Below are 57671 nucleotides of genomic sequence, written 5' to 3' on the forward strand. Positions count from 1 at the left end.
ACGGTCCGGCGTCCAGCGTGAGGACGGCCAGCAGCGGGAGCGCGACGAGGCTGACCTGGCTGCCGATCAGCGAGATCGTCTGACCGGTCCAGAACAGCCGGAAGCCCGCCTCCCGCAGGACACCCCGCACGGGGAGCGACGCCTCCACCGTGGCCGCGGTGTGGACTCCCTCCCCCCGTCCCCTCTCGCCGGCGATCACGCCTTGGTCCGGTTCCGCGATGCCCATCGCTCCGCCTCTCCCCTCGATGCCGGTGATCTGTGGCGTGCGGGAGCGCCGGGCACGCCGTTCGCGTGGTGACGCGCGCGGCCCCGTCCACCCCCGTGAGGCGCCCTTCGGCCGCCTCTCTCATGAAGGCGTTCCACCGCGTTCCACCGCGTTCCAGGACTCGGCTAATCGCCCCGGTACGTCAGGGTTTGAGGGCCTTTGCGGATATTTCCAGAACTGTAAATTTTCAGTTTGAAATAGTTCATTGACATGAACTAGTAGCCAAGGTCAGGATGTGGCGCGATCTTGATGAGCTCCTTACGCGAAGAGAGATGACCGATGTCCAGGTGTCCCGGGCCGCGAGGTTGGCGCACGCTCGCCGTCGTCGCCGTGGTGGGTGCGTTCGTGGGGGCGGGAACGCCTTGGGCCGCGGTGGCGGACGGCGGGCCGGACGGCTCCCGCGCCGGCCGGCCCGCCGAGTGGCGGCAGGCGTCGGCGCGGGCCGCCGAGACCGGGGAGCAGGTCGAGGTGACCGGCGCCCGGACCGAGTTCTCCACCACGTACGCCAACCCCGACGGGGAGTCCTTCCGGCTCGAACAGTCGACGGTGCCCGTGCGGGTCAAGGGGGCGGGGGGCGCGTGGGTGACGCCGGACGCCACGCTCCAGCGCCGCGCCGACGGCACCGTGGCCCCGGTGGCCGCCGCCGTCCGGCTGAGTTTCTCCGGGGGCGGCGCCGCCCGGCTGGTCAGCATCACCCGTGACGGCCGCACCCTCGAGCTCGGATGGCCGGCCCCCCTGCCGGCGCCGGTGCTGGACGGCCCGAACGCCACCTACCGCGACGTGCTGCCGGACGTCGACCTCAGGATGACCGCGACGACCGAGGGCTTCAGCCAGGTCCTGGTCGTCAAGACCCCGCAGGCCGCCGCGAACCCCGCGCTCGAGCGCGTCGAGTACGCGGTCACCTCCTCCGGCCTGAAGGTCGAGCAGACCGAGGACGGCGGCATGTCCGCGACCGACGGCAACGCCACCGAGGTCTTCTCCTCCCCGCCCGCCGCCATGTGGGACTCCACCGGCGACCCGGCCGCCGGCCGGTCCGCCGCGACGAGCGGGCCGGCCGCGTCGCTGAGCGGGCGGGCGCCCGCCTCCGCCACGCCGGAGGACGGAACGGCCCTCGCCGCGGAACCGGACGGCGCCGACGGCGCCGACGGCCCCGCCCCCGGCGCACGCCAGGCTCAGCTGCCCATCGAGGTCGGCGGCGGCACGCTCGCGGTCGTGCCCGACACCGGCCTGCTCCGGCAGAAGGACCAGGGCGCCTACCCCGTCTACATCGACCCGAGCGTCACCTGGGGCGAGAGCGACCGGACGCTGCTGCGCTCGGACGGGTACGAGTCCTACAACTGGAGCAACGGCGACGACAACGAGGGCAAGGGCGTCGGCCACTGCGGCACCTGGAGCGGCTACTACTGCGGCCCCGGCTACACCCAGCGCCTGTACTTCCAGTTCTCCCCCGCGAGCCTGAAGGGCAAGCAGGTGCTGGGCGCGGCCTTCCGCGTCACCGAGCCGTGGGCGTTCCAGTGCTCCCCCCGATGGGTCGACCTGGTACGCACCAACAACATCTCCTCCGCCACGACCTGGGCGAGCCGGCCCAAGGAGCTCGACTGGATGGTCGACCGCAACGTCTCGGCGGGCCGCGGCTCGGCGTGCGACCCCGACGAGCCGGCCGCGCCGATCGAGTTCCGCGACAACCCCGAGGAGACCAACGAGAACCTCACCCCCACCGTGAAGGACTTCGCGGCCGGCAAGTTCTCCAAGCTGACCCTGGAACTGCGGGCGCACGACGAGAGCGACACCTCCGCCTGGAAACGTTTCCGGAACGACGCCGTGCTGGTCGTCGACTACGTGGGGATGCCCGGGGTGCCGACCGGCGTCGGCCTGGTCACCGGGTCGGGAACGGTCTGCGAGACCAAGGAGTCGGCGCCCGCGGTCGTCTCCGACCCCACGCCGGCCATGGCGACGGTCCCGCAGACCCTGGCGGGCGGCGAGTCCGGCGCGATGCTGCGGGGGGCGTTCTACGTCCAGAAGAAGAACTCCGACGGCACCTGGACGCAGGCGTTCTCCACCATCGAGCGGCCGGCGAGCGGACACGTCGGCGACAACGTGAAGGTGACCGCGGACGCGCCGACGCTGACCGAAGGCGTGCTCTACCGCTACGACTCCTGGACGCGCTCGTACTACGGCAACTACACCAAGTGGCTGGCCGGGACCAGCAGCTACCTGAGCGCGGGCTGGTGCTACTTCAAGGTCGACCCGACCGCGCCGAAGGCGCCGGTGGTCACCCCCGGCGCCCCGTACACCGCGTGCACCACCACCGCGTGCACGGCGGCCGGCGGCCCGGGGCTGGGCGCGACGTTCACCTTCGCGCCGGCGTCGGGCGACGCCAACAACGTGGCCTACCAGTACCGCCTGTCCACCACGCCCACCTGGTCGGCGGACGTCCAGGGCGCCACGGTCAAACCGATGATCACGCCGGGGGCCTCGGGCACCTTCAGCCTGTACGTCCGCGCCAAGGACAACGTGGGCCGCTACGGCGCCACCACCGTCCTTGACTTCCTGGTCGCCGCGGGCGCGGGCCCGGTCGGCAGGTGGCACTTCGGCGAGGACGCGGGCGTCGCCGCCGACTCCTCCACCGGCGCGGCCCGGCACGACGCCACCCTCAGCGGCGGCGCGGTGCGGGACGGCCGGGGACGCCGCGGCGAGCTGTGGTACGACGAGGACGGCACCGCGCTGACCACCCCGAAGACCGACAAGGGCCTGAGCCTGAACGGCACGTCGGCCTACGCCGCCACCTCCGGGCCGGTGCTGGAGACGCGTTCGGCCTACTCGGTCGCCGCCTGGGTGCGGATGGACCAGACCACCACGCCGGGCACCGTCCTGTCGCAGGACGGCGCCGGAGGCTACAGCCCCTTCAACCTCTGGTACGACGTGGGCCGGGTGTCCTACTGCTTCGGCGTCAAGGACGCCGACGCGGCGACGGGCAAGGCGTATTTCGGGGTCTGCGCGAAGAACAACACCGCGCAGGTGAACGCCTGGACCCACCTGGCGGGCACCTACGACCCGGCGACGCAGAAGCTCGCCTTCTATGTCAACGGCCTGCCACAGGGCACCGCGACCGTCGCGGGCGCCTGGTCGGCCACCGGACCGTTCGAGATCGGCCGCTACACCTGGGCCGGCCTGTTCCAGCACTACCTGGCCGGCTCCGTCGACGAGGTCGCCGCCTGGCAGCGCGTCCTGACCCCCGAGGAGGTCGCGTCGCAGGCGCGGTCGGAGTCCCCGGCGTCGGGGCGCGATGACATGGAGCTGGTGGCCGACTGGGATCCGGCGGGTGCCGCCGGGACGGCGCTGCCCGACACGCTGTCCGGCTACGGCCGCTCGCTGACCCTGGCCGGCGGCGCGAGGCTGGACGGCGAGGGCCTGGTGCTGGACGGCGTGGACGACGCGGCCACCGCCCCAGGGCCGGTCGTCGATGACACCGGCTCGTTCACCGTGACCGCGAAGGTCCAGCTCGACCAGGACAAGGCCCTCGCGATGCCGATCGGCTCGCTCGGCCAGGTGGCCGGGCAGCGCACCGCCGACGGCTCCTCGTGGGGCCTGTGGTTCGAGCTGACCGGCAAAGAGACCAGGCTGGACGACGACGGCAACGAGGTGGCCGTGCCGGTCGGCTTCTGGCGCTTCGGCAGGGTCGGCAAGGACGGCGCCAAGAGCTGGGTGAGCTCCGAGGACACGGCGAGCCCGGACAGCCCCGTGCGGCTGACCGGCGTCTACGACGCCCTGGCCCCGGGCGGCCCGGTGGTGCGGCTCTACGTCGGCCACGAGCAGAACGACCTCGACCTGGCCTACACCGCGGCCGCCGGGTCCGGCGAGTTCGCGGTCGGCAAGGGCTTCAGCGCCACCGCCTGGAGCCACTTCCTGGCCGCCGAGCTCACCGACCTGCGCCTGTGGGCGGGCGCCCTGTCCGACTCCGACCAGCTCGACGCCGTCGTCGGCGACTGACGGAGTGCGGGGACCGGCACCCCGGTCCCCGCACGTCCTCACCCCCGGTTGATCCCGGTTCTCTGTTCCTCTCGAGGAGGTTGGGTCATGCGTCGGCCCGTAATGCGCGCTGCCTTGGCGACCGCGATGGCAGTGATGGTGACACTGGCGCTGGGGGTGACGCCCGCGGCCTCCGCCGCGGCGGGCCCACCCGGCGCGCCCCCCGTACCGCAGCAGCGGTCCAGCAAGGTCAGAGCCATGAACGCGACCGGCGCCAGGAAGGCGCGCGAGCAGGTCGCGGCCTCCCAGGCGCGCAACGACGCCTGGGCCGCCCGGGCGGCCGGGGAGCGCAGGGCCGCCTGGCCCAAGGCCGGCACGGCGCAGGTCCCGCTCGGCGCCGCGAGCGTCACCGTGGGAGACCTGCCCATCACCCTGACCCCGGCGCCCGGGAAGGGCGCCGACGCGACGGCGGCGACGTCCCCCGGCACCGCGGCAGGCACCGCGGCAGGCGCGGCGGCCGGTACGGCGGCGCGCGTGCGGGTGCTCGACCGCGCCGCCGCCGAGGCGGCCGGGGTGGACGGCGTGCTGCTGACCGCCTCGGCGCCGGCCTCCGGCGAGGCCCGGCTGAGCGTCGGCTACGCCTCCTTCGCCTCGGCGTACGGCGGCGGATGGGGCGGCCGGCTGCGCCTGGTGGGACTTCCCGCCTGTGCGCTGACGACGCCCGCGCTGGAGGAGTGCCGCACGCGCACCCCGCTGGCCTCGGTCAACTCCTCCGCCACGCTCACCCTGTCGGCGCCGGTCACCCTCGGGGCCGCTCCGGCCGTGTTCGCCGCGGAGGCCCTGGCCCCGACCGGCGAGGCGCCCGACGGCGGCGGCGACTACTCGGCCACGCCGCTCGGCGCGTCGTCCACCTGGGCGGCGGGCGGCGGCTCCGGCGCGTTCACCTGGTCCTACCCGATGGCGCCGGTGGAGCCCCCCGCCGGGCCCTCCCCCGCGCTGGACCTGTCCTACGACTCCGGCGGCATCGACGGGCGCACGGCCGCCGGCAACAACCAGGGCACCTCGGTCGGCGAGGGATTCGAGACGGCCGCCGCCTCCTACATCGACCGCCAGTACGGCCCCTGCGACGAGGACGGTCACGACGAGCAGTACGACCTGTGCTGGAAGTACGAGAACGCCTCGCTCGTGCTGAACGGCAGGTCCACCGAACTGGTCAAGGACGACACCGGCCACGCCTGGCGGCTGAAGAACGACGACGCCTCCACCGTCACCTGGTCCACCGGCGCCGCCAACGGCGACGACGACGGCGAGTACTGGATCGTCACCACCGGCGACGGCACCAAGTACTACTTCGGCCTGGACAAGCTGACCGGCGCGGGCGCCGAGCGCACCAACTCGGTGTGGACGGTCCCGGTGTACGGCGACGACTCCGGCGAACCCGGCTACACCAAGGGCGACGCCTTCGCCGACCGGGCGGTCACCCAGGCGTGGCGCTGGAACCTGGACTACGTCGAGGACACCCACGGCAACGCCATGTCGTACTGGTACACCAAGGAGACCAACTACTACCGCAAGAACAAGGCCGACACCGCCACCACCCTCTACACCCGCGGCGGCTACCTGGACCGCATCCTGTACGGGCAGCGGTCCGACACGCTGTTCAGCGCGACCGCCCCCGACAAGGTGTCCTTCTCCTACAGCGAGCGCTGCACGGACGGCGACTGCTCCAGCCTGACCAAGGACACCGCCGAGCGCTGGCCCGACGTCCCCTTCGACGCGATCTGCGCCAAGGACGCGAGCAAGGACGACTGCCACACCGAGAGCCCCGACTTCTTCTCCCGCAAGCGGCTGGTGAAGGTCGAGACCTCCGTCCTGTCCGGCACGGCGTACAAGCCGGTCGACTCCTGGGCGTTCACCCAGAAGTACCTGGACGGCGGCGACATCGGCACCTCCGCCGACCAGACGCTGTCGCTGACGTCGATCGTGCGCACCGGGTCGCCCACGGACGGGCCCGTGACGCTCGACCCGGTCTCCTTCACCTACGCGATGCGCCCCAACCGGGTCGCCGGCGGCACCCAGCCCGGCGGCGGCGACATCCTGCCGCTCACCAGGCCGCGCCTGGAGACGATCACCTCGGAGACCGGGGCGCTCACGACGGTCAGCTACAACGAGCCCGAGTGCGTGCGCGGCTCGGCGATGCCGGCGGCCGAGGACGCCGGCAACGGCTCGTGCTACCCGCAGTTCTGGCACGTCAACGGGGCCTCCGACGCCTCGGTCGACTGGTTCCACAAGTACCGCGTGCTGGCGGTGAACATCGCCGACCCGGCCGGGGACAACCCGCTCACCGAGTACTCCTACGCCTACGACAAGCCGGCCTGGCACTACAACGACAGCCCGTTCATCCCCGCCGGCGAGCGCACCTGGTCGCTGTGGCGCGGCTACCAGAAGGTCACCGCCTCCACCGGCTCCGCCGGCGGCACCCAGACCACGACCGTCTCGGTCTTCCTGCAGGGCATGAACGGCGACCGGCTGCTGAAGTCGGCGAGCCCCCGGGTCGTCGACCCCGACCGGCGGCGCGCCGCCTCGGTGCCCGGCCTGGACGCGACCGGGCTCGACGTGCCCGACCTCACCGACGCCGAGCAGTACGCGGGCTACACCCGCGAGGAGGTCACCTACGACGGCGCCGTCCCGATCGAGGTGACAGTGAACGACCCCTGGTCGTCGCGGACCGCGACCCAGCACAAGTCCTACGCCGACACCGAGGCGTACTACCTGCGCACCGGCAGGTCGTACGAGCACACCTACCTCACGGTCCCGAAGACCTGGCGCACCGTCTCCACCGCCACCACCTACGACGGCTACGGCATGCCGGTCACGCAGGATGCCACCGGTGACACCGCCAAGAGCGGCGACGAGACCTGCACCCGCACCTGGTACGCGCGCGACGACGCCAAGGGCATCAACACGCTGGTCTCCCGCACCCGCCAGGTCGGGCGGCCCTGCTCGGTGAAGGAGGCCGACCTGTCGCTGCCCGCCGACGGCGCCACCGCCGGCGACGTGCTGTCCGACACCGCCACCGTCTACGACAACGCCTCGGCGACGGGCTGGTCCGCCGGCCAGAAGCCGGCCAAGGGCGAGGAGAGCTGGACCGGCCGCGCCACCGGCTACCCGGCGGCGGTCACCGGCGGCGACCGGCCGCCGACCGGCTGGCAGCGCACGGCGAAGACGACCTTCGACACGCTGGGCAGGCCCCTGGTCGTCACCGACGCGGGCGGCAACCCCACCACCACCGCCTACACCCCCACCGGCGCCGGCGTGCCCACCAAGACGGTGGTCACCAACGCCAAGCAGCAGAAGACCACCGTCTTCCTCGACGGGACGCGCGGGCAGCCGCTGCGCACCTACGACCCCAACGACGCCAAGACCGAGCAGACCTACGACGGCCTCGGCAGGCTGACCGGGGTGTGGCTGCCCGACCGCAGCAAGGGCGGCGGCGAGACCCCCAGCATGGCCTACTCCTATGTGTTCGAACGGGGCAAGGCGCCCGCGATCGGCACCTCCACCGTCCGGTCGTCCACCACGGCGAACTGGACGTACCAGATCTTCGACTCGCTGCTGCGGCCCATGCAGACCCAGCAGCCGACGCCGAACGGCGGCCGGCTGCTGACCGACACCCGCTACGACTCGCGCGGCCTGGCCTACGAGACCTACGCCGACATCTTCGACGCCGGGCACACGCCGAACGCCACCTACAGCCGGGAGGAGTACGGCGAGGCGCCCAAGCAGACCAACCGCGTCTTCGACGGCGCCGGACGCCCGACCAGCAGCACCTTCCTCACCTACGGCGTGCCGAAGTGGACGACCACCACCGCCTACACCGGTGACTCCACCGCCACCAGCGCCGTGACCGGCGGCAAGGCGACCCGCACCATCACCGACGCGCTGGGACGCACCGTCGAGAGCCGCGAGTACGGCTCGCCCTCGCCGGCCGACACCCAGTACGGCTCCATGACCGCGGGCGGGTACGCCTCCACCTCCTTCGCCTACACCCCCGGCGGCCGGCAGCGGACCGTCACCGGCCCCGACGGCGCCCAGTGGTCCTACACCTACGACCTGTTCGGGCGGCAGGCGGGCATCACCGACCCCGACAAGGGCGCCGGCACCCTGCGCTACACCGCGCTCGACCAGCCGGACACCGTCACCGGCGCGAACGGCTCGGTGCTGCTGTACGGCTACGACGAGCTCGGCCGCAGGACCGGGCTGTGGTCGGGGTCGCGCACCGACGCCGGCAAGCTGGCCGCCTGGACCTACGACACCGTGGTCCAGGGGCGGCTCGCGTCCGCGACCAGCTACGAGGGCGGCGCCGTCGCCACCGGCAGGGCCTACACCCGCAAGGTCCTGAGCTACGACGCGCTGTACCGCGCGACGAGCACCGAGATCGACCTCGACCAGAAGGACCCGATGGTCGTCTCCGGCGCGGCCAGGACCTCCTACATCTTCGGCGGCGCCTACAACCCGGACGCCACCCTGAAGAGCTCGACCGAGCCGGCGGCCGGGGGTCTGGCCGCGGAGACCGTCAGCCTGACCTACACGGCGACCGGCCAGGTCGTGAAGGTCACCGGCACCCAGGACTACCTCCAGGCGGCCGACTACAACCCGCTCGGCCGGCCCCAGCAGCTCACCCTGGCCCTGTCGGGGGACGCCGCCGCCAAGAAGACCTACATCAGCAACACCTACGAGGAGGGCACCGACCGGCTGAAGAGGTCCTTCGTCACCACCCAGTCCACGCCGGTCAAGCCGCAGGACCTGACCTACCACTACGACGACGCGGGAAATGTCACCGAGATCGCCGACACCCCGGCCCAGGACGGCGCGGGCGCGAGCGACTTCCAGTGCTTCGCCTACGACGGGCAGCGCCGCCTGACCGAGGCGTGGACGCCGGCCACCGACGACTGCACCAGCAGGACGCTGGGCGGGGCCGCGCCGTACCGCACCGGGTACACCTACAACAGCGCGGGCATGCGCAGCACGGAGACCGGCTACACCGGCGGAGCGGCCGCCACCTCGACGTACTGCTACGGCGACACCGCCAGGCGGCACGCTCTCACCGCGGTCACCTCCGCCGCGTCCTGCACGGGCGTGACGCCGACCTACTCCTACGACAAGTCCGGCAACACGACCGGGCGGGGCGGCCAGACGCTGACCTGGGACGCGCAGGGCCGGGTCTCCACCGTGACGCAGGGCGCGCAGAAGGCCACCTACGTGTACGACGCCGACGGCGAGGTGCTGCTCCGCCGCGCGGAGGGCGACGGCGAGAGCGTCCTGTACCTCGGCGCCACCGAGATCCACCAAAGCAGGACCGGCACCGCCGTCAAGAACTGGGCCGTCCGTTCCTACACGGCCGGCGACCAGGTCATCGCGGTGCGCAGCACGGAAACGGGGACGAACACGGTCACGTTCGTCGCCGGAGACCAGCACGGCACCTCCTCGCTCGCGGTCGACGCGAGCAGCCAGGCGATCGCCAAGCGGTACACGACCCCGTTCGGCGCGCCGCGCGGCGCCCCGTCCGGCCGGCCATGGCCCGACGACAAGGGCTTCCTCGGCAAGACCGCCGACGAGGACACCGGGCTCACCTACGTCGGCGCCCGCCTGTACGACCCGCTGACCGGCAGGTTCCTGAGCGTGGACCCGGTGCTGTCCACCGACCAGAGCCAGTCGCTGAACGGCTACTCCTACGGCAACCAGAACCCGGCCACCTTCAGCGACCCGACGGGCGAGGAGATCGGGTCCAGGCCCAACTCCTGCCAGTACGACCTGAAGTACTGCGACCAGGCGACGCAGGACGCCGTCGGCTACGACCCCAAGACCGGCACCGCCGACCCGGCGCGGAAGAAAAAGAAGAAGAAGCAGCCGACGCCCTCCCCGAGCCCGGGCCCGGCGCCCAAGGCCCCGCCCGGCGGGTGCTTCTGCAAGGGCAACGGGGTCGACCTCAGCACGGCACTGCTGCTCCACCCCTTCCACTGGGGCAACAACACCAACGGCGCGAACGAGATGGCCTGGCTCTACCACAAGGGGAAGATGCACGACGGCATCTGCGAACGCCATTCGCTGCAGTACGTCTGCTACAGCAGCTCCCCCGGCGGCGACCAGCCGATGACCATCGGCGACGTGCTGTTCTACCCGTACTCCAAGCAGGCCTACCAGCAGCAGATGCAGGAGGAGAAGCAGCGCCGCGAGGACATCGCCAAGACCAGCAAGGTCTCCGGGCGCGCGCAGGCCGACGCCTACGGGCCGAACCTGGAGAAGCACGAGGCGGTGCACTCCCGGCAGTGGGCGGCCTCCGCCACCGCCGTCGACTTCGTCGCCCGGTACGCCGCCGCCGCGGCCTACTCCCAGCACAAGGTCGGCGACCCGGCGTCCATGAACAAGTACGAGATGGAGGCCAACCTGTGGTGGGGAAGCTACTGGACCTGGCGGCCCCTCGAATACCGGATGCCGGGGACGTAGAGAGGAAGATGGAACGGTGATTCGCAGAAGGGGGCCCGTGCTCACGCGTGGGGCCGCCGCACTGACCGCCCTGGCCGCCCTGGTCTCCTTCGGCGCGGGATGCACGCCCGCGCCGAAGGGCGTCCTCGCCGTCGAACGGGCCGCGGACGGCGGCGCGCGGCTGCTGCTGGCCGACTGCCCCGGCTACCTGGCCAAGGACTTCTCCGTCCTGGCCGACACCGACACCGGCGGCGGCGGGCCGGCGTCCTGGAGCGTGCACAACGGCGGCTGGACCTCCTCGGTGCGCGCCATCCAGCTCTTTCAGAACCCGCCCGCCGGCTGGCGCGCCACGGGGAGCGAGCTGACCGCGCTCCGCGAGGGCGTCCCCTATGTCGCCACCGTCAGCGGCGCCACGGGCGAGAGGAGCCTCAAGGGACGGGTGCCGTTCACCGCCGCCGACCTGGCCGGTCTGGGGAACGGTGAGGTGCTGGCCTGGGACGGAGGGGACGGCAACACCACGATGGGCCGGGACGACTTCCTGCGCGCCGACCCGGACCGCTGCCGGCCATGAGCGGCGACGCCTCCCCCACCCAGGGGTGACGTCGCCTCCCCCTCACCCGGGGCGGCGACGCCTCCCTCTTCCAAAGGCGACGCCGCCTTTCATTCCGGCGGCGCCGCCTCCCCGCTCGGGGGGCGGCGCCGCGGTTCGTCCGACGGCGATCCGGCCGGGGGGTTGGCTCTCCGGATCTGGTCCGTCCGGGGTCATCTCCTCGCGCAGGCGGCGCCGTTGAGGGTGAAGGCCGCCGGGACCGCGTTCGCGCCGGTGTAGGCGGCCTGGAAGCCGAAGGCCGCCGTGCCGCCGTTGGCGCCGATCGTGCCGTTCCAGGCGGCGTTCCGCACCGTCACCTGCGCTCCTGACTGGGTGACGGTCGCGTTCCAGGCACTGGTGACCCGCTGGGAGCCGCCGAAGGCGAAGGCCAGGGTCCAGCCGTTGACGGCGGCGGTCCCGTTGTTGGTGATGGTGACGTCCGCGGTGAACCCGTTCCCCCAGTCGTTGACGCTGTAGCCGACCGAGCACCCGCCGGGCGTGGGGGTCGGAGTGGGCGTCGGCGTCGGCGTCGGAGTGGGCGTCGGCGTCGGGGTCGGCGTGGGAGTGGGAGTCCGGGTCGGTGTCGGGGTGGGTGTCGGCGTCCGGGTCGGAGTGGGCGTCGGAGTGGGCGTCGGCGTCGGGGTGGGCGTTCCGCCGCCCTTGGCCGCCATCCGGGCCGAGTGCGCCCGGAACACCGCGAGCGCCGGGTCGCCGCTCTTCACGCTGTGCTGGTCGCCGCCGCCGTTCTTGTCCGGGTACCACCAGAACGCCGACCCGTCGCCGTTCCTGGCCTCGAAGTCGGAGTAGAGCGCCGTCCACCAGGTGACCCGGTCGGCGTTGCCCTCGGTGTTGAACTCGCCCATGAAGAACGGCTTGCCCACCACGTCGTGCGAGTCGGAGATCCATCTGCCGATCAGCGTCTTGGTCTGGTCCAGGGTCAGGTTCGCCCAGCCCGCGTTCGGATACGGGTGCGCCGAGGTGAAGTCGACGTAGGGCGACTGGTGGATGTAGACGAACGGGTTGCCCTCGTCGCCGCCGAACCCGTAGCGGGACTCGTGGCCCTCCAGTCCGGCGCCGACCATGTGGTTGGCGTCGATGCTCTTGACGTAGGAGGCCATCTCGTCCACCCACTTGCGCAGGGTCGCGCCGCTCTTGTTCTCCTCGGCGCTGACGTCCTGGTAGCGCGGCTCGTTCATCAGCTCCCAGGCGAACACGGCCGGCTCGTCCTTGTACTTGACGCCGCTGTAGTGGTTGGTCCGGTTGAGGGCGTAGTTGACGTAGTTCTTGTACTGGGTGAAGCAGCCCGGGCACCTGGTCTTGTCGAAGAACACCGCCCGGCCAGGGTGCCCGCCGTTCAGCCCCTCCCACTTGAGCCGGGTGTCGATGCCGCCGTAAGCCTCCCAGTAGTTCTCGAACACCGGGATCAGCCGGATGTCGTGCGCCTTGGCCGACTCGATGACGTAGTCGAACAGGGCGAACTGCTGGTCGTTGTACTGCCCCTTGGACGGCTCGAAGCCGTGCCAGCTCTCGTGGCTGAACATCCAGAGCCGGACCACGCTGACCTTGTCGGCCTGCATTTCGGCCATGTGGGCGTCGATGCGCGCCTTGTCCATGTACTGCGTCTCGGTGTCTCCGTAGCTGCCGCCGTAGGTGAAGATGTCGTAGGTGTTGGCGCCGGCGAAGTAGTACGTCCTGCCGTTGAGGCAGAAGTGGACGCCGCAGCGCTGCACGAAGCCCGAGGCGGCCGCGCCGGCCACCGGGAAAGCCGTCGGCGCCACGCCGGCCATGATCGCCAGGGCCAGCGCCAGCAGCAGGTGGAGCGGCCTGATCCGTCTTGCCATGGTGGTGTTCCTTGCGGGGACGAGAGGATGGGGGCGCTGCCAAACAACCCCGTCCCGCAGCGCGCCGCAACCGCCCGGCGCCGGACCGGGCAGCGCATCGCCTCCACATGCGGCCCCACCTGCCCTTAACCGGTTCTGGCCCCGCCGATCCCCCGGTCTCCGCCTGAAAGCTTCACCGGCACCGGCGGAAACCTCACCGGCGTCGCCCGATGCGAAGCGGTCGGGCCGGTCAAGCCGGTCAGGCCATGACGGCGACGAAACGCCAGTCCAGGACCGCGGCCGGGTCGGCGCCGGACACCGCTTCCACGACCGAGCGCAGGTGGACCAGCCCGCCGCCACCGGGAAGCCCCTGACGGCGCTCGACCGTGATCTCGCTGGTCAGGGTGTCGCCCTCGTGCACGGGGCCGAGGTGGTCGCAGCCGTGCCAGGCCACGACCGTGACCAGGTTCGGCAGCGCCCGGGCCGCCTGGGATAGCGCCAGGCCGATGGTGTGCCCGCCGTACACCAGCCGCGGCCCGCCCGCCTCCCGCGTGTCGTGGTGCACCTGCGCGATGTTGACGGTCAGCCTGGCCAGCTCCGGGGCCGCGGACACCACGTCTCCCCCGCCGACCTGCCACCTGTCGCCCGCGGTCACGTCCGCGAAGTGCCGTCCGGCGACCCGCTCCCTGAACCGGTCAAGCCGCCAGCCGTCGAGCAGTCCGGCGGCCCGGCCTGCGAGGTCCGCGCCGGTCGCGGACGCGCCCACCACCTCAAGGTCGGCGTCGTGGCCGGTGCGCGCCCCGTGGTCCCGCAGCGGGATCATCGCGCAGCGCCGGAAGTCGAGCACCGGCCGCCCGTCGTGGTCGGCGGTCGTGATGCGCAGCACCGCCAGCCCGGTCGGGCGGCGCCCCGGCCGGGGCCGGTTCTGGCGCAGCGCGACCACCTCGGTGCGGGTGCGCAGCGTGTCGCCGATCAGCGGCAGCCGGCGGAATGCGAGACCCCGGTAGAACAGGTTGGCCTTGGCGTGGTGGGTGACCAGGGTGGACTGGCCGATCGCCACGTCCCAGACCAGCGCCGGGTGGGCGAGGGTCCCGCCGCCGAGGACCTCCCGGGACAGGTGCGCGTCGAGCGGCAGCCGGAGCCGGTCGCCCACGACCGCCTGGTGCGCCGCGGCCATGCCCTCGGTGAGCGTCACCCCGGGCGCGGCGTCGAACACCCGCCCCACCGCCAGCTCCTCGAAGTACGGCCCTTCACTGATTCCCGCCATCGGCCCTCTCCCGCCCGAACGTCCGTGCCGCCGTCGCCGCGATCACCCCCGCCGACCGGGCCCCGCCGATCATAGAATCCCGCGTCCCGCGCCCTCGGACACCGGCCGCGACACCGCGCCCGCCGGCCGGAACGGCGTAGGTCGCGGCGCCTGCCCGTCTCTTCCACGTCCGCCTCACCGGCGGCCTTCCCGGCCTCAGGCGAGCCCTGGAACCGGGTCCGCCGCGTACGCGCCGTACGAGGTCTTCCGCGGCCTCGGGCCACCGGGCGTGGTCGAAGGTGAAGCCCGCGTCGAGCAGGCGGCCGGGGACCACCCGGCGGCTCTTCATCAGCAGTTCGGTGTCCGAGCGCAGGACGAACGCGCCGAGCTCGGTCATCCACCTCGTCGCCGGCAGGCCCACCGGGACCCCCCACGCGGCACGCAGCACGCGCATGAACGCGCGCTGCGGCAGGGGAACGGGAGCGGCGAGGTTCACCGGCCCGGCCAGGTCGTCCCGGTGGACCAGGAACTCGACGGCGCGGACGAGATCGCGGTCGTGGATCCAGGACACGTATTGCGCGCCGCCCGCGACCGGGCCGCCGAGGCCGAGCCGCGCCAGCCGCAGCAGGATGTCGAAGACGCCGCCGCGATCAGGGCTCATCACCATGGCGCAGCGCATGGCCACCTTGCGGGTGTGCGGGGTCTCGGCTCGCTCCTGCGCCCTCTCCCACGCCTTCGCGATCTCGACGCTGTAGGCCCAGTAGCCCGGGACGCCAGGTTCGGTGCCGCCGAGCACGCCGGTCGTCTCGTCGTTGGGCGCGTCGAAGCGGTGGGAGTAGATGGTGGCGGTGCTCATCTGCAGCCAGACCTCGGGAGGCCGCGCGGCGGCGGCGATGGCCTCTCCCACCACCCGGGTCGAGTGCACCCGCGAGTCCATCATGGCCCGCAGGTTGGCCGCGGTGTAGCGGCAGCTGACGCTGCGCCCGGCCAGGTTGATCACCACGTCGCTGCCGTCGATGTGCTTCGCCCATGGCCCCAGGGTCGCGCCGTCCCAGCGGAGTTCACGCTCGCCCGCCGGCCGTCTGCTCAGGACCACGACGTCATGGTTCGCAGCGGTCAGCGCGCGCTTCAGGATAGTGCCTACCTGCCCGGTTCCCCCGGATATCACTACCTTCATCAGGCTCCCCCTATGTGGGTGGGACGAGCCTAGCGCAGCGACTTGAACCCGTTCAGGGCAAGTCGCACGGTCTCCCCCTCCGTCCGCGGCCCCCCCGCCTTGGCCAGGTCGATCGACACACGCTCAAGACGCCGCCCGGGCCCGCGCGTTTCCGCTGGGGGCTTTCGCATATGCGACATGGCATAAATGCGTCAGAGCTCAATCGGCCAGGAACCCCGGACATTTGACCACAATCTAGGGATCTCGCTGCACTCCTAGCTTTGGGGTTTCCTTGTCATTCCCTCCCTCCCGGGGGCGCGGGCTCGTCGCGCTGGCCGCCGCGCTCGCGGCGCTCGCGGCCGTCCCACCGGCCGACGCCTCCACCGCCCCGGCCGCTGACGGCGTCACCGCCTCCGGCGCGAGCACCGCGCCCGGACGGACCGTCACGCTGCTCACCGGTGACAAGGTGACCGTCGGCACCGCGCCCGACGGCACCCAGACCCGCACGGTGACCGGCCCCGACGGCCGTCCCGCCGACGCCGTCACCCACGCCGAGAAGGGCCAGACCTACGTCTACCCGCGGTCGGCGCTGCGGTACCTCGCCGCCGGGCTGCTGGACCGGGACCTGTTCAACGTGACCCGGCTGCTCGCCGACGGCTACGACGACGCGCACAGCGCCCGCCTGCCGCTCATCGTCACCTACACCGACGCCGCCGCCCGCGCCCGCACCGCCGCCCCGCCTCAGGGCGCGCGCCAGGTGCGTCCCCTGACCAGCGTCCAGGGGGCGGCGCTGGACGCCGACCGCTCGGCCGGCTTCTGGTCCGCGCTGACCAAGGGCGCCACCCTCCCCGCCCCCTCCCGGCGCGGCGCCCAGGGCTCCCTTGCGGGCGGCATCGAGAAGGTGTGGCTGGACGGCAAGGTGAAGGCGAGCCTCGCCGACAGCACCGCCCAGATCGGCGCACCCACGGTGTGGCAGAGCGGGAACACCGGCAAGGACGTCGAGGTGGCCGTCCTGGACACCGGTGTCGACACCGCCCACCCCGACCTGGCCGGACAGGTCGTCGCCGGCCAGAGCTTCGTCCCCGACCACGAGAGCATCGAGGACGGCGCGGGTCACGGCACGCACGTCGCCTCGACCATCGCCGGCACCGGCGCCGCCTCCGGCGGCAAGGAGAAGGGCGTCGCCCCCGGCGCCCGACTGCACGTCGGCAAGGTGCTGGACGACAGCGGCGGCGGCCAGGAGTCGTGGGTGCTGGCCGGCATGGAGTGGGCCGCCCGCGACCAGCACGCCAAGATCATCAGCATGAGCCTGGGTGCCGGCCCCTCCGACGGCACCGACCCGATGAGCGTGGCCGTCAACGAGCTGAGCGCCGAGACCGGCGCGCTGTTCGTCATCGCCGCGGGCAACGACGGCCCGGGCGAGTTCACCGTCGCGACCCCCGCCGTCGCCGACGCCGCGCTGGCCGTCGGCGCGGTGGACGCCTCCGACGCCCTCGCCGACTTCTCCAGCCGCGGGCCCCGCCCCGGCGACCGCGGGCTCAAGCCCGAGCTCACCGCCCCCGGGGTCGGCATCCTCGCCGCGCGCTCGCAGTACGCGACCGAGGGCGAGGGCTACTACCAGACCATGAGCGGCACCTCCATGGCCACTCCGCACGTCGCCGGGGCCGCCGCGCTGCTGGCCGCCCAGCACCCCGGCTGGAGCGGCCAGCGGCTGAAGGACGCGCTGGTCAGCACCACCAAGCCGACTCCGGACCACAGCATCGCCCAAGCGGGCAGCGGGCGGCTGGACATCGCGGCGACCACCGCCGCGACCGTGTTCGCCACCGGTTCGGCCTTCGCCGGATTCCACGCCTACCCGGCCCCGGCCGGCGCGACGAGCGCCAAGGAGATCACCTACACCAACACCGGCGACGCCCCGGTCACCCTGGACCTGACCACTCACCTGACCGGCGCCCCGGCCGCCGCGTACACGCTGTCGGCCTCCCGCGTCACCGTCCCGGCGGGCGGCGCCGCCGCGGTGACGGTCACGGCCCACCTGGACCAGGTTCCCGGCGACACCACCGTCTCGGGCACGGTGGAGGCCGCCGACGCGAGCGGCGCCGTGCGCGCCCGCACCATGATCGGCGTCGCCAAGGAGGGCGAGCGCCACCAGCTCACCCTCACCGCCAAGGACCGCGCCGGCCGCCCGCTGAGCGGTGAGGTGATCCTCACCGCCGAGCACCTGTTCGCCCCGCTCTGGCTGGACGAGACCGGCACCCTGGACCTGCGCGTCCCGGCCGCCACCTACACCTTGTGGATGACCGCCGACCTCGAAGGCGCGCACGGGCCCCACTCGCTGGGCCTCGGCGTGCTCGCAGCCACCGACGTCCGGCTCGACCAGGACAGGACCGTCACCCTGGACGCGCGCAAGGCGCGGCGGGTCGCGGCGGTGACGCCCAAGGCGAGCACCCTGGCCGGGATGCGCATGGACGTCTACCGTGCCGTCGCCGACGACGACTACACCGCCTCCAGCCGCTGGCCGGCGATCGAGTACGACAGTGTGTGGACGCTGCCCACCGGCGCCAAGGTGCGCAAGGGGGAGTTCGAGATCGGCGCCCACTGGCGTCTGCAGCAGCCGGCGCTGACCCTCTCCTCCGGCGGCCGCGCCTTCAACGACGTGCTGGTCCACCGGGGCGCGACCCCGCTGCCGAAGGGCCGTCACACGCTCGCGGCGCTGTTCGCCGGCGACGGCGGCGCGGCCGGCTACCGGTCCAGGCCCGCGGCGGGCAAGGCCGTGGTCGTCAGGAACTCCGCCGCGGTCACCCGCGAGGAGCAGGCCGCCGCGGCGCTCGCCGCGGGCGCGAAGATGCTGGTGATCGTCAACGACGGCCCCGGCCGCGCCGAGCCGTGGAACGACGCGCTGTACGGACCGCCGAACCCGGCCCCGCTGCCGATGGTCGCGCTGGGTCAGGACGAGGGCGAGGAACTGATCGCCCGCATCGAGGACGGCCGGCGCGCGACCACCCTGGAGGTGACCTCCAACCCGGTCACCGAGTACTCCTACGACCTGGTGCACCACTTCAAGGGCGCCGCGCCCGCCGACCCGGTCTACCGGCCGGACGAGAACGAGCTGGCCCGGGTCAAGGTGTCCTTCCGCAACGACCGGCAGAACAAGGTGGTCGAGGACCGCGCCGACGTCTGGCGGTTCGGGTACTCCTCCGCCTCCGGCGCGAGCGGGTTCACCGCCCCGGCCATCGGCGAGCGCACCGACTACGTGACCGGCGGGATCACCTGGTACGAGCAGGTGAACATCGTGCGCGAGGTCGAGCAGCACACCGCCGACCTGGTGACCTACCGTGCGGGGACCACCACCGATGTCCGGTGGTTCGGCCCGATCCACCGGCCTCGCCTGGAGCAGGGCCTGTCACCGCTGCGGCTGGACGACACCCTCCAGGCGAGGGTGCCCGGCTGGGGCGACTCGGGCGCCGGGCACATCGGCGGCACCTACCTCAATGGCATGGTGTCCAACAGCCTGAAGGTGTACCAGGGCGACACGCTGCTCGGCCAGGCACCCTACGACCAGATCGCCGTCTTCGGCGTGAAGCCGGAGCGGCTGCCGTACCGGCTGGTGTCGGAGAACTCCCGCGGCACGTGGGCCAACCCCTACTCCACGTCGACCCGCACCGAGTGGGGTTTCACCTCCGCGGCGGCCGCGCCCGGCGAGGTCGTGCGCCTGCCGCTGATCCAGCTCGACTACGCCGTGGACACCGACGTGGCCGGCAAGGCGCGCCGTCACGACGCGCTCACCGTCACCCCCTCGCACCTGGACGGCGTGGAGCGGCCGGGCGCGATCGACTCGATGACGCTGGAGGTCTCCTACGACGACGGCGCCACCTGGCACAGGACCGGCCTGCGCAAAGACGGCCCCGGCTGGACCGCCCGGCTGGACGCCCCGGCCACGGCGTCGTTCGTCACCCTGCGGACCGCCGCGGCGGACGCGCGGGGCAACACGGTGACCCAGACGATCACCCGTGCCTTCGGCCTGAAGTAGGAGCCGCGCCGGGAGGCGCCCCCGTACTCCCTGCGCGTGCCCCGCTGACGGCCCTTCCCCACGGCCACCCCCGGCGACGTCCCATCCCCGTCGCCGGGGGTGGCCGTCCCCTTTTCACCCGGGGGTAGGCCGTCTACCTGTAGGCCTCCGCGAAACGGAGGGAAGGATCGCGCTCGGCGAGGCCGAAGCCGAGCTGGGTGTACAGCTCCAGCTGGTCGAAGTACTCACGGTGCGCGACGATCTTGCCGTGATCGACGAAGGTCGAGCAGGTGGCCCGGAAGACGACGTGCCGGCCGCTCCCCTGGACCTCGCGCCCGTCGGGCAGCAGGAAGGGGCCTTCGTGGGTGCCGGTGACCGTCCATTCCGTCACCGCGGGGTTGTCGGCGTCGCCCACCTCGAACACGGGCGTCTGGTGGAAGTCGGGGAACCCTTTGAAGAACTGCTGGTAGAGCCAGGCGATCTGCTCACGTCCTTCGGCGATGCCCACCGGCGAGACGAAGACGGCGTCCGGGCTGTAGAAGTCGAGCACTCGTTCCATGTCGTGAGCGTTGACCGCGTCGCACAAACGATGTTTCAGATCCCAGAATTCAGACATGGCGTGATCCTCCGCAGGGGGCGCTGCCCTCCCACGCTACCCAGCCGGCGGCCAAGCCTCCCTCACAGCCGCGTCATGCCGGGGTCAGGTGTGCGACGCGATCTTTCCCCCGGGGCCGCCGGCCGTTCCCTCGGGCCGGCGGCTCCCGGCGACGGTGCACGGTGCCGGGCTCAGCCGGTGACGCTGGGCCGGCCGTTCTCGATGTGGCCCATCAGGCGCCGGCCGAACGACGGGTCCTCCTCGCAGGAGACCTGGACGTCGTACCAGCCGTGCGCCGCCTTGGCCGGCCAGGGCACCTGCCTGCGCTCCCCGGGCCGCAGGACGACCGCCATGTCCCGCTCCTGGTAGGCCAGCGCGCGGACGCGCAGCTTGACCCGCTGGGTGCCGGCGTTCTCGAACACGAGGGTCAGCCGCTGCGCGCCGCCGTCGATCTCCGAGCGGAGCCGCACGCCCGCCGCCGCGCCCGTGAGCGACCCGCCGAACTCCCTGCGGAAGCCGTTCGGGCCGGTCAGCACCAGCTCGTAGCGGTCGCCGGGCACCTGGACGGCCCGGGTGGCCTCCCCGCGCACGTCGAGGTGCAACGGCGCGGCGAGCTCGCCCGCGTAGGGGTAGAGCGCCAGGTGGACGCTCTCGGCGCCCCGGTTGGCGAGGGTCAGGGTCAGCGTCCTGCCCGCCAGCCGGGCCGAGGCGTCCGGCTGGTAGGGCAGCGGGCGGGCCGGGCGGACGCCCTCCTCCTGCACGGGCATCCGCTGGTCGGCGGGCGGGGCCGGCCGCCAGCGCCCGGTGAACGGCGGGACCTCGGCGGGATGGGCGGGCGCGGGCCGCGGGCCCGCCGCGGTGAAGTCGAACGCCGAGGTGAGGTCGCCGGAGACCGTGCGCCTCCAGGCCGAGACGTCGGGGAAGCGGACCTTCAGCCAGCTCTCCAGGAACCGCACCGTGGAGGAGTGGTCGAAGATCTGCGAGCAGACGTACCCGCCGACGGTCCACGGCGAGACGACGATCATGGGCACGCGGACGCCCAGGCCGATCGGCTTGCCGTCGTAGTACTCCTCGGCCCGCTCGGCCGGCGGCCGCGGCGGCGGCACGTGGTCGAAGAAGCCGTCGTTCTCGTCGTAGGTGATGAACAGCGCGGTCGAGCGCCACACCTCGGGGGTGGAGGCGATCGCGTCGAGGATGTCCCAGGTGATCCGCGCGCTCTGGACCGGAGAGGACGCGCTCGGGTGCTCGGAGTCGGCCGCCGACGGGACGATGTAGCTCACCTCGGGCAGCCGGCCCGCCTCGACGTCGGCCCGGAAGCTCGACGCGAGCGTCCCCGGCCGCACCCGGCGCAGCGCGCGGTCGTACAGCGCGCGCTCTGCGGGGGTCAGCGCGGCCGCGCCCTCGTCCAGGCGGGCCAGCATCTGCTCGCGCTGCGCCTCGCCGGCCCGGCCGAGGGCCGAGTAGAAGGAGTCCATGCTCTGGAAGTCGCCGCGCAGCGCCTTGCGCGCGATGCGGCGGAAGGTGGCGAAGAACTCCAGGTTGTTGTCCTCGTAGTTGTCCCACTCCTGGTACACCTGCCAGGATCGCCCGGCGGCCTGCAGGACCTCCCCGGCGTTGCCCCAGGTGTAGCCGGCGTGGGTGTCCTCGTCGTAGGCGCTGTTGTCGATCGCCCGCTTGGTCGTGCCGGGCTCGTAGCCGGTGTGCCCGCTCACGTGGTAGTTGCGGTTGGGGCTGGTGGAGGACAGCACCGAGCAGAAGTACTGGTCGCAGATGGTGAAGGTGTCGGCGAGCTCGTACTGCAGCGGGATGTCCCGGCGCTCGTAGTAGGTCATGGTCGAGGCGCTCTTGGCGCCGATCCAGCCGTTGTGCCAGCCGCCCGCGGCCGCCTGCTGCCCGTCGCTCCAGCCGTGCGGCAGCGCCGAGATCCACTGCAGGTCCTTGCCGACCACGCCCGCGGCCGCGCGCACCGGGAAGGGCAGCACATGACCGGCGCCGTCCGGCTGCTCGAAGACCGGGCCGCCGTCCGGCAGTCTGATCGCGTTGCGGTCGCCGAACCCGCGCACGCCGCGCAGCCCGCCGAAGTAGTGGTCGAACGACCGGTTCTCCTGCATGAGGAAGACGACGTGCTTGATCGCCGACAGGCCGCCTGAGGGGGCCGGCATGGCCATGGCCGCGTGGACGGACGGCGGCAGCACCGACGCCGCCGCGGCGCCGGCGCCGGCGACGAGGAACCCTCTGCGGGACAGGCCCTGGGACATCATGGTCCTTTCCGGCGGCCTCAGCATCCCAGTGCCTGCGCATAGCAACAGGACGACGCACAACGGCATTTCCGGTTAACCGTTGACGAATCTCGGCACGGCGAAGCGCCGGGGCGCCCGGGGGCGTCTCGCGCCGGGCCGCGGCGTGCCCGCGGGGAGGGCCGCCGCTCGTGGCCCTCCCCGCGGTGCGATGCCCTCGGGGGATCAGTACACGAAGACGCTGCCCGCGTTGAAGCTGATGCTCGGGTAGCTGCCGGGGTAAATGGGCAGGGGGGTGCCGGTGCAGTTGGTGTTGGTCCACAACGTGGCTACCTGGGTGGCGGTGTTGATCGCCGAGTGGGCCCGCCCCGAGCCCCAGCCGTGTGCGGCGAGATCGACGCAGACGCCCGCGGGAGGAATCAGCGACAGCGCGGTGAACCTCGCGCCGGTGTACCCGGTGCCCTCGAATAAGCAGAGGGTGCGGCTGAACTCGCACGTCCCGGCGAGCGCCGAGGTCGACGAGGCGGCGGCGGGGGTGGCGGTGAGGCCGCCGGCGAGCAACGCCGCCGCCGCCAGCGACGCCGCGACCGCGAACCTGCCCTTGAGGTTGATCCTGGAAGCGTTCACTTTCTCTCCCTTTTATGCTCGATGAAACCCTGACGGCGGCAAGAAGAATGGATTTCCGCCACCTGGCGCATAACGCGGTCGCGCATGCGCGCCTTTGCTCGGTAAGCGTTTTCGGCCGCGCGGAATAGGCGGAACGGGTGCCGGCGCGACCGGCGGTCGGAATACGACGTGGAACCTCGCGCGTCCCGCGCGGCGGGACACGCGTAAGTGCGCCTCACCGGCCATGTGACCGGCGCGGACACGACTACGGTCAAAATTCGGACGGAAATTCGGGAGGGCGGGCGCGATGGGACGATGAGCGGCTGCGCCGTGCCTCGCGACGGTTCGATGGAAAGCGGTCCGGATGGCCCAGGGCTCGCCAGGGCGCCGGCTTCGTGGCTCTGAACAGTGCCTTTCTCACACTCACGGCGTCCCCGTACGCAGTCGAATGGTGGAGAAACAGGAATCACTTACCGAGCAGTCGAACGCGCAGAAAAGTAACACATCATTGACCACAGCCGCAAGATCCCGAACAAGCGGCCATTCGCGGGAATTGCGCGCCGGACAAGAGGTCCGCCCCGCCGACCGGAAGGTCTTCTCGCGCGCCCGGACGCGTCCCTGGCCGCCGAAAGGTCGCACCGGGAGAGACGACGGTGCCCCCCGGCTGCCCGGCGGCGGAGAGCGGATCTCAGGCGGTGACGGGGGACGCCGGGGTGAGCGCCACCGCCGCCTCGGCGGTGTGCACCAGGAAGGTCAGCGTCTCCTGGAAGTAGAGCTCGACGCTGGTGGCGTCGTGGGACAGGTAGCCGATCGACAGGTCCTGGCCGATGCACAGTTCGAAGTCGCCGCCGCGGCTGGACAGCAGGAAGGCCCCGTCGATGGCGGGCGCCCAGATGATCCGCCCGTCGAGAAGCCGCGCGATGTGCTCGATGACCGGGTAGCCGTGGACGGCGGTCTCGCTCACCGCCGTGTAGGCGTCCGCGCTCAGCGCCAGGTCGTACGGGCCGCCGACGCCGGCCAGGCGCAGCGCCGAGATGGCCCGGCTCACCACGTCGGGGTAGTCGCCCACCTCGGCCGGCAGCGTCAGCGCCGGGTTGGAGGAGCTGTCGCGGATGCCCGCGATGCCCGCCGCCGCGTACCCCTGGAACACGGCGCGGTCCTCGGCGAAGGCGACGCGCTTGGCGGCGTCCTTCACCGGCTGCCAGTCGGCGTCCTTGGCGCCCCGCTCGACGTCGTCCACCTGGCGCCGGTCGACGGTGAACGGCACCCGCAGCTCCAGGATCGGCTGGGACCGGCGGGTGCGGGCGACCACCCCCGACGCGGGCGGCTCGATGGCGTCCAGGTGGCCGGTCGAGACCGCGGCCAGCTCCAGCCCGGCCGGCTCGGGGACGTCGACGACCCGCCGGCCGGCCACGTGGCGCTGGAACGTGCGCCGCGCCTCCTCCGAGAGGTCGGCCCACGCCGCGTCGGAGATGGGTGCCAGTTCGCGGTGCAAGTTGTTCATCGGGACGTGCTCCTCTTGAGATCGCCGATGCCAAGCGACCCGTCGTCCGGGACCTGGACCTCGGGGTTCGTAACGGCTCCGGCCGCGATGCCGGCGCCCGGCGGGTCTGGGAGGTCGTCGAGGAAGTCGATGGTGGGCACGAAGAACAGCGTGCCGGTCACCGCCATGGAGAAGTCGAGGATGCGGTCGTGGTTGCCCGGCGGGTCCCCGAGGAACATGTTGTCCAGCATCTTCTCGGTGACGGCGGGGGTGCGGGCGTACCCGATGAAGTAGGTGCCGAACTCCCCCTTGCCGACGTTGCCGAACGGCATGTTGTCGCGCAGGATGCGCCGCTCGGTGCCGTCCGGGTCGGTGATCGTGGTGAGGGCGACGTGCGAGTCGTCCGGCTTGACGGCGTCCTCCAGTTCGATGTTGGACAGCTTGGTCCGCCCGATCACCTTCTCCTGTTCGTCGACCGGCAGGGCGTTCCACGCCTGCAGGTCGTGCAGGTACTTCTGCACGATGACGTAGCTGCCGCCGGCGAACTCCTCGTCCTCCGGGCCGACCAGGACGGCCTCGCTCGCCACCGGGCCGACCGGGTTCTCCGTGCCGTCGACGAAGCCGAGCAGGTCGCGCACGTCGAAGTACTTGAAGCCCTGGACCTCGTCGCGGACCACCACGGCGCCGCGCAGCCGGTCCATGATCTGCGAGGCCAGTTCGAAGCACAGGTCCAGCCGCATCGCCCGGATGTGGAACAGCAGGTCGCCCGGCGTGGACACCGCGCGGTGCCGCGGGCCGTCCAGCTCCCGGAACTCGTGCAGCTCGGCCGGGCGCGGCCCGGCGAACAGGCGGTCCCACGCCTTGGACCCGATGCCGGCGACGACGCTCAGCCTGCCGTCGGCGGCGCGGAAGCCGACCGACCGCTGCAACGCCGGCAGGTCGGTCAGCAGTTCCCTGGCGACCGGCTCGCCGCCCGGGGCGACCGTGACCACCAGGAAGATCGCCGTCGTCGTCAGCGGGCTCAGCACCGGCTGCGGGACGGCCGGTCTGCCGGGCGGCCCGGCGGGCACCTGCTGCGTCATCTCAACGCCCCTCCCCTGCGTTCGCACCTCAGTAGCACAGCCTGTCAGCCGCGCCCGCCGGTGCTCGTGCCGGGGGCGGTGTCAGGCCGTCAGGTCCAGCGCGAGGGTCGCGACGGCGAGCAGCAGGAACACGCCCGCCAGGGCGAACTGGCCGGTGTAGTCGCCCGCGCGGACGTGGGTGTACAGGGCGCAGACGAAGAACAGGACCAGGCCGGCGGCGGCGGCCGTGCCGACCAGCGGCACGCCGAGCAGGCCGAGCAGCAGGCCGGCGGCGCCGGCCGTCTTGAGGGTGCCGATCGGGAAGCTCAGCCACGACTCGGGCACGCCGGCCTTGGCCATGCCGGGCAGGATCGGCCTCCAGTGCAGCAGGGCGGCGACGCCCGAGAAGGTGTTGGCGCCGGCGGTCACCAGGCCGACGGCGACGTAAGGGTTGCTCATGCGCGAGGTCCAGACTTTCGATGACGGCCGGGCCCTTCACAGGCCCTTCGCAGGCTTCGGCAGGAGCCCGGCACGTCGGAATGGCAGATGGATGAACCGGGCGAACCCGGCGAGATCAGCGGAGGCAGACCCGGGGTTACCGGGCGCTACGGAGGCGGATCCGGGTCACGACCGGAGACTGCGGCAGATCGGGGGTCACCGGCGGAACCGAGGGCGGGCCGGGGTCATGGGCGGAAGGCGTCGGCGTGTTCGGCGGCCCATTGGGCGAACGTGCGGCCGGGACGGCCGGTGACGGCCTCCACGACGCCGCTCACCGTGGAGCCCGCCTTGTGCGCGGCGCCGTACACCTTGAGCAGGAACTCGACCTTCTCGCCGTCGCCGATCGCCGGGTCGTCGCCGAACACCTTGAACAGCAGCATCTCCGGCGGCCTGCCCCGCTCGATCCACTCCGCGCGGGTCTGCTCGGGAGTGAGCTCCTCGAGCCGCAGGTCCTGGCCGGTGGCCTCGGCGAGGATGCGGATCTTGTCGCGGGGGGTCAGGACCTCGGGCCCGGTGATGAGGTAGGTGTGCCCCGCGTGGCCCTCCTCGGTGAGGGCCGCCGCCGCCACGGCCGCGATGTCGGACTCGTGGACCGGCGCGCTGCGGCGCTCACCGTACGGCTCGCGGACGACGCCCCGCGCGCGCAGCCGCCCGGCCCAGTCGGCCAGGGTGTTGCCCATGAACTCGACGGGCTTGAGCTTGGTCCACTCCAGCGCGCTCGCCTGGACGGCCGGCTCCAGGGTGCCCTCCTGCCAGCCGCCCAGCATGGTGACCCTGGTGACGCCGGCCCGCGCCGCCGCCGCCGCGATCTCCGGCCCGTTCCACAGCGGCCGGTAGTCGCCGGCGAAGTTGATCAGGTGCGCGGCGGTCACACCGTCGAGCACGGGCGCGAGTCCGGCGGCGTCGGTGAGGTCGCCGGCGACGACCTCCACGCCCTGCGGCAGAGCGGCCCGCGCGGGGTCGCGGGTCAGCGCCCGCACCTTGTGGCCGGACTCCAGCAGGTGCCGGACGAGGTGGCGGCCGACGGTGCCGGTCGCCCCGGTGACCAGGATGGTCATGGCATGCTCCCTTGTCGGGGTTCGGGATTGTCCGGACCCAAGAGGCACAGGCGGCGCCGGGTGTGACATCGCGGACGGCCGGTGAGACGTAGGTCACCTCCCGCCGCCGGATGTCACACCGCCGGCCGCCGGCGCCTCTCATGGGGAAGGAGCGGCACGACATAAGGACCATCCATGCCTGACATCCCCGAAGACCCCACCACCGGCCCCTCCGGCCACCCCCAGGCCCCGGACCCCGCCGGCCCGGGTCCCGCGCAGGACGCGACGCGGGTGTTCGCGGGGTATCGGGAGCTGCTGTTCTCGATCGTGTACAACCTGCTGGGGAACGTGGCCGACACCGAGGACATCCTGCAGGACACCTGGCTGTCGTGGGCGGCCAGACACCGGGACCCGGCGGCCGGGGAGATCGAGAACCGGCGCGCCTATCTGGTGCGCATCGCGGTCAACCACGCGCTGGCACGGCAGAGCGCGATCCGGCGCCGCCGGGAGACCTACGTGGGCCCCTGGCTGCCCGAGCCGCTGGTGTCCGGCGACCCGCCGCCGGACCCGGCCGAGCCGGCCCTGCGGGCGGAGTCGGTGTCGATGGCGCTGCTGGTGGTGCTGGAGACGCTCACCCCGCTGGAGCGCGCGGTCTTCGTCCTGCACGAGGTGTTCGGCTACGCTCACCCCGAGATCGCCGGCATCCTCGGCCGCACCCCGGCGGCCGTCCGGCAGCTCTCGCACCGCGCCCGCGAGCACGTGCACGCCCGCCGCCCGCGCTACCAGGCCGACCCGCGCGTCCAGCGGCAGGCGACCGAGCGCTTCCTCGCCGCGGCGCTGGGCGGCGATCTGGACGCCCTGCTGCGGATCCTGGCCCCGGACGTGACGATGTGGACCGACGGCGGCGGCAAGGCGCGGGCCAGTGTCCTGCGCCCGGTGCAGGGCCGCGACAGGGTCGCCCGCATGATCGTCGGCGTGACGTCCCGGGCGCCGGAGGAGCTGGAGGTGCGCTACCGGACGGTCAACGGCGACCCGTCGGCGGTGCTGTTCGCCGACGACTCCCCCTTCGCCGTCATGGTCATCGACCTCACCCCGGACGGCGAGCAGGTCCGCGGCATCTACACCGTCACCAACCCCGACAAACTCTCCCGAGTCCCGGACGGGGCGGAACCACCCGCCGCAGCCGAACCCCCATCGGAGGACCCCGGCGGGCAGGCGCCGTGACGGCCTGACCCGCGACGGCAGGCCCGTCACGGGCAGGACCCCGGCCGGCGGGACGCCACGCTCGGCGGCACGCCGGCCGGCCGCTGGGACAGCCCGGCCGGCCGGGCCCGCGGCCGGCGCGTTGCGCTCCGGTGTCAGCCGGCGCGCGGCGGCAGCACCTGGACGGTGTCCCCCACCGGGCGCTCGCCCGTCGCGTCCGAGGGGTGGTTGACCAGCGCGCCGTTCACCGCCATGGCGGTGGAACCCCCGCCGTCCAGGTTGATCGCCCGCACCGCGCCGAGCGACCGCATGAAGGCCGCGCCCTCGGCGAGGGTGAAGCCCTCGCTGCCGCCGCTCAGACGGCCGTCCACGGTGGCGAGCAGCAGCCGGCCCCGCCCGTCGACGCCGGCCATCGTCCGGGGCTGGCGGTTGTTGGCCCACGCGAAGCCGAAGGACAGGTCGGCCGGGTCGACGGTGCCCTCGGCGACGGCGTCGATGTGGACGCGCCCGTCCTCGACCAGGGTCGGCGCAGCGCTGACGACGCTGTCGTCCGGGCCGAGTTCGACCCGCCGCCCGCCGGCCTCGCGGACGACCTCCGTCACCGTGATCCTCTTGCCGGGCTCGGCGTGGGCGGTGAGCCAGCCGCCCGCGGCGCCGACGCCCTGCAGCACGGTCTGGGCGGGCGCGACGGCGCCGCCGCGCGCGCCCACCGACACCACGCGGTCCTTGGCGTCGAGCACCACCTGGGTGCCCGGGCCGGACGGCAGGTCATGGCCGTAGGCGCCGGTGAAGCGGACCAGGTCGTCGGCCAGGGTGCAGGTGAGGTCCTGGCGCGGCTCGGAGGTGGGCGCCGCCCCGGGCCGGCCGCAGTTGCGCAGCAGTCCAGGGGTGCGGTTGAGGCCCTGGACGGCGTAGGCGGCGCGGCCGGCGCGCGCGGTGACGGTCGTGGTCAGGTCGGCGATCCTGGGGTGCCGGCCGCCGTCCTTGAGGATCAGCGCGGCGCGCGCGCCCGACGCCATCGAGGTCAGCTCGCCGCCGTAGGCGCCGGCGCCGGCCATGGTGCCCTGCACGCCGTCGGCGCTGGAGGTGAGGAAGAAGCCGCCGTTGACCCCGACCAGCGAGCCGAGCTTGGCGGCCACCGACGAGGTCGTCTCGCGCTGGGCCACGTTGCCGTCGTGCGTGGCCCGCACCGTGCCGCGGAAGACCCGCGGGTCGATGATCGCGACGTGGAGGTTCTCCACGTCGGCCGGCTGGTCGGCGTCGTAGCCGGTCCACTCGGCGACGGCGTGGAACCCGGCGGCGACGATCTTCGCCGCCGCGGCCTTGGCCGCGTCTTGGGAGGGGTGGGAGCCGACCCGGACCCGGACGCCCATCAGCCCGCGCGGGGTGTCGGCGTAGCCGGGCCAGGCGATCGGGGTCGTCACGGGCTCGAAGCCGGCGGCGCGCAGCCTGTCCGCGGTCTCGGCGGCCCACGCCGGCGTCCCGACGGTGGCCCAGGCCTGCGCGCCGGTGAAGCGCGCCGTCACCGGGGCCTGCACCGTGACGGTCCAGCTCGGCGCGGCGGCCGGGTCGGTGATGGTCCCCGTGCGCACCTCGCGTCACCGACGTGACGACCCGGGAGGGCTAGACGGCCCGACCTCGGTCCTGGCCTCGCCGGCGGTGGGGAGGCCGTGGCCGGCCAGGAGCCGGTTGACCGCCTGCTGGGCGGTGACGACGTCCTCCAGGGCGCCGCGCACGCCGGTGAGCGGCGGCTCGCCGAGGGTGACCATCTCGTGGAAGGCGACCAGCTCGCGCTCGAAGGACGGGGTGACGTCCTGGAAGGACAGGCGTCCCTGGACGCTCACGTCGGTGAGCCGGGCCGCCGCGCCGAGCAGGTACGGCGTGGGGAAGACCACCTCGAACGAGCCCGTCGCGTGGTGCACGGACACGGTCTCGCGGTAGGAGGGATAGCCCTCCAGATAGTGCCAGTGGACGGCGTACCTGCCGCCGGTCCGCAACGGCCCCGACAGCTCCACCGATCGCCCGCCCGGCCCGGGCCAGGTGGCCGCGTGGTCCACGCCGCCCGGCCCGCCGGCGAGCAGGCGCAGCAGCGACAGGTCGTGGCAGATGCTGTTGAGGATCGTCATGTAGAGCCACCGCGCCTCTGTCCCGGCCTCGCCGATGGCGGCGCGCACCAGTTCGTCGTCCCGGGCGCGGAGCCGGTCGGCCACCTCGGCGGGCACGTCGCCGGCCGGCGGAGGGAGCCGGGCGAAGGCGAGCTGCGAGCCGTCGCCCGGGTGCAGCACGGTCACCTGGACGGCGCGCACGCCGGTCAGGCGCCCGGCCATCCGCTGCACGGCGGGGTCGTACTGCTTCATGTACCCGACCATCAGCCGGGGTCGCTCGGGGTCCTCCAGCGCGGCGATCTGGTCGACCTCGGCGCGGGTGTAGGCGAGCGGCTTCTCGCACAGGACGGCGTGGCCGCGGCGGAGCGCGTCGGCGACCACGTGGCCGTGCGAGCCGGAGGTCAGCACCAGCAGGGCGTCGAAGCCGCCGCCGTCGAGCATCGCGGTCACGTCGGTGTGGCGCCGGGCCACGCCGTACCGGTCGGCGACCCGGCGGGTCAGCGACGGCGAGATGTCGCACACCGCCACCACCTCGAACAGATCGCTCCGCCGCTCCAGCAGGGGCAGATGCACCGTCTGGGCGATGGCGCCGAGCCCGGCGACCGCCACCTTCAGCCTCACGAACCCACTCCCTCGAGCAACGCGCGGCCGCCCACCGGCCGGCCGGCGGAGATCGGGCCGCTGCCACGGACCGGCCCACCACCCCTGTGAGAATAATGAAGCGTTCGACCCATGTATCCGATGACCACGTACGCAAGATCGCGCACCCGCGGCAGTGCTTCCGCGCGAGGCGGTGGTTCCGCGAGAGTAGGACCGAAGGACGGGCATGGCGAGGATGCGAGGCGGGTGATCTGGACATCGTGCGCACGAACCCGCCCGTGGAACCGGTGACCGGCGTCGCACCGCATGACGCGGGGGTAGGGGTGATCGAGGTATGAGACTGACCATTCTCGGCGGCGGCGGCTTCCGGGTCCCGCTGGTCTACCGGGCGCTGCTCGGGGACCGCGGACAGGGCAGGGTGACCCACGTCACCCTGCACGACCTGGACCACTCCCGCATCGCGGCGATCGGCCGGGTGCTCGCCGAGCAGGCGCGGGAGGTCCCCGGCGCCCCGGAGGTGCGGATCACCACCGACCTGGACGAGGCCGTCACCGGCGCCGACTTCGTCTTCTCGGCGATCCGCGTCGGCGGCCTCGAAGGGCGGGCCGTGGACGAGCGGGTCGCCCTGGAGGAAGGCGTGCTCGGCCAGGAGACGGTGGGCGCCGGCGGCATCGCCTACGGGCTGCGCACGCTGCCGGTGGCCGTGCACATCGCCCGCCGGGTGGCCGCCCTCGCCCCGGACGCCTGGGTCATCAACTTCACCAACCCGGCGGGCACCGTCACCGAGGCGATGTCCCGCCACCTCGGCGACCGCGTCATCGGCATCTGCGACTCGCCGGTGGGCCTCGGCCGGCGGGTGGCGCACGCGCTCGGCGTCGACCCCTCGGCGGTCCGGCTGGACTACGCCGGCCTGAACCACCTGGGCTGGCTGCGCGCCGTGCGCGTGGGCGGCCGCGACCTGCTGCCCGGTCTGCTCGCCGACGACGCCGCCGTGACCTCCTTCGAGGAGGGCAAGCTGTTCGGCGGCGAGTGGCTGCGCACCATCGGCGCCATCCCGAACGAGTATCTGCACTACTACTACTTCCATCGCGAGGCGGTGGAGGCCGCGCGCGCCGCCCGGAGCACGCGGGGGGCGCTGCTCATCGAGCAGCAGCGGCGCTTCTACGCCGAGACCGACGGCTCGGCGCTCGAGCTGTGGGAGAGCACCCGGCTGGAGCGCGAGACGACCTACATGGCCGAGAACCGCGAGGCCGCCGGCGCCGGCGAGCGGGCGTCCAGCGACCTTGCGTCCGGCGGCTACGACCGGGTCGCCCTGGCGCTCATGCGCGCGATCGCGCTGGACGAGCGCACGACGCTCATCCTCAACGTCCGCAACCGCGGCTCCATCGCCGCCCTCGACGAAGACGCCGTGGTCGAGGTGCCCTGCTTCGTCGACGCCAACGGCGCCCGCCCGATGGTGGTGGACCCGCTGCCCGGCCACGCCCAGGGCCTGGTCACCAGCGTCAAGGCGGCCGAGCGCGCGGTGATCGAGGCGGCGGCCACCGGCTCGCGCCGCGCCGCCCTGCGCGCCTTCGCCGTCCACCCACTGGTGGACTCCGTCGCACTCGCCGGACGGCTGCTCGAACGATACGAACGGGAACTGCCCCAGCTCGGCTACCTGGGCGGAGGGAACTGACCCCGGGCGCACGACGACGCGAGCCCGTCGATGCGCGCATCGACGGGGTGTGCGCGGCGACCGCCTGATCACCCGCGCGAGCCTGGGTGTGACACACCCACCGTGGATGCGCCGGAACGCCGTACGTTGACAGAATGGAGGTTCTGGCTGACTTGCTGCGCGCGCTGCGCGAGACGGCGCCGCCGCCCGGTGCCCCGGTCCGGGCGGACGGCCACCGGCGGCCCCCGGGGCTGCGACGGGAAGAGGTGGCCGCGCTCGCCGGCCTGCATCCCGCGTACTACGCACGGCTTGAGCAGGGGCTCGAGCGAGATCCCCCCGACTGGGTGCTGGTGGCCCTGGCGCGGGTCTTCGACCTCGACGCGGCGGGAGCCGAGCGGATGTACCTGCTCGCCCACCCGCCCGCGGGGCCGACCCGGCTCTCCCAGCGGGTGCGCTGGACCGTGGAGAACTGGCACACCGCCCCGGTGTTCGCCGTCAACCGGCGGCTGGACGTGCTGGCCGCCAACGGCATGGCGCGCATCCTGTTCGACGGCATGGACCACACCGACAACCTGATGCGGCACGCCTTCCTCGCCCCCGCCGCGCAGGAGTTCTTCCCCGAGTGGGAGCGGGAGGCCGGCTCGAAGGTCGCCCATCTCCGCGAGGCCGCCACCGAGGCCCCCGCCGAGGCCGACCGCGACCGCCCCGAGCTGTACGAGCTGGTCGACCAGCTCTCCTCGGAAAGCGCCGACTTTCAGCGGATGTGGTCCCGCCAGGACGTCGAGGTCGACGAGTACAAGCGCATGTACCACCACGCGGTGGGCGAGATCCTGCTCCGGCACGACACGCTGACCGTGCGCAGCGCCCCCGGCGTGCTGCTCTACGTGTGCCACGCCGAGCCCGGCACCCCCTCCGAGGAGGCCCTCACCCTCCTCGGCATCCTCGCCGCCGGCGAGACGAGCCCGGGGCGTCCCTAGTCCCGCCGAGCCCGGCCGCCTTGCTCGCCCCAGGGCGGCCGGCGATCATCCCCCGCGCCGGATCGCCCCCCGCGGATGCCCTGCGCATGCCGGCCCGGTGATCTCCCGGGACCGGGGCGCCGGGGTCACGCCAGGGCGTGGGCCGGGGTCCACAGGGCGTCGATGGCCCGCTGCGCCGCCGTGAGGCTCTCGGCGGCCTGCGGGATCAGCTCGGCCATCGCCGGCTGCACCTCCGCGAGGGTGAGCTCGGCGGTGATGAAGCGCGGTTCCAGACCCGTCATCGAGATCCCGTGCGGCAGCCACGACTGGGCGTGGTCCCAGCCCTCGCGCGGCGTGCCCTCGCCGTACCCGCCGCCGCGGGAGGCGATGACCACGAAGTCCCTGCCGCCGAGCAGGCCCGCCCCCGTGGCGGGGTCGGTGGACAGCCCCGGGGCGATCAGGTGGTCGACCCACGCCTTTACCGTGCTGGGCACGCCGAAGTTGTACAGCGGCAGGCCCAGCACGATCGTGTCGGCCTCCCGGATCTCGCCGATCAGTTGCGCGGTCAGCGCCCAGGAGGCGGCCTGGGCGGGGGTGTGCTGCTCGGCGGGCACCATTCGTGCCAGCCCTCCGGCCTCGTCGAAGTGCGGCAGCGGGTGACGGCCCAGGTCACGGTAGGTGACGGTGCCGCCGGGGTGTGCCGCGCGCCAGCCCTCGACGGCCCGGGCCGTGAGCCTGCGGCTGACCGAGTGCTCGCCCCGGATGCTGGCGTCGATGTGCAACAGATGAGCCATGTCGCTTCTCCTCCACAAATCGTTTGTGTAGGACAAATCATTAGTGCCCCACCGACCGAACGTCAAGTCGGCTAGACTTCTCGCCATGACCTCCCCGCCGGCCGCCGACCGGCAGTCGCACCGGTCGGGCCCCCTGCTCGACCACCTGGCGCGCCGCGTGCGGCTCCGCGCCGAGACGGTGCTCGTCCCTCTCGGCCTGCGCCCGCGCCACCTCGTCGCCCTGACGGTGCTGCGCGCCCAGGGCGGGTGCTCCCAGCAGTCGCTCGCCGCGACGCTCGAGATGGACGGCACCAACATCGTCGGGCTGCTGAACGAGCTCGAGACGGGCGATCTCATCGCGCGCCGACGCTCCCCCGAAGACCGCCGGCGCCACATCGTCGAGCTCACCCCCGCGGGCACCGATCTGCTGTGCCAGGCCGAATGCGCCATGGCCGCCGCCGAGGACGAGGTCTTCGGCGCCCTCGACCAGGCCGAGCGTGAGAGCCTCTACGCCCTGCTCAGCAAGGCCGCGACCGGCTCCGAGATCCCCTGCGCCGCCGCCGACTCCGCCGCCGAGGCCGCGGCCTCCTGCGCCGCCGCGGAATCCGCGGCATTCTGCGCCGCCGCCGACCACGACTGAGGGCCGGCGGTGGGCGCCGACCCGGTCGGCTATGCCGTCCTGGACCTGGAGACGACCGGCCTGCGGCCCTCACGGCACCGCGTCGTCGAGATCGGCGTGGTGCACCTGGCCCCCAGCGGCCGGTTCACCGGCCAGTGGTGCACCTTGCTCGACCCCGGAGGCGACCTCGGGCCGCGGAGCGTCCACGGCCTCACGGCCGCGGACGTCCGCGACGCCCCCGCGTTCGGCGACATCGCCGGCACGCTCACGGGCCTGCTGCGCGGCCGGGTGCCCGTCGCGCACAACCTGCGCTTCGACCTGGCCTTCCTTCGCCGGGAGTTCGACCGGCTCGGGGCGGGGCTCCCGCGCCTGGACCGCATCGGCGTGTGCACGATGGCCGAGGCCGCCCGGCTGCTCGCCTACGCGCCGCGTTCCCTCGCCGCCTGCTGCGCCGCGGCCGGCGTCCGCCTCGAACGGCGCCATGACGCGCTGGCCGACGCCCGTGCCACGGCCGGCCTCCTGCAGTACTACCTCGACGTGACCGCCCCCGCCCCGCCGTGGCATGGGCGCCTGGCCGAGGCCGCCGAGGTGCGCTGGCCGGACGTCCCCGGCACTGCCCCACCGCGCGCGCGGCCAGGCGCCGCCCGCCACGGGAGCGGCGCCGGCGACCGCTGAGCACACAGGCGTGCCGTAGGACGCCGGCGGGCCGCGGGCTGTCGACCTCCAGGCGCGCGGTCCAGGCGCGCGGTCCAGGCGCGCGGTCCAGGCGCGCGGTCCAGGCGCGCGGTCGGGGGCGGGCCGGTCGGTCACCCGCGCCGGCCGCCCGGTCAGGCGGTGGCGACGGCGTCGAGATAGGTCCAGGCGCCCTGGTGGCGGGCGAAGCGGCTCTTCTCCCGCAGTTCGCCGGGACGCCCACGGTAGGTGTAGCCGGCGCGGAAGGTGACCGTGCCGTCGGTGTGGACGGGGCTGCCACCGGAGACGTCCTCGATCTCCAGGCCGGTCCACCGCATGCCGCGCTCGAACTCCACGCGCGGCGGCCGGGTCGTCGGATGCCAGGTGCGCAGCAGATACGCCTCGTCCTCGACCGCGAACGCGGCGTAGCGCGAGCGCATGAGCGCCTCGGCCGTCGGCGCGGCGGCGCCGGCGTGGAACCGGCCGCAGCACTCGCCGTAGGCGGCGGGCAGGCCGCAGGGGCAGGCCCGCTCCGCGCGCGGCGGCGTACGCCGGGGTGGGGAGCCGTGCTTCACCCCGCGAGGCTACCGTGCGGCCGGCGCCTGGAGCGCGCGCCCGGAGTCCGCTCCATGCGAGCCCTCAGCGCCCGGTCCACACGAGCCACCGGCACCCGCTCCACACGAGCCGCCGGCGTGTCCGATTCCGTCGTTGGCGTGATCCCGCCACGCCCGGCGCGGGACGCGCGGAGGCGGGGTGGCCGGGCCACCTTGGGACGGCGTTCCCGCAGGTCGGCGCCACTTGGCCGACCGGTGGAGACGGCCGGTCCGCGCCCGATCCTCACATATGCGTGTTAATTCTTGTTTAACGTGCTTTGTCCCACTCTTGCCGTGAAAGCCACGATCCAACCACGATGCTCCACGTGGGTGTGCAAGATCCCCTTATAACCCCTTTTTCCGTCCCCCACGGGTACCCCACGGCCCGTGAAGGAGATCGTGTGTCCATCCCCCGCCTCTGGCGAGCGGCCCTGATCGGGACCACCGCACTCGCCCTGCTGGCCCCCCAATCAGTGGCGTACAGCGCCACGCAGGCCGCCCCCGCGTCCGACAAGATCGATCGCGTGGTCCGGGCCGACCTGTCCAAGGACGACAAGGCCACCTTCTGGGTGCGCCTGAAGGACGGCGCCGACCTGCGCGCCGCGCGCGCGGCCAAGACCAAGGCCGACAAGGGCCGCCAGGTCTACCGCGCCAAGACCGAGACCGCCGCCTCCTCCCAGGCGGGCCTGCGCAAACTGCTGAAGGCCGCGCACGCCGACTTCACCCCCTTCTGGATCGTCAACGCCGTCAAGGTGACCGGCGACGCGGCCTTGGCGGCCGACATCGCCGAGCTCCCCGAGGTGGCGGCGATCGAGCCGTCCAAGGTCGTCCCGCTACCCGACCCCGCGCCGGGCACGGCCAAGGCCACGACCGCCTCCGTCGAGTGGAACATCGACCGCATCAACGCCCCCAAGGTGTGGAACGAGCTCGGCGACCACGGCGAGGGCGTCACCATCGCCAGCATCGACACCGGCGTGCAGTGGGACCACCCCGCGCTGGTCTCCCAATACCGCGGGACCGGACCGGACGGCACCGTCGACCACGACTACAACTGGTACGACCCCGCCGGCGCCTGCCCCTCCAAGGCCCCGTGCGACGACCGCGGCCACGGCACCCACACCATGGGCACCATGGTCGGCGACGACGGCGGCGCCAACGCCATCGGCGTCGCCCCCGGCGCCAAGTGGATCGCCGCGAAGGCGTGCTTCACCGTCGGCGGGTGCCCCGACTACGCCCTGCTCGCCGCCGGGCAGTGGATCATCGCGCCCACCGACCTGAACAACCAGAATCCCCGGCCCGACCTCGCCCCCGACATCGTCAACAACTCCTGGGGCGGCGAGGGCATCGACCTCTGGTACACCGACATGGTGTCGGCATGGGTCGCCGCCGGCATCTTCCCCGCCTTCTCCAACGGCAACGCGGGCCCGGCGTGCGGCACCACCGGCACGCCCGGCGGCTACGTCGCCAGCTACAGCGCGGGCGCGTTCGACGCGAGCGGCCACATCGCCTACTTCTCCTCCCGGGGCCCCGGCGAGAACGGCGAGACCAAGCCGAACATCTCCGCGCCCGGCGTCGACATCCGCTCCGCGCTGCCCGGCGGCGGCTACGGCCTGAAGTCCGGCACCTCGATGGCCAGCCCTCACGTCGCCGCGACGGTGGCGCTCATGTGGTCGGCCTCCCCGTTCCTGCGCAACGACGTGGACAACACGCGCGCGCTGCTCGACGGCACGGCGGTCGACGTCGACGACGAGGGCTGCGGCGGCACCGCGCAGGACAACTTCGTCTGGGGCGAGGGCATGCTGGACGCCTACGCCGCGGTCAAGGCCACCCCGGCCGGCGAGCTCGGCACGCTGACCGGCAGGGTCACCTCGGGCGGCTCTCCCGTCGAGGGAGCCACCGTGAGCGTCTCGGGCCCGCTGAGCCGCGCCGTCCCCACCGCGCAGGACGGCACCTACACCCTCCCCCGCCTGCTGAGCGGCGAGTACAAGCTCACGGTGAAGAAGTTCACCTACGACGACGCGACCGCGACCGTCACCGTCTCCACCGACCGGACCGTCACCCAGGACCTGACGCTGACCGCTCAGGAGCTGAGCACGGTGTCGGGAACGGTCACCAGCGTCGGACAGCCCGAGCCGGGCGCCACCGTGACCGCGGCCGGCACCCCGGCCACCACGGTCACCGACGCGAACGGCCGCTACGAGCTGCGGCTGCCGCACAAGACCTACGACCTCAAGGCCGCACCGACCTCGCTGTGCTCGGAGAAGACCACCGTGCCCGTCACGGTGACCGGTGACACGGCCAAGGACATCGAGCTGACCGTCCGCAGTGACGCCTTCGGGCACACCTGCAGGAGCGACGCCAAGCCGTTCGTCAAGGGCACGCACCTGGAGCCGCTGGTCTGGGACGACGAGACCCAGACGGTCGGCCTGCCCTTCGCCTTCCCGTTCTACGGCAAGACCTACACCAGCGGCGTCGTCAGCACCAACGGCTACGTCAGCTTCGACGCCAACCGCTACTCCTTCCCGACCCACGGCCCGCTGCCCTCCACCGACGGGCCCAACGCCGCGATCTACCCGTACTGGGCCGACCTGCAGATCATCGAGGGCGAGGGCGGGCTCTACACCTCGACCATCGGCACGGCGCCGAACCGTACCTTCGTCCTCGAATGGCGCAACGCGCGGTTCCTCGGCGTCGACGGGATCATCTCCTTCGAGGCGCTGCTCGGCGAGGACGGCTCGGTCGAGTTCCGCTACAGCGGAATCGACGACACCTACAAGGCCGGTCAGAAGGCCACGGTCGGCATCGAGAACGGGGACGGCACCGACGCGTTGCAGTACTCCCTGGACGACGCGGCGGTTCGCGACGACCAGACGCTGGTCTTCGCCGCTCGGGGTCACGGACTGGCGGCCGGGACCGTCACCGACGCCAACGACGGCAAGCCCCTGGCCGGCGCGACGGTGAAGGTGGGCGACGCGGCCTCCTTCACCACCGCGGCCGACGGCACCTTCCTCGGACAGGTTCCCGCCGGGGACTACGAGCTGGAGGTCTCAGCGGAGAACTACGGCACCTTCACCAAGGAGGTCACCGTCACCGCCGGCGCGCGCAGCGCGTTCGACACCGCGCTCGCCACCGGCCGGGTCACCGCCTCGACCGGGCGGCTCACCCTGGTCATGCCCGCCTCCGCCACCAGGAAGGGCAGCGTCGAGCTGTCCAACACCGGCGCGGACGCGACCTACACCGTCGAGTCCGACCCCGCCCAGACCTGGCTGACGGTCACCCCGGCGAGCGGGCGCATCGCGGCGGGCGGATCGGTGACCCTCCAGGTCACCGCCTCCAGCTCCGGCGTCCGGCCGGGTGAGTTCCGCTCCAGCGCGCTGGTCGTGCGCTCCTCCAGCGGCCGGGCTCCGGCCTTCCCGGTCGTCGTGACCGTCGTGGTGCCCAAGCTGCGGGTCGCCATCGACGCCGGCGGTGACAAGAGCACCGTCGACGCCGCGGGCGACACCTGGACGGCCGACCGGCGGTACGCCCCTGGCGGCAGCGGCCACGTGGGCGAGGGCAAGGCGTCCACGACGAAGAGCACGATCTCCGGCACCACCGACCAGGCGCTGTTCGCCAGCGCCCGGGAAGGGATGCACGGCTACCGGTTCGACGGCGTGCCCGACGGCGTCTACACCGTCGAGCTCGGCTTCGCCGAGACCCGGAACAAGCGGCCGGGCCAGCGCGTCTTCGACGTCCGCATCGACGGCGAGGTCGCGGCGCAAGCGCTCGACATCGCCCGCGAGGCCGGCCAGAACGCCGCGCTGACCCGGCAGTACACGGTGAAGGTCACCGGCGGACGGCTCGACGTGAACTTCGTCGCACGGACCGGCGATCCGATCGTCAGCGCCATCCGCCTCACCGAACGCCCCGACAAGACGGCCGGCTGACCCTCGCCCGTCCCCCGTCCCCCGACCACCGGCCCGTCGCTGTCGCGGCGGGCCGGTCCCATGCCCGGCGGCTCCATTCCCGCCGTCCACTGACCCGCCGGCCACCACGACGCCCGCCCGGCCCTCACCTGCGCGGGGTGGCGCCGGGGTCAGCGGCTCGCGCCGCTGGCGGGCGGGCCGTCGAAGCGGATCTCGCGGAGCCGGTCGGCGGCCTCGCGGTCCAGCAGGGTGACGCTGGCGGCGGGGGGCAGCCCGCCGGAGCGGGCGCGTTCGACCAGCGATCGCCAGCGCCGGCAGTGCCGGGCGAAGGCGCCGACGGTGACGACCCGGCCGCGCGCGTACTGCCCGGCCCGGGCGGTCGGCGGCGGGATGTCGAGCAGGATGACGTGCGTGCCGGCGCCGCGCCGGCGGGCGAGCCAGGCGAAGCCGTACAGGATGTGCGGCCAGGTGCCCCTGGTGTGGGCGACGACGGAGTGCCCGCGCAGCACCGCCCGCGCGATGCGCACCACGTGGGTGGCGTGCACGAGAGGAGTGCGCGCCCGCGGCGGGACCGGCCCGAGGAATCGCGCCCACCAGTTGCGCGACTGCCGCGAGTCGATCACCCGCACCTCCCCCGCCGGCACCGGTCCGGTCTCACCGCCGTCCAGGTCGTACAGGCGCGCCAGCAGGGTGCTCTTGCCGGCGCCCGGCAGCCCGGCCAGCAGCACCAGCGACCGGGCCGGGTAGCGCAGCCGCTCGGCCCGGACCACGCCGGGGGCCCGGCGCGACTCCTCCCGCGGCCGGCGGCCGCTCTGCTCAGGGATCATCGACCTCTCGTCCTTCCGATCGAGAGCCCGACGGGAAGCGGGCGGAGAGCACCGGCCCCAAGGGCCCGTTGCCCTGACCAACGCGCGAGCCGCGCCGGGAGTTTCACCCCTGGCCTGACCCGGCCCCCTGGGCGCCGCTGACACACCGCGCCCCTGGAGCCGTACCTGCGGCTGCCGGACGGCCACGGCCGCGTCCCCATTCTCCGGCGACGCCTGTGCGTTCGTAGGCACGCCCCTTTGTACTACCGGCCGCCGGTGGCCATGATCGGTCTGGTGCCCTCCTGGAAGAACGCCGGCCGGGTGCCGCGCTACCGGTTCTGCCCCAGCCAGCCCAAGGAGACACACGTGAGCGTCGAGCTTCCCGAGGACCCGTTTCATCGCCGGCTGCACCATGTGGCCCCGGCGGAGATGACGGGCGACACCTCGCAGACCGGCGGGATGCTGCGGCGGGCCGCCATCAGCGGCGCGAGCGTCGGGTCCAGGCGCCTGTGGATGGGCCAGACGCACGTGGCCCCGGCCACGGTGTCCGCCGCCCATCACCACGGCGACTCCGAGACCGCGATCTACGTGGTCAGCGGCACCCCGTCGTTCGTGTTCCTCGACGTGGAGGGCGGCGAGCCGCACGAGGTGCGGATCGACGCCGCGCCCGGCGACTACATCTTCGTGCCGCCGTTCGTGCCGCACCGGGAGGAGAACCCCGACCCCGAGGTGGAGGCGGTCGTGGTCATCGCGCGCAGTACGCAGGAGGCGATCGTGGTCAACCTGCCCGAGCTGAAGTGGACCGGCCCGGTCCGGACGTCCACCTGACCGCGGGACGGCCGCGACGGCTCACCCCGTCGAGGCGCGTGCCCCCGTGGTGCGGATGGACGCCCGGACGGGCGTTCTGGCAGGTGTTACGAGCGGACGCGGACGGCGGGCGCCGGGTCTGCGCCGTCAGCGCGCACGGGCGCTCCGGCCGGCGGGGGACCCGCCGGCCGGAGGCGCTGGGAACCGCGTGACGATCAGCCGTTCAGGCGGCAGCCGTCGGTGGTCCTGCCGTTGTCGCAGCGGTTGAGTTGCAGGCTGTCGAGCAGGTAGGCGAAGGTCTGCCCCGCCGGGCTCACCACCGACAACTGCACGGTGGCCGCGCCGGTCGGCGCGATCGCCGACACCGCGTACTCCTGCCAGCCGGACGTCAGGGAGTAGGTCGAGCTGTCGGAGGTCGAGATGAGGCCGCTGGAGGAGTTGTACCAGGACAGCCGCAGCTTGACGTTGCCGGAGGTGCCGGTGGTCAGGCGGGCGAAGAACTTGTACCGCTGCCCCGCGGTCACCGCCGGTTTGCGGGTGACCGACACCGCGCCCTCGGCGTACGACTGCACGTTCATGGTCAGCGACCGCCGGCCGTCGTAGTACCGCGCCGAGGTCTGCCCGTCGGGTCCCGGCGGGGTCTCCTGCATCCAGCCGCCGCCGGACACGGTGAAGCCCGTGGGGTTGCCGTACGGGGCGTCCGCCTCGATCGTGCGTTCCTGCGCGGTCAGCAGGTCGTTGCTGTACCCCACGTCGCAGCAGGTCGGCGTGGTGAACATCGAGTAGGCGGCGAGGTTGACCTTGCGGGTGTCGGGATAGCTGGAGGTGTAGAAGGTCGCCGAGGTCTCGCTCGGGTCGTAGTAGGTGTTGAACTCCTGGTCGATCTGCCAGTCGTTGTACTGGCTGATCATGATGTCGTTGATCGAGAAGGTGTTCGGCACCTCGCTGACCTTCGCGTGGTCCACGTCGTACAGGTGGATCAGCTCGTGCATCAGGGTGCCGCTGTCCCATTCGTCGGCGGTCGCCACGCAGACGTCGCCGCAGTGGGCGGTCGCCGTGCCGTCGAAGTCCTCGAACACCAGGTACTTGCGGTTGGCGTTGTCGTAACCGGCCGCGAACAGGTCGTCGGCGATGACGTCGGGCGGGGTCTCACCGGCGATGACGGCGTTCTCGATCTTCTCCGGCACCACGAGCGCGTGGGCGTATCCGGAGGAGGTGCCGGTGTTGTAGCCGCTGCGGCAGCTCAGCTTGACGTGCTGGTCGTAGTCGGTGGACTCGTCGAGCAGCCAGTCCATCCTGTCGACGATCTTGGCGATGCGCTCGACGTAGGACTCGTAGTTGTTGCCGTTGCCGTCGTGCCAGGCGTAGATCACCTGGACCGCGGGAGCGGCGGAGGTCGTGTTCTTGGGGTCCGCCGGCGTCGTGGTGCACCCGCGCTGGGGGACGCTGGCGTCCACCGGCTGGGCGTAGGGCGCGACGGGCTCGGTCCCGATGGGGTTGAAGGTGGCGTGCGCCGGGCTCGTCATCGTCAGGACGATGAGACCTGCCGCCACCGCGGCCGAGGCGAAGCGATAAAGCTTCGACGACAAAAGGGGCTCCTCCCGTGGGTAATGCGTGCACGGGAAGACTAATCACGACTTATGGCGAAAAAGTGAACGGCGTGAGTCTTGTCACAATTTATCGATAATCCCGCGCCTAGAGTGACCCCGTCTCAGCCCGTCCATCGCAGGAAAGTGCTATTCATCCGTCGCATCACCCATTCCCCGAAAATAGCCGTGGACCATGCTATTGGGCCCCTATTTGCGATGATCGGCAGATTAGCGTCCTGTGCACTCATTGGGATATCCATGCCCGACCGCGGCCAACGTCAGCTAGCGCCCCCGTTCATCCCTGATCGTTCGTTTGCTCCCGGTCGCCCGGGAGCAAACGAACCAGGGACGGCTAGTGGTCGTGGTCGCAGGAGACGCGGGCCTTCTCCAGTTCCGCCGGGTCGTTCCACCAGAAGGCCGCGGCGCTCGGGTGGACGGGGACACGGGCCCTGACCTTGCCGCGGGCCGCCAGGGCGGCGGGCGGCCCGGCCTGGTCGGTGGTCGTGGAGGACGGGTAGGGCGCCAGTAGCCCCTCGACCGTGTGGTGCCTGCCGCCGACGACGACGGCGACGACGTTCGCGGCGTCCTCGATGCGCGTCAGCGGGTCGCCGTCGACGATGGCCAGGTCGGCGTACATGCCCTTGCCGATCCTGCCCAGCGGCAGCCCGAGGTAGGCGCCGGACGTGCTCGTCGCGGTGATCAGCGTCTCCCGCGGGGTCAGGCCGTACTTCACCATGGCCCGCAGGTTCATGTGCAGGCTGACCGCGAGGTGGTCGATCGGCGCGTCGGTCCCGGCGGTGACGACGCCGCCGCCGCGGACCATCGCCACCAGCTGCGCGACCTGGTTGGCGAGGTTGGCCCGGTTGGCCGTCTGGTCGGTCGTCCGCGCGGTGGTGACGCTCGCCTCGAGCTTGGCCATCCGCCAGTTCGGGTAAAGCCGGCGGACCCGCTCGTCGGTGACCAGCGAGGTGTCCTCCTTGTAGAGGGTCGCGGAGCCGAACAGGGTCGGGGTCCTGGCCATCTTCGAGGCGTTGAACATGGCGATGACGTCGGAGTAGGCGGAGCCGACGTTGGTGACCGTGCGCGAGTAGCCGAACCTGTTGGTCGCGCCGACGTGCTCGGTGCCGTCTCCGCCCATCGCGATCGCCGGGTAGTGGTAGTGGGAGGTGACCGGCTTGCCCCTGCGGTGGGCCCACTCGATGACCTCCTTGTGCCAGACGACGGGCAGCCGCACGTAGCACTTCATCAGGTCGTAGCCGAGGTCCTCGGCCCTTTCCAGCTCGAGTCTCAGCTGCTGGTGGGAGTAGGTCGGGCGCATGAAGTTGTAGTAGACGCGCGGCCCGTCGATGGCCTCGCCGGTGGCGATGTAGCGCGGTGCGAGCCGGGCGCCCGACTGGACCGACTCGCGCTCCTCGACCATGTGGTAGGCGGGTGAGCCGGGCGAGCGGGTGGTCGTCACGCCGAGGGCGAGCCACAGCGGCCCCTGCCGCGACCCGTAGGCGTACCCCTGCATCTCGCGGTGGTGGTGGATGTCGATCAGCCCCGGCATGACGAACCTGTCGCCGGCGTCGACGAGCGTGCCGCGCCGTCCCGGCTGGTGCGGCTCGACCGCGACGACGCGCTGCCCGCGCACGATGATGTCGACGTCGCGGGCCACGGTGGCGGAGACGCCGTCCCACATGCGGCCGGCGTGCACGACGACCTCGTCCGGGCCGGGGTCGTTGCGCCAGGACAGCTCGACGGGGACGGTCCGGACGTGCCCGCCGTCGACGCGGACCGTCTTCAGCCTGCCGCCGTTGAGGTAGAGCAGGGTGGCGGAGTCGCCCGCCCACACCGGGGCGTCCGACACCTCCCGGGTGACCTGCCGGGCGGGCCCGGTGGGCCGTCCGGCCGGGTCGACCGGCAGCACCCATACGACCGACTCCATGGCGAAGGCCAGCATGGTGCCGTCCGGCGACCAGACGGGGCCGTCGTCGCCGCGGGTCTGCAGGGACCGGTGCGGGGCCGGGTCGACGTAGGCGCCGGCGCCCGTCGCCCGGTCGACCAGGAGGATCTTGGACAGGCCCTCACGGTAGCGCCGCGAGTACGGCACGACCGCCGCCAGCGCGATCGTCCTGCCATCGGGCGACCAGGTCGGCCGGCCCGGCTCGAAGGTCGCGTCGAAGACCTTCTGGACCTCCCCGGCGGCGACGTCCAGGACCCACAGGGCGCCGTCCTGGTCCAGGTAGGCGATCTCCTTGCCGTCCGGTGACCACCGGACCGACAGGGCGGCCGAGTCCGACAGGTGGGTGAGCTGCGTGTCGGCGCCGGTCGCGAGGTCGCGGACCCAGATGTTGAGCGTGCCGGTGCGGTCGGTGACGAACGCCAGCCGCCGCCCGTCCGGGGAGAAGTCGGGGTCGGCCTTCCACCACCGGTCGCCGAACAGCGGGGACGGCCTGCCTCCGGCGCGCGTCAGGTAGATGTCGTTGAGCGCGCGGAAGGCGATGGCGGTGCCGTCGGGGGACACCGCCGGGCTGCCGATGCCGGCGACCGGGAACCTCCCGGGCGCGTCGAACACGCGGACGCTCTTGCGGTACCTCGGGGTCGTCGTGGTCAGCGCGGCGGTGAAGCCGACCGTGCCGGCGGACGCCGAGCCGAGGCGGCGGGTGCGGACGGCGCCGCCGGAGGTGTAGTAGTAGCGCCCGTCCCGCAGGAACCGCGCTCTGAACGGGAAGACCTCCTCGCCGGAGACGAGCGTGCCCGCGGTGCAGGCCAGTTCGTTGACCCCGTCGTGGAACAGGTGGTAGGCGATGTCGGTCCCGTTCGGCAGGAAGGACGGCTGATGGATGACCTGGCCGGCCGGGACGGTGACCGCGGTGCGGCGGGCGCCGGTGGCCACCTCCACGACGTCGATCCTGGTGTCGGCGACGACGAACGCGACGCGGCTCCCGTCGGGCGACCAGGCCGGTTCGTACTCCTCGGCGGAGGTGTCGGCCAGGACGCGCGTCGCGCCGGTGGCGACGTCGAACAGGTGGACGCCGTAGCCGCCGCCGGCGTCGCTGGAGTAGGCGATGGTGCGCCCGTCCGGGCTGTAGCGGGGCTCGCGGTGGTCGAAGGGCCCGGTGGTGAGCCGCCTGATCGCCGACCCGTCGGGGCGGATCGTCCACAGGTCGAAGACGGCGTCGCGGTAGGACTGGAACACGATGGTGGACCCGTCGGGCGACCAGTCGGGCTGGGCTATGTCGTACAGGTCGCTGGTGAGCCGGCGCGCGGTGCCGCCGGAGGCCGAGCAGACCCACAGGACGCCGAGCATGTCCAGGGCGAGCGTGCGACCGTCGGGTGAGACGGCGACGGCGAAGTCGGTGCCGGACGCGACCGGGGTGCGGCCGTCGCGGCCGTCGCCCGTGGTCTCGGCGCGCGCGGGGAGGGAGGGGACCAGCGTGGCGGCCAGAGCGCCTCCGGCGCCGGCCAGCACCGCCCGGCGGGACGGGCGGAACGGTGAACCGGTGGGGAGGACGGATGGGTCGGGGGAGGCTGGTGTGGGGGACATTACGACAGTATGCGCGCCGGAGCGCTGACCGGAAGGTGACATCGAGCCGACCGGCGGCGCCCCGGACCGCCGACCAGCACTAACGACAGACACCACTAATTCGTCAAAAGCCCTACGTACCCCGCAAATGCCACAATAAAGAAATAAAGCCCATCTAGCGACATTCGGAACTTCGTCCCCATAACATCGAGCGGGCCGCCTTCGTGGTCCCTTGAACTCCGTTCGGCACCGCGGCCGCGGTCTCGGACCTCTCAGCGTCACGGAAGGTTCGCCGATGTCAATGCCCTGCCCGGTGACAGGCCCTGTGGCACCGACCGGCGTCCGTCGTCCCGCACCGGCACGCCACGGCGCCGCGGCGCTCGGCCTCGCCGTCGCCACGACCCTCGCGGGGGTCGCCGTCGACCCGGCTGCCGCGTCCCCGGACGCCGCCGTCGGGCCGGTCTTCCAGGACGGCCTCGCCCAGCCGGTGTTCTCCGCCGACCCCGACGACTGGATCCGCCAGGAGGTGTGGGTCGAGACGACGGTCGACAGCGACGGCGACGGGCGCAGGGACCGGGTGCACGCCGAGGTCACCCGGCTCCGGGAGACCGAGACGGCCGGGCTGAGGTCGCCCGTCGTGTACGAGGCCAGCCCGTACTACGCCGGCGGCAACCCGATCGGCAACCACGACGTCGACCACGAGCTGTACGAGGCACGGCGCCCAGGCCAGGACGACCGGGACGGCCAGGTGCTGGACCCGCGGACCGACGAGCGGCCGGCCGCCGCCGACGCCGACGGGGCCGGGAACGCCAGGAGCATCGACGGCACCGGCCCCGGACCGGCCATCAGCACCAGCCACGAGGCCAACTGGCTGCCGCGCGGTTTCGCCGTCGTCCACGCCGAGTCGCTGGGCAGCGGTGGATCCGACGGGTGCCCGACCGTCGGCGGCCGCGACGAGACCATCGGCGCCGCCTCCGTCGTCGACTGGCTCAACGGCCGGGCGAAGGCCTACGACGCCACGGGCGCGCAGGTGCGGGCCACCTGGACCACCGGCAGGGTCGGCATGATCGGCACCTCCTACAACGGCACCCTGCCCAACGCCGTCGCGAGCACGGGCGTCAAGGGGCTGGAGGCCATCGTGCCGATCTCGGCGATCTCGAGCTGGTACGACTACTACCGCGCCAACGGCGCCGTCGTCGCCCCCGGCGGCTACCAGGGCGAGGACACCGACGTGCTCGCCGAGTACGTCTACACCCGCGCCGACCGGGCGGTCTGCCGGAGCGTCATCGACAGGCTCGCGAAGGCGCAGGACCGGGTGACCGGCGACTACAACCGCTTCTGGGACGAGCGCGACTACGTGAACGACGTCCGCCGCGTCCACGCCGCCGTCCTGGTCGCGCACGGGCTCAACGACTGGAACGTCAAGACCAAGCAGGCCGCGCGGTGGTACGAGGCGCTCAAGGCGCGTCACGTGCCGCACAAGATCTACCTGCACCAGGGCGGCCACGGCGGCTCCCCCGGCCTCGACGTGCTGAACCGCTGGTTCACCCGCTACCTGTGGGACCACCGCAACGGCGTGGAGAACGACCCGCGGGCGCTGGTCCAGCGTGAGGACCGCAGCCTGGTGCAGTACGCCGAGTGGCCCGACCCGGCCGCGGCCGGCGTCCGCCTGCACCTGGCGCCGGGCGTCGGCGGGGCCGCGGGCGTGCTCACCCCCGGCCGGACCCGCCAGGGCGCGCCGGTGACCGAGACCTTCGTCGACGACGCGTCACAGCCGGCGCAGGCACTGGCCGACGCGGCGGCCTCCGCGAACCGCCTGGCCTACAGGTCCGGCCCACTGGCCGGCGCGGTGCGGCTCAGTGGCACCCCGGAGCTGTCGCTGCGGATGTCCTTCGGCCGGCCCGCCGCCAACCTCACGGCGCTGCTGGTCGACCACGACCCGAGCGGCAAGGCGAAGATCGTCACCCGGGGCTGGGCCGACCCGCAGAACCGCCGGTCGCTCTGGAGGTCCGACCCGGTCAGGCCCGGCACCCCGTACCGCCTGCGCTTCGACATGCAGCCGCACGACTATGTGTTCCCGGCCGGCCACCGGATCGGCCTGGTGCTGCTGTCCAGCGACCACGACCACACCATCCGTCCCGCCCCCGGCGCGACCCTGACCCTCGACCCCACCAAGAGCACGGTCACGCTGCCGCTGGTGGGAGGGACGAACGCCCTCATCCCGGTCACCGGCTGACCCCGCCTCCACCCGGCGGGGCGCGCCACCCGGACGGCCCCGCCGCGCGGAGGCGGCACCGGACACCCGGAGAACAGAGCCGACCGGCCTCCGGCGTACGCGTCCTCCGGTACGCCGCTCTCGCGCTCCCCCGCTCGTCCGCGCACCTGAGGCCGCCGAAGATTCCGGGTGATCCCGGTCAACCAGGGGTGGCGCCCGGGGCGTGTCAGGGGTGGCTTTCAGCGACGAGAGGAGACCGGGTGGATGCCGATTTCGCGGATTTCGTACGGCGCCGGGGAGACCATCACCTGAGAACGGCCGTCCTGCTCACCGGGGACTGGCACACCGCCGAGGATCTGGTGCAGTCCTGCCTCGGCAAGTTGTACCGGGTATGGGACCGGCTGGACACCAGCAGCGAACCCGACGCCTACCTGCGCCGCATCCTGGTCAACACCCACCGCTCGTGGTGGCGCGCCCGGTGGCGGCGGGAGGTCCCCCGTCCCGACCTGCCGGAAGCGGCCGGCTCGGGCGATGTGGCGGATGCCCGGGCGGTGGCCGAGGACGTCCGCAAGGCGCTGGCGAAGCTGCCCGTCAGGCAGCGCACGGCCCTGGTGCTGCGCTTCTTCGTCGACCTGCCCGAAGCGGAGGTCGCCGACCTGATGGGCTGCTCCACGGGCACGGTCAAGTCCCACACGCATCGCGGCCTGCGAGCGATGCGCCTGCTGATCTCACCCGAGACGGCTGTCAACCAACCCGAGCAGGAAGGGAGTGGAGTCCGGTGAACCACCAACGACAGGAGCCTTCCATGAACGAGAGTGAACTCCGCACCCTGCTCGTCAGGGCGACCGAGGATCGGCCCGCGGGCATCGACCTCATGCCGGTGACGACCCGCGCACCCCGGCGGGCCCGGTCCCTGGTGCCGGTGATCGCCACGGCCGGTGTCGCCGCCACGGTCGGCACGACCGTGCTGGTGCTGCTCGGCGGCCAGCCCTCGGCACAGGCCCAGGTGGCCGCCGCGGTGGACAACACCAGCAAGGAGAGCTACCGCATCCACGGCGATTCCGGCGCCAAGGCGTTCGACGGCGCCTTCGACCCGGTCCGGCGCGTCGGCGTCGTCAACGGGAGAAGTGGCGGCGGGACCGACACCATCTTCATCGGCGACCGGATGTACATCAGAGAGGCCGGCGCGGCGAAATGGCACCTCTACCCGCGCGACCAGGGGCAGGAGAAGGGCGCGCCGGCGGCCACCGCCCTGGTCAAGCTCGCCCCCCAGGACCCCCAGGCCGCCCTGCAGAAGCTCCGGTCGGCCACCGACGTCCACGAGGACGGCACGGCCTCGGGAACCGGCTGGACCGGCCGGCGGTTCACCTTCTCGCTGAAGGACCAGAAGTGGACCGGCCCTGCCGGCGCTTCCAAGGAGTCGTTCGACGCCACCGGCTCGGTGGAGGTGGACGACCAGGGACGGGTCCGGCGGCTGGAGGTCACCTTCAGCGACAACGGCCAGCGTGACGTCATCGACTTCGCCGACTTCGGCACTCCGGTGACGGTCACGGCACCGCCCGCCGACCAGGTGGAGCAGAAGCCGGGGCCCGATCCGGACGACAAGCCGACCGGCAAGCCGGGCGACCCGACCCGCAAGCCCGGCGACCCCGGCAAGCCGGACGACAAGCCGGTGGACCCGGGGCAGAAGCCGAGCGAGGAGCCGTCCGCCAAGAAGCCCTGACCGGCACCATCGCGGAACCGGCGCCATCCCATGACGGCGCCATCGCATGACCCGGGCCGGAGCGGTGTCCGCTCCGGCCCGGAGCGCTTCTCCGGGGCCCGTCCCGCGCCGGACGGGCTGGTCGTAGCGGGCGGCGTCGTCGGCAGGCCGCGCGCAAACGGCCCTCAAGCGCCTCGCAACCGGTGCCCCTTATCACTGGAGCGTCAGAGAACGCCCGCCTCGACCCGGGAGCGAGACGCCATGAGCACCATCCTGCGCGATCATGCCGGACGGAAGATCGCTTCGACCGCCGCACTGCTGTCGCTGCTCGTCCTGGGCGTGGCCCCGGCGGCCGGCGCAGCGTCCGCGGGCGGCCTGGCCCGGAGCATCACCGGCACGCTGACGATCGAGACCAACGACTACGAGCCCGGGTTCTGGGCCGACGACGAGCACTGCCGCACGACGATCCGGCTTTCGCGGTTCGTCCCCGACACCGGCTCGGTGAGCTACCGCCCCTACGCCAAGTGCGGCGGCGAGATCCGCACCGAGGTGTTCGCCACCCACAAGATCGTCTCCAACGGCAACGTCCTCACCACCGGGCGCGTCGACTTCTACGAGGGCGCCACCTCCGACACCAAGGAGCTGTCCCACAGCGTGGCCTACCAGTTCTACCTCTGGGCCGGCCAGTCGACCCAGTACAGCATCAAAGTCTGGAACTTCAGAGAAGGAGAGAGTAGGGACTGGGCCCGGGTCACCTACAACGTCCGCAACAGCTGACGGCGGCCCCGGCGCCACCCTGCCGCGCCCTGCTGTGTCGCGCCTCCACAGGACGCGGAGGCCTCCACAAGACGCGGAGCCGTCCCCGTGCGACGGGACGGCTCCGCTCGGACGCGCGGGGGTCTATCCCCAGGGCTGGTCGACGCTCCAGCTCACGTCGGCGGCCCATGCCGTGGCGTTGTCGAAGGTGTTGGAGCCTCCGTTGCCGGCGATGTAGACGGTGTTGTTGTAATGCCGCAGGAAGCGGGTGGAGTAGTTGTAGGAGGCGAAGGACGTGCCCTGGCCGCTCTTTCCGGTCTGCGGGCAGAAGGTGGCGTCGGCGGCGAACTGCGAGCTGCCGTCGTTGTGCTGACGGTAGAGCTGGTAGTTGTAGTGCCGCAGGAAGTCGCCGGGGTAGTTCCTGGACTCGAACGACACGCACGAGCCACTGGCCAGGCCGGCCCGCACGATCCAGGTGGCGTCGCTCTTGTCCAGAGACGAGCTGGAAGAGTTGATCACCGAGGTGACGACCTGGTCGTTCTGGTGGCGGATGTAGCGGTCGGTGTAGCCGGAGGTCGTCGCGCGCAGCGAGATCGACGAGCCGGGGGTGAGCGTTCCGCCCGGGATGCCGCCGCCGGAGGTCGAGTACCCGGCCGCGACGATGCTCGCCTGCACGGCGTTCTCGGTGGCGTCGGAGGGATAGCCGGAGGTCATCACGCCTTCGTAGAAGGTGCCGCGGGCGCCGACGCTGTTGTCGCCGCCGATGCCCAGGATGATGGCCCCTTCCTTCTTCATCGGGTTGTAGCCCGACACGTTCGGCCGCACCCCGTTGTAGAAGGTGGAAAGGCTTCCCGACTGGGCGTTGCCGCCGCGGATGGCCCAGTGGTTGGGCTCGCCCTTGACGATCGCCGTCAGGAACCGGTGGCTGATGCTGGGGTCACCGGCGTTGTAGTGCTGGTTCACCCCGGAGAACAGGCCGTTCTCCAGGTCGGCCATGATCCACGGCCCGTTGCCCGCGCCGTAGCCCCACACCTTGATGTTGCCGAAGTAGATGGCCTCCATCGTGCCGTTGCCGTTGTCGCGGCTGTTGGTCTCGGCGTTGCCGTAGTCGAAACAGCAACCACCGTTGTAGTGCGTGCCGTCGAAGATGGCGTACATGCCCTCCGGCTGGTCCCCCTTGGCCACACCGTTGGTGTTGTTGTTGCGGTAGCCGGTGCCCGGGGCCACGTACACGCCGTAGGCCTTGTGCCCGCCCACCATGACCGGCGCCGCCGTCGCGTTCGCCAGGTTGTCGTACCCGCCCGCGGCCGGGCCGGAGAACCCGCCGGGAGGCGCCTGGGTCAGCCGGTTGTTACGACCCGACTGGTCGTAGATGACGCTGATGAGGCACGTCGCATTGGCGCAGAACGAATCCTGCGCGGCGGCGTCGGCGACCCCGCCCGCGCTGAGCACGCCGATGTCCCGGGTGGCGTTGTCGGACGTGCGGCGCACCTGGTACAGCGGGCCGTTGTAGGCGCCGTACAGGGCGCGGGTCGTGCTGTGCGCCGCCACGCACGGCGTGCCGCCCGCGGCGTAGATGTCACACGCCTGCGAGGTGGCGGCCTGCGACGGCGCGGAGACGCCGGACAGCAGGCCGGCGGCGAGCGCGACCACCGCGCCCGCGGACAGCAGTGCCTTTTTGAGATGCCGGAATCCGGACCGGACGACCATGTTCGTACCTCTGCGTTTCCTTGGGCCGCGAATGCCGGAGATTTCGGGCAAGGACGCCGGCCGAAAGGCGTGAGCGGTCACCGCGGGACCATACGCGGGACGATATGCCCGTTGACCTGCGGCATCGCGACAGGGATAGAATGGGGGGTGTTTTGTTAGCGCTAACATCCCTGCGGGTTATACGGCCTCCGGAGATGTGGTGCATATGGGGGTGACCGGCTCACTATGAACCGGCGCCGTCAGTTACGTCAAGGTTTCACCGGAGTTATGAAATGAGTTTCACGCCCCAAGGGACCCGTAGGTCGATCTTCGGGCCTCGTTCCGCGAGGCAGGGCCCGGACGGCCGGGCCGGCTCTCGGGCGGCCTGCGTGGGCGGACCGCGTGGAAGGCGATGAGGTCGCGGCGGTCACGTGACCGGCTCTGACCGACCGGCCGTATCGACCACCGACGGATGATCACCGGAAGGCTCCGGGCGGTCCGGGCGGGGGCCTCACCCCCTCCTGTGTCGCCGGGCGCCACGCGAACCCTTTGCCGGCCGGCCCGGTCAAGCCTGGCCTGTCAAGCCGGGCCGGCCACAGAGGCGCCCACATAAATCCATATAGGCCAATAATCCACCCCCGATCCGGCGGGACGGCCACTCGCTGACGCACCGCCATGAACTGGGCATCTTCCTTCTTCCCGGCCGCCGATCCGGGAAAATCCATTCGCCCCGGCCGCCCATCCTGCGTCAGCATGGCCTCAGGCGGTGCTTATTCAGAAGGGCTGGCGGCTGTGCTCGGAGCGTTCAAATCCCCCGGAGAAGAACCGTCCACCCGAAGGTCGGCCGTTCTGCTGGTTCTTCGGTACTACAGCGGGCAGTTGATGACTCAGTGGAAGATCGCGGTCCCCGCGTTGGTCCTGCCGGCACTGGGCAACGTGAGCCTGTTCTACCTGGCGCCGCTCGCGGTGGCCGGCATCGTGGGACGCCTGGCCGAGGGCGGCGGGGACGGCACCATCGGCGTGCTCGTGCCGTACGTGCTCGGCTTCGGCGCGCTGCTCCTGCTGGGCGAGGTGCTGTGGCGGGTGGGCCTGCACTTCCTGAACCGCACCGACGCCCGGGGCATCGAGCGGCTCGGCGTGATCGGCATGGACGAGCTGCTGGCCAAGGACTCCACGTTCTTCCACGACAACTTCGCCGGCTCGCTCACCAAACGGGTGCTGAGCTTCTCCGGCGGGTTCGAGGGCTTCGCCGACACTCTGGCCTTCTCGATCGTCGCAAAGGTGGTGCCGCTGGCGTTCGCCTCGGTGGTGCTGTGGCGGTACCACCCCCTGCTGGTCTTCGTGCTGCTCGGCCTCATCCTCTTCACCGGCTTCGTCGTCGCCCCGCTCATCGGCCGTCGCCAGAGACTGGTGGACCAGCGCGAGGCCGCCAAGGTGCGGGTGTCCGGGCACGTCGCCGACGTGCTGGCCAACATGGAGACCGTGCGCGCGTTCGCCGCCGAGCGCCGCGAGGCCGCGGAGCACCGGGCCCGGGTCGCCGAGCAGCGCAGGCTGTCGCTCCGTTCTTGGGACTACGGCAACCTGCGAGTGGACACCGTCGTGGCGCCGCTGTCGGTGCTCACCAGCACCGTCGGCCTGCTCCTCGCCGTCGCCCTGCGCGGCGGCCTGGGCGTGGAGGCGGTCGTGGTGACCTTCAGCTACTACTCCAACTCCATCAGCCTCATGTTCGAGTTCAACCAGATCTACCGGCGCATGGAGAGCGTGCTCACCGAGTCCGCCCAGTTCACCGAGCTCCTGCTCACGCCGCCGGGCGTGGTCGACCCCGACGACCCGCAGCCTCTGCGCCCAGCCGACGCGAGTGTCCGGTTCGAGCGGGTGGTGTTCGCCCACGCCGGCAATCCCCTGCTGTTCGACGGCCTCGACCTGCACATCCCCAGCGGCACCAAGATCGGCCTGGTCGGCCGCTCGGGCGGCGGCAAGACCACGCTCACCCGGCTGCTGCTCCGCCTGGTGGACATCGAGGGCGGCCGCATCCTGATCGGCGGCCAGGACATCAGCCGGCTCCGCCAGGCCGACCTGCGCGGCCTGATCGCCTATGTCCCGCAGGAGCCCGCGATGTTCCACCGGTCGCTGCGCGACAACATCGCCTTCGCCCGGCCGGACGCGACCGAGGCCGAGATCCAGCGGGCCGCGCGGGCGGCGCACGTCACGGAGTTCGCCGAGGCCCTGCCGGACGGCTTCGACACCCTGGTCGGCGAGCGGGGCGTCAAGCTCTCCGGCGGCCAGCGGCAGCGCGTCGCGCTCGCCCGCGCGATCCTGCGCGACGCGCCGATCCTGCTGCTGGACGAGGCCACCAGCGCGCTGGACTCCGAGAGCGAGATCCTCGTCCAGGAGGCCCTGTGGGACCTCATGCGCGACCGCACCGCCCTGGTGGTCGCCCACCGGCTGAGCACCGTGGTCCGCATGGACCGGCTCATCGTCCTCGACCAGGGCCGCGTGGTGGAACAGGGCGACCACCGCGAGCTCCTCCAGGCCCAGGGGCCGTACGCCAGCCTGTGGCACCACCAGTCCGGCGGCTTCCTGGCCGAGGAGGAGCCCTCGGACGCCGTCCACCGCTGACGCGAGGCGTGGCGCGCGGGGGCCGTACCTCCACACCGCCGACGCAGGAGCGGGGGGCGGCCACTCCGCACCGTCCCCGGGTGCGCAGTGGCGCGCCGGGGCGGCCGCTCGGCGCCGTCCCCGGGTGCGGAGTAGTGCGCGGGGCGGCCGCTCGGCACCGTCCTCTATCGCGGGCCGGTATCCCCTGCCGGTCTCCGGCCTAGGGCCGCCCGCATTGCGATCACCGTGTAGGCCACCAGCACGGCGAGCCCGGCCCACCACGGGAGCGGGTAGTACCCGGCCGACGGCGCGTAGTGCGCGGTCACCTGCGGATGCTCCGCCACCGTCTGCTGCACGGCGAACGCCGCGGCCGGGGTGAGCCGCAGCAGCCACTCCGCGACCGCGTCGGGCAGCAGCGGGACCGCCGTGACGGCGTAGGGCAGCGCGACCAGCGACAGCCCGATCACGATCGCCGCCCAACCGCGGCGCAGCCACACCCCGAGCCCGTACGCGAGCACGGCGCACAGCGCGAGCACCGCGGCGAGGCCGGCGATCACCTGGATGCCGGTGTCCGTCGGCACCGGCACCGGGACGCCTTTGCCCCGCAGGATCGCCGTGCCCGCCGGGAAGGCGACGCCGACGCCGACCAGGCCGGTGAGAAAGGCGGCCGCCGCCGCGAGGGCCGCCCGGGCGGCGCGCACCCGCCGGGAGACCACCTCGCGGCCCGTGCGGGCGCCGAAGCGCGCCGCGACCACCAGCACGATGATCAGTGCGACGACCAGGCCGGACAGGACGGATATAGGCGCCCCCTCCTCCCTCGCCGGACCTATGTCGCCGGTGCCGGAGACCGTGATGACGCCGTCCTTCTCCACCGCTCCGGATGCGTTGTGGTACTTCTCCCAGTCGGTGTGGTTCATCCCGCCGACGGCGTCGCTGTGCCAGGCGCCGGGGGCGCCGCCCTGGACGGCGACGTGGTCGAAGACGCCGACGGCCTGGGTGAAGCGGACCTCCTCGACCGCGCCGCCGAGGCCCACCGGGCGCAGCGTGAGGTCGCCCGGCGAGGTGGCGAACAGCCCGACCTGCACGGTGTCCGGCAGCCCGTCGAGCCTCGCCGTCGCGACGGTGCGCCACTTCGCGCCGTCCGCGGACTCGGCGCCGCTTATGGTGTCGCCCGAGCGGGTCAGGCGCAGCCAGCGCGGCGACCGCTCCGACACGCCGCCGGCGTCGCCGGCGACGTCGTGCTCGTAGTCGTACTGGAAGCGCACGCCGTGGCTCCCTGTCATCAGCAGCGCCGCGTACGGCGAGCCCTGCCGCAGGCCGTCCTTGACGATGATCCCGGCCTTGGCCCACGGCACCAGACCGGGCACGATCTGGTCGTGGTCCGGCGGCGGATAGGTGATCGTCCCGGTCATCGACGTCATCCGCACCGTGATGGCGCCCTCGCGGCCGAGGTCGCGGTGCAGGAACCAGAACCGGTCGGCGACGAGGGAACCGTCGCGGGCGATGGGAACGGCCGGGCAGGGGCCCGCGCAGGAGACCTGGACGCCGGAGGCGGACAGCAGGGCCAGCGCGATGACGGCGAGCGCCGCGGCGCCCAAGGCGATCAGGCGGCCGGGGCGGCGGAACGCGGCCCACTCCCGCCGGAGAAGTTCGGTGGTCGACATGCGCCGGTTCTACAGATCGGCGCATAACACCGCCCGAACCGGCGCCGTCATGCGTTTGTCACCCGCCGGACGATCACCGCGCGCCCTGCGTCCGCCCTGCGGGGAGGCGAGGACACCGACGCGGGCCGGACGCCCACGCCCGCGGTGGCCTCGGCCCGATCACCGGCCGAGTGCGGCCATGCCGTGCTCAGGCGAACGCG

General features: G+C 72.6%; 36 protein-coding genes (1 of these 36 cut by a window edge). 16 read left to right on the top strand and 20 right to left on the bottom strand.

Annotation, left to right across the window (positions count from 1 at the left end; all coding sequences use genetic code 11):
- On the bottom strand, positions 1-226 hold the 5' end (the start) of the coding sequence (locus tag ABZT47_RS05490) for an MFS transporter (RefSeq protein WP_354836475.1). 1268 nt of this gene lie to the left of the window's left edge; the window shows 226 of its 1494 coding nt (coding positions 1-226); it begins with the start codon at positions 224-226; its stop codon lies off the left edge, out of view.
- A gap of 318 nt (positions 227-544) precedes the next feature.
- On the opposite strand from ABZT47_RS05490, the gene ABZT47_RS05495 reads away from it, so the two are divergent.
- The 3 genes from ABZT47_RS05495 (at position 545) to ABZT47_RS05505 (ending at position 11291) form a co-directional block, all read left to right on the top strand.
- Entirely contained in the window at positions 545-4255 is a 3711-nt protein-coding gene (locus ABZT47_RS05495; RefSeq protein WP_354836477.1) for a LamG-like jellyroll fold domain-containing protein, read from the top strand.
- A 237-nt stretch (positions 4256-4492) separates the two neighbouring features.
- The gene (locus ABZT47_RS05500; RefSeq protein ID WP_354836479.1) at positions 4493-10741 is read left to right on the top strand and encodes an RHS repeat-associated core domain-containing protein; all 6249 of its coding nucleotides are present in this window, start codon (positions 4493-4495) and stop codon (positions 10739-10741) included.
- 37 nt (positions 10742-10778) lie between these two features.
- On the top strand, positions 10779-11291 hold the full coding sequence (locus ABZT47_RS05505) for a hypothetical protein (RefSeq protein ID WP_354836481.1): 513 nt from the start codon (positions 10779-10781) through the stop codon (positions 11289-11291).
- A gap of 191 nt (positions 11292-11482) precedes the next feature.
- Here the strand turns inward: ABZT47_RS05505 and ABZT47_RS05510 are convergent, their stop codons facing one another.
- From ABZT47_RS05510 to ABZT47_RS05520, 3 genes are all read right to left on the bottom strand, one after another.
- The gene (locus tag ABZT47_RS05510; RefSeq protein WP_354836483.1) at positions 11483-13150 is read right to left on the bottom strand and encodes a cellulose binding domain-containing protein; all 1668 of its coding nucleotides are present in this window, start codon (positions 13148-13150) and stop codon (positions 11483-11485) included.
- Between the two features lie 238 nt (positions 13151-13388).
- Positions 13389-14396, bottom strand: coding sequence for a MaoC family dehydratase (locus ABZT47_RS05515; protein ID WP_354836485.1), 1008 nt, complete (start codon positions 14394-14396; stop codon positions 13389-13391).
- Positions 14380-15552 carry a TIGR01777 family oxidoreductase gene (locus ABZT47_RS05520; protein ID WP_354836487.1) on the bottom strand — a complete coding sequence of 391 codons (1173 nt, stop codon included), beginning with the start codon at positions 15550-15552 and terminating at the stop codon, positions 14380-14382. The genes ABZT47_RS05515 and ABZT47_RS05520 overlap by 17 nt, the downstream gene beginning before the upstream one ends.
- A gap of 271 nt (positions 15553-15823) precedes the next feature.
- On the opposite strand from ABZT47_RS05520, the gene ABZT47_RS05525 reads away from it, so the two are divergent.
- Positions 15824-19561 carry a S8 family serine peptidase gene (locus tag ABZT47_RS05525; RefSeq protein WP_354836488.1) on the top strand — a complete coding sequence of 1246 codons (3738 nt, stop codon included), beginning with the start codon at positions 15824-15826 and terminating at the stop codon, positions 19559-19561.
- A gap of 133 nt (positions 19562-19694) precedes the next feature.
- On the opposite strand, the gene ABZT47_RS05530 is transcribed toward ABZT47_RS05525, so the two are convergent.
- The 7 genes from ABZT47_RS05530 to ABZT47_RS05560 form a co-directional block, all read right to left on the bottom strand.
- Positions 19695-20156, bottom strand: a complete 462-nt coding sequence (locus tag ABZT47_RS05530; protein WP_354836490.1) for an ester cyclase — start codon at positions 20154-20156, stop codon at positions 19695-19697.
- Between the two features lie 170 nt (positions 20157-20326).
- Positions 20327-22393, bottom strand: coding sequence for a phosphocholine-specific phospholipase C (locus tag ABZT47_RS05535; RefSeq protein ID WP_354836492.1), 2067 nt, complete (start codon positions 22391-22393; stop codon positions 20327-20329).
- A 204-nt stretch (positions 22394-22597) separates the two neighbouring features.
- The gene (locus ABZT47_RS05540; protein ID WP_354836494.1) at positions 22598-22999 is read right to left on the bottom strand and encodes a peptidase inhibitor family I36 protein; all 402 of its coding nucleotides are present in this window, start codon (positions 22997-22999) and stop codon (positions 22598-22600) included.
- Positions 23000-23666: 667 nt separating this feature from the next.
- A complete protein-coding gene (locus ABZT47_RS05545; RefSeq protein ID WP_354836496.1) occupies positions 23667-24482 on the bottom strand; it encodes a family 1 encapsulin nanocompartment shell protein in 816 nt (271 codons plus the stop codon).
- On the bottom strand, positions 24479-25543 hold the full coding sequence (locus ABZT47_RS05550) for a Dyp-type peroxidase (RefSeq protein WP_354836498.1): 1065 nt from the start codon (positions 25541-25543) through the stop codon (positions 24479-24481). The genes ABZT47_RS05545 and ABZT47_RS05550 overlap by 4 nt, the downstream gene beginning before the upstream one ends.
- Positions 25544-25624: 81 nt before the next feature.
- Positions 25625-25981, bottom strand: a complete 357-nt coding sequence (locus ABZT47_RS05555; protein ID WP_354836500.1) for a DoxX family protein — start codon at positions 25979-25981, stop codon at positions 25625-25627.
- 224 nt (positions 25982-26205) lie between these two features.
- Positions 26206-27078, bottom strand: a complete 873-nt coding sequence (locus ABZT47_RS05560; protein WP_354836502.1) for an NAD(P)H-binding protein — start codon at positions 27076-27078, stop codon at positions 26206-26208.
- Between the two features lie 174 nt (positions 27079-27252).
- On the opposite strand from ABZT47_RS05560, the gene sigJ reads away from it, so the two are divergent.
- Positions 27253-28281, top strand: coding sequence for an RNA polymerase sigma factor SigJ (sigJ, locus tag ABZT47_RS05565; protein ID WP_354836504.1), 1029 nt, complete (start codon positions 27253-27255; stop codon positions 28279-28281).
- Between the two features lie 134 nt (positions 28282-28415).
- Here sigJ and ABZT47_RS05570 read toward each other — a convergent pair whose 3' ends face one another.
- Together ABZT47_RS05570 and ABZT47_RS05575 are read right to left on the bottom strand one after the other, a co-directional pair.
- Positions 28416-29852 carry a phosphodiester glycosidase family protein gene (locus ABZT47_RS05570; protein WP_354836506.1) on the bottom strand — a complete coding sequence of 479 codons (1437 nt, stop codon included), beginning with the start codon at positions 29850-29852 and terminating at the stop codon, positions 28416-28418.
- A gap of 6 nt (positions 29853-29858) precedes the next feature.
- Entirely contained in the window at positions 29859-30986 is a 1128-nt protein-coding gene (locus ABZT47_RS05575) for a Gfo/Idh/MocA family oxidoreductase (RefSeq protein WP_354836508.1), read from the bottom strand.
- A 313-nt stretch (positions 30987-31299) separates the two neighbouring features.
- Between ABZT47_RS05575 and ABZT47_RS05580 the strand changes: the two genes are divergently transcribed.
- A complete protein-coding gene (locus ABZT47_RS05580; protein WP_354836510.1) occupies positions 31300-32640 on the top strand; it encodes a 6-phospho-beta-glucosidase in 1341 nt (446 codons plus the stop codon).
- Between the two features lie 134 nt (positions 32641-32774).
- Positions 32775-33596, top strand: coding sequence for a helix-turn-helix transcriptional regulator (locus ABZT47_RS05585; protein ID WP_354836512.1), 822 nt, complete (start codon positions 32775-32777; stop codon positions 33594-33596).
- A 125-nt stretch (positions 33597-33721) separates the two neighbouring features.
- Here ABZT47_RS05585 and ABZT47_RS05590 read toward each other — a convergent pair whose 3' ends face one another.
- Complete coding sequence (locus tag ABZT47_RS05590; RefSeq protein WP_354836514.1) at positions 33722-34369, bottom strand: NAD(P)H-dependent oxidoreductase; 648 nt, start codon at positions 34367-34369, stop codon at positions 33722-33724.
- Positions 34370-34454: 85 nt separating this feature from the next.
- Between ABZT47_RS05590 and ABZT47_RS05595 the strand changes: the two genes are divergently transcribed.
- Both ABZT47_RS05595 and ABZT47_RS05600 read left to right on the top strand, forming a co-directional pair.
- Complete coding sequence (locus ABZT47_RS05595; RefSeq protein ID WP_354836516.1) at positions 34455-34988, top strand: MarR family winged helix-turn-helix transcriptional regulator; 534 nt, start codon at positions 34455-34457, stop codon at positions 34986-34988.
- A gap of 9 nt (positions 34989-34997) precedes the next feature.
- Positions 34998-35642 carry a 3'-5' exonuclease gene (locus ABZT47_RS05600; RefSeq protein ID WP_354836518.1) on the top strand — a complete coding sequence of 215 codons (645 nt, stop codon included), beginning with the start codon at positions 34998-35000 and terminating at the stop codon, positions 35640-35642.
- 152 nt (positions 35643-35794) lie between these two features.
- Here ABZT47_RS05600 and ABZT47_RS05605 read toward each other — a convergent pair whose 3' ends face one another.
- Positions 35795-36214 (bottom strand): YchJ family metal-binding protein, encoded by a 420-nt coding sequence (locus tag ABZT47_RS05605; RefSeq protein ID WP_354836520.1) that lies wholly within the window; start codon positions 36212-36214, stop codon positions 35795-35797.
- Positions 36215-36633: 419 nt separating this feature from the next.
- On the opposite strand from ABZT47_RS05605, the gene ABZT47_RS05610 reads away from it, so the two are divergent.
- A complete protein-coding gene (locus ABZT47_RS05610; protein ID WP_354836522.1) occupies positions 36634-40158 on the top strand; it encodes a S8 family serine peptidase in 3525 nt (1174 codons plus the stop codon).
- Between the two features lie 149 nt (positions 40159-40307).
- Here the strand turns inward: ABZT47_RS05610 and ABZT47_RS05615 are convergent, their stop codons facing one another.
- Positions 40308-40964 carry an AAA family ATPase gene (locus tag ABZT47_RS05615; protein ID WP_354836524.1) on the bottom strand — a complete coding sequence of 219 codons (657 nt, stop codon included), beginning with the start codon at positions 40962-40964 and terminating at the stop codon, positions 40308-40310.
- Between the two features lie 261 nt (positions 40965-41225).
- Between ABZT47_RS05615 and ABZT47_RS05620 the strand changes: the two genes are divergently transcribed.
- A complete protein-coding gene (locus ABZT47_RS05620) occupies positions 41226-41771 on the top strand; it encodes a cupin domain-containing protein (protein WP_354836582.1) in 546 nt (181 codons plus the stop codon).
- Positions 41772-41965: 194 nt separating this feature from the next.
- On the opposite strand, the gene ABZT47_RS05625 is transcribed toward ABZT47_RS05620, so the two are convergent.
- Positions 41966-43339 carry a hypothetical protein gene (locus ABZT47_RS05625; RefSeq protein WP_354836526.1) on the bottom strand — a complete coding sequence of 458 codons (1374 nt, stop codon included), beginning with the start codon at positions 43337-43339 and terminating at the stop codon, positions 41966-41968.
- A 352-nt stretch (positions 43340-43691) separates the two neighbouring features.
- Positions 43692-46868 (bottom strand): amidohydrolase family protein, encoded by a 3177-nt coding sequence (locus ABZT47_RS05630; RefSeq protein WP_354836528.1) that lies wholly within the window; start codon positions 46866-46868, stop codon positions 43692-43694.
- A 292-nt stretch (positions 46869-47160) separates the two neighbouring features.
- Here ABZT47_RS05630 and ABZT47_RS05635 point away from each other — a divergent pair, with 292 nt between their 5' ends.
- The 4 genes from ABZT47_RS05635 to ABZT47_RS05650 all read left to right on the top strand — a co-directional run bounded on the left by ABZT47_RS05635 (position 47161) and on the right by ABZT47_RS05650 (position 51541).
- Complete coding sequence (locus tag ABZT47_RS05635; RefSeq protein WP_354836530.1) at positions 47161-49083, top strand: Xaa-Pro dipeptidyl-peptidase; 1923 nt, start codon at positions 47161-47163, stop codon at positions 49081-49083.
- 239 nt (positions 49084-49322) lie between these two features.
- Complete coding sequence (locus ABZT47_RS05640) at positions 49323-49844, top strand: SigE family RNA polymerase sigma factor (protein WP_354836532.1); 522 nt, start codon at positions 49323-49325, stop codon at positions 49842-49844.
- A gap of 23 nt (positions 49845-49867) precedes the next feature.
- Positions 49868-50785 (top strand): hypothetical protein, encoded by a 918-nt coding sequence (locus tag ABZT47_RS05645; RefSeq protein WP_354836534.1) that lies wholly within the window; start codon positions 49868-49870, stop codon positions 50783-50785.
- Between the two features lie 240 nt (positions 50786-51025).
- Complete coding sequence (locus ABZT47_RS05650) at positions 51026-51541, top strand: hypothetical protein (RefSeq protein ID WP_354836536.1); 516 nt, start codon at positions 51026-51028, stop codon at positions 51539-51541.
- A 123-nt stretch (positions 51542-51664) separates the two neighbouring features.
- Here the strand turns inward: ABZT47_RS05650 and ABZT47_RS05655 are convergent, their stop codons facing one another.
- On the bottom strand, positions 51665-53230 hold the full coding sequence (locus ABZT47_RS05655; protein WP_354836538.1) for an alpha-L-arabinofuranosidase B: 1566 nt from the start codon (positions 53228-53230) through the stop codon (positions 51665-51667).
- 861 nt (positions 53231-54091) lie between these two features.
- Between ABZT47_RS05655 and ABZT47_RS05660 the strand changes: the two genes are divergently transcribed.
- Positions 54092-55828: an ABC transporter ATP-binding protein gene (locus ABZT47_RS05660; RefSeq protein WP_354836584.1), complete on the top strand. Its 1737-nt coding sequence runs from the start codon at positions 54092-54094 to the stop codon at positions 55826-55828.
- Between the two features lie 164 nt (positions 55829-55992).
- Here the strand turns inward: ABZT47_RS05660 and ABZT47_RS05665 are convergent, their stop codons facing one another.
- Positions 55993-57471 carry a hypothetical protein gene (locus ABZT47_RS05665; RefSeq protein WP_354836540.1) on the bottom strand — a complete coding sequence of 493 codons (1479 nt, stop codon included), beginning with the start codon at positions 57469-57471 and terminating at the stop codon, positions 55993-55995.
- Between the last annotated feature and the right edge of the window lie 200 nt (positions 57472-57671).

Origin of the sequence: Sphaerisporangium sp. NPDC005289 (assembly GCF_040607455.1) — a bacterium.
Lineage (GTDB): Bacteria > Actinomycetota > Actinomycetes > Streptosporangiales > Streptosporangiaceae > Sphaerisporangium > Sphaerisporangium rhizosphaerae.

Excerpts from the sequence above, each read along its gene's own strand:
- ABZT47_RS05495 (WP_354836477.1), top strand. The coding sequence starts at position 545 with ATGTCCAGGTGTCCCGGGCCGCGAGGTTGGCGCACGCTCGCCGTCGTC.
- ABZT47_RS05500 (WP_354836479.1), top strand. The coding sequence starts at position 4,493 with ATGAACGCGACCGGCGCCAGGAAGGCGCGCGAGCAGGTCGCGGCCTCC.
- ABZT47_RS05510 (WP_354836483.1), bottom strand. The coding sequence starts at position 13,150 with ATGGCAAGACGGATCAGGCCGCTCCACCTGCTGCTGGCGCTGGCCCTG.
- ABZT47_RS05515 (WP_354836485.1), bottom strand. The coding sequence starts at position 14,396 with ATGGCGGGAATCAGTGAAGGGCCGTACTTCGAGGAGCTGGCGGTGGGG.
- ABZT47_RS05520 (WP_354836487.1), bottom strand. The coding sequence starts at position 15,552 with ATGAAGGTAGTGATATCCGGGGGAACCGGGCAGGTAGGCACTATCCTG.
- ABZT47_RS05530 (WP_354836490.1), bottom strand. The coding sequence starts at position 20,156 with ATGTCTGAATTCTGGGATCTGAAACATCGTTTGTGCGACGCGGTCAAC.
- ABZT47_RS05535 (WP_354836492.1), bottom strand. The coding sequence starts at position 22,393 with ATGTCCCAGGGCCTGTCCCGCAGAGGGTTCCTCGTCGCCGGCGCCGGC.
- ABZT47_RS05545 (WP_354836496.1), bottom strand. The coding sequence starts at position 24,482 with ATGAACAACTTGCACCGCGAACTGGCACCCATCTCCGACGCGGCGTGG.
- ABZT47_RS05550 (WP_354836498.1), bottom strand. The coding sequence starts at position 25,543 with ATGACGCAGCAGGTGCCCGCCGGGCCGCCCGGCAGACCGGCCGTCCCG.
- ABZT47_RS05555 (WP_354836500.1), bottom strand. The coding sequence starts at position 25,981 with ATGAGCAACCCTTACGTCGCCGTCGGCCTGGTGACCGCCGGCGCCAAC.
- ABZT47_RS05560 (WP_354836502.1), bottom strand. The coding sequence starts at position 27,078 with ATGACCATCCTGGTCACCGGGGCGACCGGCACCGTCGGCCGCCACCTC.
- sigJ (WP_354836504.1), top strand. The coding sequence starts at position 27,253 with ATGCCTGACATCCCCGAAGACCCCACCACCGGCCCCTCCGGCCACCCC.
- ABZT47_RS05580 (WP_354836510.1), top strand. The coding sequence starts at position 31,300 with ATGAGACTGACCATTCTCGGCGGCGGCGGCTTCCGGGTCCCGCTGGTC.
- ABZT47_RS05585 (WP_354836512.1), top strand. The coding sequence starts at position 32,775 with ATGGAGGTTCTGGCTGACTTGCTGCGCGCGCTGCGCGAGACGGCGCCG.
- ABZT47_RS05590 (WP_354836514.1), bottom strand. The coding sequence starts at position 34,369 with ATGGCTCATCTGTTGCACATCGACGCCAGCATCCGGGGCGAGCACTCG.
- ABZT47_RS05595 (WP_354836516.1), top strand. The coding sequence starts at position 34,455 with ATGACCTCCCCGCCGGCCGCCGACCGGCAGTCGCACCGGTCGGGCCCC.
- ABZT47_RS05615 (WP_354836524.1), bottom strand. The coding sequence starts at position 40,964 with ATGATCCCTGAGCAGAGCGGCCGCCGGCCGCGGGAGGAGTCGCGCCGG.
- ABZT47_RS05620 (WP_354836582.1), top strand. The coding sequence starts at position 41,226 with ATGATCGGTCTGGTGCCCTCCTGGAAGAACGCCGGCCGGGTGCCGCGC.
- ABZT47_RS05630 (WP_354836528.1), bottom strand. The coding sequence starts at position 46,868 with ATGTCCCCCACACCAGCCTCCCCCGACCCATCCGTCCTCCCCACCGGT.
- ABZT47_RS05645 (WP_354836534.1), top strand. The coding sequence starts at position 49,868 with ATGAACGAGAGTGAACTCCGCACCCTGCTCGTCAGGGCGACCGAGGAT.
- ABZT47_RS05650 (WP_354836536.1), top strand. The coding sequence starts at position 51,026 with ATGAGCACCATCCTGCGCGATCATGCCGGACGGAAGATCGCTTCGACC.
- ABZT47_RS05655 (WP_354836538.1), bottom strand. The coding sequence starts at position 53,230 with ATGGTCGTCCGGTCCGGATTCCGGCATCTCAAAAAGGCACTGCTGTCC.
- ABZT47_RS05660 (WP_354836584.1), top strand. The coding sequence starts at position 54,092 with ATGACTCAGTGGAAGATCGCGGTCCCCGCGTTGGTCCTGCCGGCACTG.
- ABZT47_RS05665 (WP_354836540.1), bottom strand. The coding sequence starts at position 57,471 with ATGTCGACCACCGAACTTCTCCGGCGGGAGTGGGCCGCGTTCCGCCGC.